This is a genomic window from Flavobacterium sp. CR10, from assembly GCF_055814415.1.
This window is the reverse complement of the sequence record NZ_CP185985.1, coordinates 978194-1035864: the sequence shown is the minus strand read 5'-3', so window position 1 is coordinate 1035864 and position 57671 is coordinate 978194. Positions and strand designations below refer to the sequence as shown.

45 protein-coding genes and 1 tRNA gene (2 of these 46 running past the window's edge) are annotated in these 57671 nt (G+C 33.2%); 25 read left to right on the top strand and 21 right to left on the bottom strand.

Annotated features, from left to right (window positions below):
• From ACNRYB_RS04720 to ACNRYB_RS04700, 5 genes are all read right to left on the bottom strand, one after another.
• Positions 1 to 873, bottom strand: partial view of a hypothetical protein gene (locus ACNRYB_RS04720; protein ID WP_129745799.1) — the 5' portion only. It extends 108 nt beyond the left edge of the window; only the first 873 of its 981 coding nucleotides appear in the window; its start codon is at positions 871 to 873; its stop codon lies off the left edge, out of view.
• Between the two features lie 6 nt (positions 874 to 879).
• On the bottom strand, positions 880 to 2559 hold the full coding sequence (locus ACNRYB_RS04715) for a DUF6909 family protein (protein WP_129745798.1): 1680 nt from the start codon (positions 2557 to 2559) through the stop codon (positions 880 to 882).
• Between the two features lie 133 nt (positions 2560 to 2692).
• Positions 2693 to 3262: a transposase gene (locus ACNRYB_RS04710; RefSeq protein ID WP_473729380.1), complete on the bottom strand. Its 570-nt coding sequence runs from the start codon at positions 3260 to 3262 to the stop codon at positions 2693 to 2695.
• Between the two features lie 69 nt (positions 3263 to 3331).
• A complete protein-coding gene (locus tag ACNRYB_RS04705) occupies positions 3332 to 4819 on the bottom strand; it encodes a GH3 auxin-responsive promoter family protein (protein WP_473729379.1) in 1488 nt (495 codons plus the stop codon).
• Between the two features lie 11 nt (positions 4820 to 4830).
• A complete protein-coding gene (locus ACNRYB_RS04700) occupies positions 4831 to 5337 on the bottom strand; it encodes a peptidase (RefSeq protein ID WP_129745796.1) in 507 nt (168 codons plus the stop codon).
• A gap of 213 nt (positions 5338 to 5550) precedes the next feature.
• Here ACNRYB_RS04700 and ACNRYB_RS04695 point away from each other — a divergent pair, with 213 nt between their 5' ends.
• Positions 5551 to 5730: a Sec-independent protein translocase subunit TatA/TatB gene (locus ACNRYB_RS04695; RefSeq protein ID WP_008465789.1), complete on the top strand. Its 180-nt coding sequence runs from the start codon at positions 5551 to 5553 to the stop codon at positions 5728 to 5730.
• Positions 5731 to 5829: 99 nt separating this feature from the next.
• On the opposite strand, the gene ACNRYB_RS04690 is transcribed toward ACNRYB_RS04695, so the two are convergent.
• Positions 5830 to 7953 carry a Tex family protein gene (locus ACNRYB_RS04690; protein WP_473729378.1) on the bottom strand — a complete coding sequence of 708 codons (2124 nt, stop codon included), beginning with the start codon at positions 7951 to 7953 and terminating at the stop codon, positions 5830 to 5832.
• A gap of 116 nt (positions 7954 to 8069) precedes the next feature.
• On the opposite strand from ACNRYB_RS04690, the gene ACNRYB_RS04685 reads away from it, so the two are divergent.
• Entirely contained in the window at positions 8070 to 8339 is a 270-nt protein-coding gene (locus ACNRYB_RS04685) for a DUF1294 domain-containing protein (RefSeq protein WP_473729377.1), read from the top strand.
• Between the two features lie 139 nt (positions 8340 to 8478).
• Here ACNRYB_RS04685 and rpiB read toward each other — a convergent pair whose 3' ends face one another.
• Both rpiB and ACNRYB_RS04675 read right to left on the bottom strand, forming a co-directional pair.
• Positions 8479 to 8910: a ribose 5-phosphate isomerase B gene (gene rpiB / locus ACNRYB_RS04680; protein ID WP_008465784.1), complete on the bottom strand. Its 432-nt coding sequence runs from the start codon at positions 8908 to 8910 to the stop codon at positions 8479 to 8481.
• Positions 8911 to 9716: 806 nt separating this feature from the next.
• Positions 9717 to 9950, bottom strand: a complete 234-nt coding sequence (locus ACNRYB_RS04675; protein ID WP_111368335.1) for a putative signal transducing protein — start codon at positions 9948 to 9950, stop codon at positions 9717 to 9719.
• A gap of 110 nt (positions 9951 to 10060) precedes the next feature.
• Between ACNRYB_RS04675 and rnr the strand changes: the two genes are divergently transcribed.
• Genes rnr through ACNRYB_RS04660 form a run of 3 tightly spaced genes read left to right on the top strand, consistent with a single transcriptional unit; the run spans position 10061 to position 13629 of the window.
• Entirely contained in the window at positions 10061 to 12244 is a 2184-nt protein-coding gene (gene rnr / locus ACNRYB_RS04670; RefSeq protein ID WP_354589280.1) for a ribonuclease R, read from the top strand.
• Positions 12245 to 12266: 22 nt separating this feature from the next.
• The gene (locus ACNRYB_RS04665) at positions 12267 to 12935 is read left to right on the top strand and encodes a head GIN domain-containing protein (protein WP_473729376.1); all 669 of its coding nucleotides are present in this window, start codon (positions 12267 to 12269) and stop codon (positions 12933 to 12935) included.
• Between the two features lie 13 nt (positions 12936 to 12948).
• Positions 12949 to 13629: a LysE family translocator gene (locus tag ACNRYB_RS04660; RefSeq protein WP_343705088.1), complete on the top strand. Its 681-nt coding sequence runs from the start codon at positions 12949 to 12951 to the stop codon at positions 13627 to 13629.
• 505 nt (positions 13630 to 14134) lie between these two features.
• Here the strand turns inward: ACNRYB_RS04660 and ACNRYB_RS04655 are convergent.
• The 4 genes from ACNRYB_RS04655 to ACNRYB_RS04640 all read right to left on the bottom strand — a co-directional run bounded on the left by ACNRYB_RS04655 (position 14135) and on the right by ACNRYB_RS04640 (position 15180).
• Positions 14135 to 14205 (bottom strand) — tRNA-Cys (locus ACNRYB_RS04655).
• Between the two features lie 94 nt (positions 14206 to 14299).
• Positions 14300 to 14659 carry a dihydroneopterin aldolase gene (gene folB, locus ACNRYB_RS04650; RefSeq protein ID WP_129745791.1) on the bottom strand — a complete coding sequence of 120 codons (360 nt, stop codon included), beginning with the start codon at positions 14657 to 14659 and terminating at the stop codon, positions 14300 to 14302.
• 3 nt (positions 14660 to 14662) lie between these two features.
• On the bottom strand, positions 14663 to 14959 hold the full coding sequence (locus ACNRYB_RS04645) for a hypothetical protein (protein ID WP_129745790.1): 297 nt from the start codon (positions 14957 to 14959) through the stop codon (positions 14663 to 14665).
• On the bottom strand, positions 14959 to 15180 hold the full coding sequence (locus ACNRYB_RS04640) for a hypothetical protein (RefSeq protein WP_129745789.1): 222 nt from the start codon (positions 15178 to 15180) through the stop codon (positions 14959 to 14961). Before ACNRYB_RS04640 ends, ACNRYB_RS04645 begins: the two co-directional genes overlap by 1 nt.
• A 151-nt stretch (positions 15181 to 15331) precedes the next feature.
• Here ACNRYB_RS04640 and ACNRYB_RS04635 point away from each other — a divergent pair, with 151 nt between their 5' ends.
• The 5 genes from ACNRYB_RS04635 to ACNRYB_RS04615 all read left to right on the top strand — a co-directional run bounded on the left by ACNRYB_RS04635 (position 15332) and on the right by ACNRYB_RS04615 (position 20247).
• A complete protein-coding gene (locus ACNRYB_RS04635; protein ID WP_473729375.1) occupies positions 15332 to 17449 on the top strand; it encodes a glutamine--tRNA ligase/YqeY domain fusion protein in 2118 nt (705 codons plus the stop codon).
• Positions 17450 to 18665: 1216 nt separating this feature from the next.
• Positions 18666 to 19145, top strand: coding sequence for a hypothetical protein (locus tag ACNRYB_RS04630; RefSeq protein ID WP_091129193.1), 480 nt, complete (start codon positions 18666 to 18668; stop codon positions 19143 to 19145).
• Positions 19146 to 19238: 93 nt separating this feature from the next.
• Positions 19239 to 19565, top strand: a complete 327-nt coding sequence (locus ACNRYB_RS04625) for a YtxH domain-containing protein (RefSeq protein ID WP_008465774.1) — start codon at positions 19239 to 19241, stop codon at positions 19563 to 19565.
• A gap of 74 nt (positions 19566 to 19639) precedes the next feature.
• A complete protein-coding gene (locus ACNRYB_RS04620; RefSeq protein WP_091129197.1) occupies positions 19640 to 19990 on the top strand; it encodes a competence protein in 351 nt (116 codons plus the stop codon).
• 2 nt (positions 19991 to 19992) lie between these two features.
• Positions 19993 to 20247 (top strand): DUF6327 family protein, encoded by a 255-nt coding sequence (locus ACNRYB_RS04615; protein WP_473729374.1) that lies wholly within the window; start codon positions 19993 to 19995, stop codon positions 20245 to 20247.
• A 31-nt stretch (positions 20248 to 20278) separates the two neighbouring features.
• Here ACNRYB_RS04615 and ACNRYB_RS04610 read toward each other — a convergent pair whose 3' ends face one another.
• Both ACNRYB_RS04610 and gltX read right to left on the bottom strand, forming a co-directional pair.
• Positions 20279 to 21262: an SPFH domain-containing protein gene (locus ACNRYB_RS04610; RefSeq protein ID WP_473729373.1), complete on the bottom strand. Its 984-nt coding sequence runs from the start codon at positions 21260 to 21262 to the stop codon at positions 20279 to 20281.
• 253 nt (positions 21263 to 21515) lie between these two features.
• Positions 21516 to 23021 (bottom strand): glutamate--tRNA ligase, encoded by a 1506-nt coding sequence (gltX, locus tag ACNRYB_RS04605; RefSeq protein ID WP_473729372.1) that lies wholly within the window; start codon positions 23019 to 23021, stop codon positions 21516 to 21518.
• Between the two features lie 164 nt (positions 23022 to 23185).
• Here gltX and ACNRYB_RS04600 point away from each other — a divergent pair, with 164 nt between their 5' ends.
• From ACNRYB_RS04600 to ACNRYB_RS04570, 7 genes are all read left to right on the top strand, one after another.
• On the top strand, positions 23186 to 26587 hold the full coding sequence (locus ACNRYB_RS04600; protein ID WP_473729371.1) for a hypothetical protein: 3402 nt from the start codon (positions 23186 to 23188) through the stop codon (positions 26585 to 26587).
• The gene (gene ybeY / locus ACNRYB_RS04595; RefSeq protein ID WP_091490075.1) at positions 26584 to 27003 is read left to right on the top strand and encodes an rRNA maturation RNase YbeY; all 420 of its coding nucleotides are present in this window, start codon (positions 26584 to 26586) and stop codon (positions 27001 to 27003) included. Before ACNRYB_RS04600 ends, ybeY begins: the two co-directional genes overlap by 4 nt.
• A 756-nt stretch (positions 27004 to 27759) precedes the next feature.
• Positions 27760 to 29631, top strand: coding sequence for a tRNA uridine-5-carboxymethylaminomethyl(34) synthesis enzyme MnmG (gene mnmG, locus ACNRYB_RS04590; protein WP_473729370.1), 1872 nt, complete (start codon positions 27760 to 27762; stop codon positions 29629 to 29631).
• A 374-nt stretch (positions 29632 to 30005) separates the two neighbouring features.
• Complete coding sequence (locus tag ACNRYB_RS04585) at positions 30006 to 30854, top strand: class I SAM-dependent methyltransferase (RefSeq protein ID WP_263523723.1); 849 nt, start codon at positions 30006 to 30008, stop codon at positions 30852 to 30854.
• 235 nt (positions 30855 to 31089) lie between these two features.
• Positions 31090 to 31674, top strand: coding sequence for an OmpH/Skp family outer membrane protein (locus ACNRYB_RS04580; protein WP_066033199.1), 585 nt, complete (start codon positions 31090 to 31092; stop codon positions 31672 to 31674).
• A 103-nt stretch (positions 31675 to 31777) separates the two neighbouring features.
• Positions 31778 to 34057 carry a helix-turn-helix domain-containing protein gene (locus ACNRYB_RS04575; RefSeq protein ID WP_473729369.1) on the top strand — a complete coding sequence of 760 codons (2280 nt, stop codon included), beginning with the start codon at positions 31778 to 31780 and terminating at the stop codon, positions 34055 to 34057.
• A 79-nt stretch (positions 34058 to 34136) separates the two neighbouring features.
• Positions 34137 to 34898: a hypothetical protein gene (locus tag ACNRYB_RS04570; RefSeq protein ID WP_473729368.1), complete on the top strand. Its 762-nt coding sequence runs from the start codon at positions 34137 to 34139 to the stop codon at positions 34896 to 34898.
• 41 nt (positions 34899 to 34939) lie between these two features.
• On the opposite strand, the gene ACNRYB_RS04565 is transcribed toward ACNRYB_RS04570, so the two are convergent.
• Positions 34940 to 35377: a hypothetical protein gene (locus ACNRYB_RS04565; protein WP_473729367.1), complete on the bottom strand. Its 438-nt coding sequence runs from the start codon at positions 35375 to 35377 to the stop codon at positions 34940 to 34942.
• Positions 35378 to 35494: 117 nt separating this feature from the next.
• Positions 35495 to 36466 carry an HU domain-containing protein gene (locus tag ACNRYB_RS04560; protein WP_473729366.1) on the bottom strand — a complete coding sequence of 324 codons (972 nt, stop codon included), beginning with the start codon at positions 36464 to 36466 and terminating at the stop codon, positions 35495 to 35497.
• Between the two features lie 237 nt (positions 36467 to 36703).
• Between ACNRYB_RS04560 and dprA the strand changes: the two genes are divergently transcribed.
• Positions 36704 to 37804 (top strand): DNA-processing protein DprA, encoded by a 1101-nt coding sequence (dprA, locus tag ACNRYB_RS04555; protein WP_473729365.1) that lies wholly within the window; start codon positions 36704 to 36706, stop codon positions 37802 to 37804.
• Positions 37805 to 38067: 263 nt separating this feature from the next.
• On the opposite strand, the gene trpS is transcribed toward dprA, so the two are convergent.
• Positions 38068 to 39042 carry a tryptophan--tRNA ligase gene (gene trpS, locus ACNRYB_RS04550; RefSeq protein ID WP_473729364.1) on the bottom strand — a complete coding sequence of 325 codons (975 nt, stop codon included), beginning with the start codon at positions 39040 to 39042 and terminating at the stop codon, positions 38068 to 38070.
• A 289-nt stretch (positions 39043 to 39331) separates the two neighbouring features.
• Here trpS and ACNRYB_RS04545 point away from each other — a divergent pair, with 289 nt between their 5' ends.
• On the top strand, positions 39332 to 40075 hold the full coding sequence (locus ACNRYB_RS04545) for a lysophospholipid acyltransferase family protein (protein ID WP_473729363.1): 744 nt from the start codon (positions 39332 to 39334) through the stop codon (positions 40073 to 40075).
• A 547-nt stretch (positions 40076 to 40622) separates the two neighbouring features.
• On the opposite strand, the gene recA is transcribed toward ACNRYB_RS04545, so the two are convergent.
• The 4 genes from recA to ACNRYB_RS04525 all read right to left on the bottom strand — a co-directional run bounded on the left by recA (position 40623) and on the right by ACNRYB_RS04525 (position 43926).
• Positions 40623 to 41630 (bottom strand): recombinase RecA, encoded by a 1008-nt coding sequence (gene recA, locus ACNRYB_RS04540; RefSeq protein WP_111368298.1) that lies wholly within the window; start codon positions 41628 to 41630, stop codon positions 40623 to 40625.
• A gap of 143 nt (positions 41631 to 41773) precedes the next feature.
• On the bottom strand, positions 41774 to 42283 hold the full coding sequence (locus ACNRYB_RS04535) for an acyl-CoA thioesterase (RefSeq protein WP_008465736.1): 510 nt from the start codon (positions 42281 to 42283) through the stop codon (positions 41774 to 41776).
• A 104-nt stretch (positions 42284 to 42387) separates the two neighbouring features.
• On the bottom strand, positions 42388 to 42771 hold the full coding sequence (locus ACNRYB_RS04530) for a DoxX family protein (RefSeq protein WP_129745774.1): 384 nt from the start codon (positions 42769 to 42771) through the stop codon (positions 42388 to 42390).
• A gap of 6 nt (positions 42772 to 42777) precedes the next feature.
• Complete coding sequence (locus ACNRYB_RS04525) at positions 42778 to 43926, bottom strand: DNA polymerase III subunit (RefSeq protein WP_129745773.1); 1149 nt, start codon at positions 43924 to 43926, stop codon at positions 42778 to 42780.
• A gap of 435 nt (positions 43927 to 44361) precedes the next feature.
• Here ACNRYB_RS04525 and ACNRYB_RS04520 point away from each other — a divergent pair, with 435 nt between their 5' ends.
• The 6 genes from ACNRYB_RS04520 to ACNRYB_RS04495 form a co-directional block, all read left to right on the top strand.
• Entirely contained in the window at positions 44362 to 44814 is a 453-nt protein-coding gene (locus ACNRYB_RS04520) for a hypothetical protein (RefSeq protein WP_008465732.1), read from the top strand.
• Between the two features lie 181 nt (positions 44815 to 44995).
• The gene (locus tag ACNRYB_RS04515) at positions 44996 to 46288 is read left to right on the top strand and encodes a hypothetical protein (RefSeq protein ID WP_129745772.1); all 1293 of its coding nucleotides are present in this window, start codon (positions 44996 to 44998) and stop codon (positions 46286 to 46288) included.
• Positions 46289 to 46388: 100 nt separating this feature from the next.
• The gene (locus tag ACNRYB_RS04510) at positions 46389 to 46799 is read left to right on the top strand and encodes a hypothetical protein (RefSeq protein WP_242502474.1); all 411 of its coding nucleotides are present in this window, start codon (positions 46389 to 46391) and stop codon (positions 46797 to 46799) included.
• Positions 46796 to 48259, top strand: a complete 1464-nt coding sequence (gene sprC, locus ACNRYB_RS04505) for a gliding motility protein SprC (RefSeq protein ID WP_473729362.1) — start codon at positions 46796 to 46798, stop codon at positions 48257 to 48259. The genes ACNRYB_RS04510 and sprC overlap by 4 nt, the downstream gene beginning before the upstream one ends.
• A gap of 1 nt (position 48260) precedes the next feature.
• Positions 48261 to 52790, top strand: coding sequence for a PorP/SprF family type IX secretion system membrane protein (locus ACNRYB_RS04500; protein ID WP_473729361.1), 4530 nt, complete (start codon positions 48261 to 48263; stop codon positions 52788 to 52790).
• Between the two features lie 123 nt (positions 52791 to 52913).
• On the top strand, positions 52914 to 57671 hold the start of the coding sequence (locus ACNRYB_RS04495) for a T9SS type B sorting domain-containing protein (protein ID WP_473729360.1). It continues 13545 nt past the right edge of the window; 4758 of the gene's 18303 nt are visible here — the first part of the coding sequence; it begins with the start codon at positions 52914 to 52916; its stop codon lies beyond the right edge, outside the window.

Genomic DNA, 57671 nt, shown 5'->3' with positions numbered 1-57671 from the left:
GACCCCTTTTTTCTCAATATTTAATGTTGTACTAATATCTTTAATAATTTTATCATACCCTATTAATTCAAGTCTATGGCCCCCTTGTTCATTAACTAAATCACCTTTTGTTTTTATAACATCATTAAGTTGGGTATTTTCATTATAATAGACTAAACTGCTGCTTTTTTGGGAATTATTTGCATTAGCAGAAAATCCTTTTAAGACACCATCAATCTGAGATATAGTAGCTTCATTCTTAATTATTTTTTCTTTAGCATTTGCTATTTTTACTTCTTGGATTTTTTTGTAGAATTCTGTTTTATTCAAAAAATCCAAAAGCGGATCAGTTATTTTTTTAGTATCTGCCAATTCATTTGTAACAATCGAAATTCTATGATATCTATAATTTTTACTTGTTAGATTATCCTCAATAATTTTTTTTATATCTCCATTATCAGCCATCAATTTAATCAATTCAAAATTCTCAGGCCTATTTTCAATCAGTCTATAAACATCTGATATAGGCTTAATAGTAATAGATTTAAGGCTTTTAGGATCTTGAATACCAACTGTATTTTTTAAAAAAAGCGTATCATCTTCTTTAATCTTAGAGTAAATTAAATCAATTTTTGCATACAAATAATCTGTACTGTCAAAATTTGGTGCAACAATAATTTCTTGTTTGTACCTTTTTTGAGTTATGTCTAAAAGTAGTCCCAAACTAAATCCAACCAAAACGATAACCAAAACGATAACCCAATTGCTAATAAAAAATTGAATTAATCGAAAAATCTTGGCATTGATCCTATCGAAAAAGTTGCCAATACTTTTTGAAACCTGAAAAATATCAATCTCTTGATCTGAATTATCCTGCGGTACTTTTGTACTCATTTATGATTATTTTATGTTGAAAATCTGCTCTAAAATCTTAATGGTAATCAAATAGGTCGGTTTTACGCCAGTGGTTCCCAATCCACCAGAAGCTAGTGTGCTTCCTGTTTCCAGAGGATTATCTGAAGCATAATAAGCATAACGAACTTTGATATCATGCGGTACGCTTTTTCTAATTTTTGATGCCGACTGAATCGCTTTTTGGTAATAAGATCCTTCCATTTCAAGACCAATTACTCCCCAAGTCGATTCGTGGAAGAATTTTAATAAATCTCTATTTTGCAATGAAGTTCCAAGAACAGTAACCATCGCACCTTCATAAATGTCTATATCGTTTCCTTCAAACATTGCACCTGTTAATTCGTTTTCAAAGAAATAATTATCAGCCGTTCCTTCGTTGATATGTGCGGTCGGAATCATGATATCTCCTTTTCCGCCTTCCAGAATTCCAGCTTTACCCATTATAGAAACCGATTTTACATTTAGTAGAGTTTCTTTTTTGAATGGTTTCAAAAGCTCATCAATAGTTTCGTAAGCCTGCTCTCCAAAAGCATAATCCATTACTATTATAACTGGTTTTTCTTCGCCTACATTAGCATGCGAGAAAGCTGTTTTTGACCAGTCAATTTTGGCTGTATCAAAAATCTGAACATCAATATTAGTACCTGAACAATCTGGCAGCGAAATCATTCCATTTTTTAAAGCTAGATCTTCAACCTGAGATCTAATTTCTTTTGAACCCGAACCGCTTAATTCTTCATAAATAAAGAAATCTGTTTTTCCTTTATATTTTGTTTTTAGCAACGGCGTTGCAAAAATCGAATTCATCACACTGTGCATATTTGCACTAATTACGTGAATTGGTCTTTTCAACAAGTCGTTTGCTTTTAAAACTTCTTTAATGTTTGTTGCCCAGATTTCTCCGTGAATATGATGTCCAAGTCTTTCACGCAAAACAGGGCTAAAAGTAATTGTACGTTTGTTGTTTTCAACAATTTCTTCAATCGCAAGTTTTCCTAACCAATAAATTACGTGCAAGAAACGGTCTGGTGCATTTTCTGAACCAAAAGCATCGTAAATATCCAAAACTTCCTCAAAAGTTCTCGCTAAAATATTGGCAACATGCGAAATTGCTTTTTCTTTTTCAACTTGAGAAAGCTTTTTAGTCTGCATAACGGCTTGCTCTAATTTCTGCCAATCACGCGAAACTTCTCCTCCATCGTCTATTAAAACCCTATTTTTAATTTTATGAGATTCGATGAAAATGAAAGTCAAATGTGTCAGGATATCATAAATGTCAGAACGTCCGCGAGTAATCTCAACGTTCATTTGCTCTTCGTCGATTCTGTAGCAGTTTCTTCTTCTTTTTGGTGGAACAATCGGTTGAAAATGCGATTTAGAATAGCCTTCGTCTGAAGTTAAATTAATAAAACGGCACTGTTCAATTCCGATTGGAAGACGTTCTATAACGTATAAAAGTCCGTTTAATTCTACTTTTTCTTCGGCGATATTTCCATAAATTTCTGGACGCAAAGCCAATAATGATTCGCGTAAGCTGTCGCCAGAAACTCCCATTGGTTTGTAAAAACCACGGTTGAATAAATGGCGCATTGTAATGTACATTTTTTCTATAGCCGCAGAAGATTCTTGCGCTCTAGATCTTGATATATGTTTAGTTTCTTTCATGTTTTTTTCTATTTTAAAAATCATCTTCGTTTTTAAAGAAGATGTGAATATTTCGATAAACGAAAGTAGGAAATATTAATATTATTTCAATCGAAAACTAAAAATGTGATTTAATTATAACGTTTATTTCAAATTAGGATTTACCATCTGTTTTAAATTTATCCTTTGCCCAATTTTCTGGATTTGAAACAATGTAATCAGAAATCCTTTGATATTGATTATTGTCTCTAATGATATTGTCATAAAATAATTTTTGCCATTGATACGTGTATCCTAATCTATTTGCGTGTTTTGTTACAGCAGATTTATATGATCCAACAATTGACGAAATGGTGTTTTTTCCAATGTTTTGAAAACGTTGCGATCCGGGTTTTTCCGATAGAGACAGGGCATGCCCTGTCTCTACAATATTCGCATTATTCAATTTTTTATCGATAATCAAAATTCCATGAATATGATTTGGCATAACCACAAAATCACCCAATTCGACATTTTTATGGTGTATGGGTATTTGATGCCACAATATATCGGCAATAATACCAACCTCTGATAAAACCATTTTATCATTTTGAATTTCTCCAAAATAATGTTCTCTGTTTTGTGTACAAATTGTTATAAAATAGGCTCCATTCCAACCATAATCCAACCATTGAGCTCTAATTGAAGAAATACGATATTTATTTTGAAACTTTCCTTGACTCATTTAATTTTCATTTACTTATCCATTCTAATTCATCTGAATAAATAACTGCTTAATCTTGGAAATATTATTTTATTTTGTAAGATTATCCGCAATATCCCTGTTATTTGATAATCTCGGAATTTTATTCTGTCCGCCCAGTTTTCCTTGCGATTTCATGTAATCTTGAAATCCGTTTTTAGAAACCTTTGTAATGACTACTTTTCTTAAAACATTCCCTGTAATTAAATCATCGTAATAAATATTCTGTTTACGCATTGAATTATCGATCGTTTCGGCAAAAGCTTCCATATTTTCAGGTTCTTTTTCAAACTCAATTAGCCACTCATGATACGGTAAACCGCTTGCAGGCGTAATTTGCGGTGCTACTGTAAACTCGTTTATTACAATATTTGTCGAATTTACAGCTTCCTTCATCGCATTTTCTACTTCGTTGGCAATAACGTGTTCGCCGAAAGCCGAAATATAATGTTTGATACGTCCAGAAACTATAACACGATACGGAGCCAAAGAGGTGAATTGAACTGTATCTCCAATATTATAACGCCAAAGCCCTGCATTGGTAGAAATAATCAAAACGTAGTTTACTCCTACCTCAACTTCACCAATTGTATATACTTTCGGGTTTTCGCTAAAAAATTCATCAGCCTTTATAAACTCGTAGAAAATTCCCGAATTCAAAAGTAACAACATTCCTTTTTCTTTCTGCGAATCTTGGTAGGCAAAAAATCCTTCAGAGGCAGGAAACAATTCGATGCTATCTACCTTTTTGCCAATCATCTGCTCAAATTTAGCACGGTAAGGTTCGTAATTTACACCGCCGTAGATAAAAAGATTAAAGTTTTTGAATATTTCGCTAATCTTTTTTCCACCGCTTTTTTGCTGTAAACGCTCAAAATACATCTGTACCCAAGACGGAATTCCAGAAATAACCGACATATCTTCTTTTATAGTCTCGTCTACAATAGCATCTACTTTGGTTTCCCAATCTTCTATACAATTGGTTTCCCAAGATGGCATTCTGTTTTTCTGGAGGTATTTAGGAACAAAATGCGCTACAATTCCAGAAAGTCTCCCAAATTTAATTCCGTATTTCTCCGTTAGAATTGGACTTCCTTGCAAAAAGATCATTTTCCCGTCAACAAAATCGGCTTTTCCCGTTTCGTTAATATAATGTAGAATGGCATTTCTGGCCGCTTCTATATGATAAGGCATTGATTCTTTGGTAAGCGGAATAAATTTTGCTCCAGAAGTTGTTCCCGAAGTTTTGGCAAAATATAATGGTTTTCCTTTCCATAAAATATCTGCCTCGCCTTTTACTACCTTTTCAACATATGGTTTTAAATCTTCGTAATCCCTTACTGGAACTCGTTTCTGAAAATCTTCAAAAGTTTTTATCTGGTTAAAATGATGATCTTTTCCAAATTCGGTGTTTTGTGCATTTTCAATCAGACTTTTAAAAATCTCTTGCTGTGTTTGGACTGGTTTGTTCGCCCATTTAAGCGTTTGTTTATATATTTTTCGGGCAAATATTTTCGCCGCAATTGACTTAATTGACATTTTCAGTGGTATTATTTTTTATCACTTTTCTTTTTGTCTTGAGATTTGGTCTTCAGTTCTTTTTCTGTTTCGGCTACCTCTTCTCTCAGTTTTATTTCAGCCTCAGATGCTTTCATGTTTAAATCAGAAGCATCTTCAACCGATTCTGCTAAGATAGAATCTTTATTAAATTTTGAATATTCTAGTTCGCCCTTTAAAACTTTCTGAATCCCTTTTATATAGGCTTCATTTTGTTGTAGAGCTGTTTCTAAAGAATCTGATTTAATGGCCAGTCTAGTGGCATTTCGTTTCAATTCTGTAGAAGAATATCCAGGAATAAATTCGCGAAGCGGTGTAAAAGCAATGATAAAAGTAGTAACTAAAATTAGAAATATTCCGCCTAAAGTAAACGTTACAAAAACATTCATTAAAGTAAGCCTAAAAGAAAATATCTCTTCAAAAGTGTCTTCATTTAAAATTACTAATCGGTTTTTAATGAACAGTTTTTTTCTAAAATTTCTTTTCTTTTTTTTAGTCATTATCCTTCTTTATGCTAGCAAATATAATAATTAATCATCATGATATTTGTTCGAAAAATTACTTGAAGAGCTATAATTTACGATTTTATAAAATATTTAACGCGGTCTAATGCAAATATTTTAAACTAAAAATACTTCTATTTCGTATATTTCTATATACCTTTGCGTAATAATTAAGAAAAATAATTTGCTTCGGCATTAAATATATTAGTCATGGGAAGATTAGGTCTTACAGAAATCCTTGTTATCGTAGGTATTGTGATATTACTTTTTGGAGGTAAAAAAATTCCAGAATTAATGAAAGGTTTAGGAAGTGGAATTAAGGAATTTAAAAACGCTGCTAAAGACGATCAACCTGCTGCTTCTAAAAAACAAGAAGAAGAAACAAAATAAGAAATTCGAAAAATTAAAATCCCAGATTACAATTGTAGTCTGGGATTTTTTTTATTTAATTATTCCTATTTTGGAATTTAGAATTTAAAAATTGGAATTTTATAAAACCATCGTTAGCTGAATTCTCTTTCTATCCTCATCAACCTCAGTAACTTTAACATCAACATGCTGATGCAATTTTACCACTTCGTTTACATCGCTTACAAAACCAGCTTTTAACTGAGAAATGTGAACTAAACCGCTTTCTTTGATTCCGATGTCAACAAAACAGCCAAAGTTGGTGATGTTATTAACAATCCCTGGTAATATCATCCCAGTTTTCAAATCTTTGATTGATTTTACGTTGGCATCAAATTCAAAAACCTTCGCAGACTTTCTTGGGTCCAATCCAGGCTTTTCAAGCTCTTTTATGATATCTTTTAGCGTAAGTAAACCAATTTCAGGTGTGACGTACTTTTCGGGCTTAATAAGCGCTGTTTTCTCTTTATTTGCAATTAATTCATTCAAAGAAATATTCAAATCCTTCGCCATCTTTTCAACAACTGGATAAGCCTCCGGATGCACCGCCGAATTATCCAACGGATTTTTAGCGTTTGTAATTCTAATAAACGCTGCTCCTTGCTGATACGCTTTATCTCCAAGACGAGGTACTTTTTTTAGCTGTTTTCTGTCTTCAAAAGGTCCGTTTTCAGAACGGTATTGTACAATATTTTCCGCCAGCTTCTCCCCGATTCCACTCACATAACTTAGCAAATGTTTACTTGCTGTGTTAATATTGATTCCAACCGAGTTTACGCAACGAATTACCGTGCTGTCTAATTCTTCTTTAAGTTTCGTCTGATCAACATCATGCTGATACTGCCCTACTCCAATCGCTTTCGGATCAATTTTTACCAATTCGGCCAACGGATCAGAAAGTCGTCTTCCGATAGAAACCGAACCACGAACCGTTACATCATAATTTGGAAATTCTTCACGCGCAATTTTTGAAGCCGAATATACAGAAGCTCCTGCCTCGGAAACCACAAATACTTGAACTGGTTTGTCAAACGCGATTTTTTTGATGAAAAATTCAGTTTCGCGAGAAGCTGTTCCGTTTCCAATAGAAATTGCATCAATCTGATATGCGTTTACCATCGAACGGATTTTTTTTATCGCCATTGATTCCTCGTTTTGAGGCGCGTGCGGATAAATCGTTTCATTGTATAATAAATCCCCTTTTTCATCCAGACAAACTACTTTACAACCGCTTCTAAATCCTGGATCAATTGCTAAAATTCGTTTTTCTCCCAAAGGTGGAGCCAATAATAACTGACCTAAATTATTAGCAAAAACCTGAATAGAGTTAGCATCGGCTTTTGCTTTTGCTTCCTGCAGCGTTTCGTTTCCAATTGCAGGATTCAATAATCGTTTATAACTATCTTCAATTGCTAACTGCAAATGAGCTGTCGAATTATTTTGTTTTTTAATGATGATTTCGTCAATAACATCGTAAGCATCGTCAATATCAACATCTATTTTCATTTTGATAAAACCTTCGTTTTCTGCACGTAACATTGCCAATAAACGGTGTGCTGGCGCTTTTGTCAAAGGTTCTTCCCAATCAAAATATTGGTTGAACTTCTGTGCGCCTTCTTCTTCGGCTTTCTTTTTTACCACTTTTGTGGCAATAGTTGCTTTACGCTGAAATAATCTTCTAAGCTGTTTACGAACATAGATATTTTCGTTAATCCATTCGGCAACAATATCTCTCGCACCTTGAATAGCTGCTTCTTCATTAATAACATTTTCATTCAAATATTGCGTAGAAATAAAATCAAAATCAACGTCACTTTCAGACATTATTAATTTTGCTAAAGGCTCTAAACCAAATTCGCGCGCAACATCGGCTTTTGTTTTTTTCTTCTTTTTGTATGGAAGGTAAAAATCTTCTATCTCTTGCAAGTCAAAACTATCTTCAATTTTTTTCTTCAAATCTGGCGTAAGCGATTTCTGCTCTTCAATAGATTTTAAAACGGCTTCTTTACGTTTTATAAGTGTATCATAATCTTTTTGAAGCTTTGCAATCTGCTCAATTACAGTCTCATCAAGATTTCCGGTTGCGTCTTTTCTATATCGCGAAATAAACGGAATCGTACAGTCTTCTTCTAATAATTTAACTGTGTTTTGAATACTGACTGCGGGCGCCTGCACAGACTTGGCAATGAATTGAATATTAGTCATACTTTTAATGAAATGATTTTCTTACTTAAAAATGATATAATTTACTTGTTAAAGCGTTTCTGCAAAATAGTAAATCATTCGGCTAAAATAATATCTTTGTTTTTAATTTTAAGCTAATGGAAGTTTTATTACTATATTTTTTATTTATAAACATTCTCGTTTTTATTTTCGCGGGATATGACAAATCTCAAGCCCGAAAAAATAACCGACGTGTTCCAGAAAAAACATTGTTTCTCATGGCTTTAACCGGCGGATCACCAGGGTTATTAACAGCGATGTTATTATTTAGACATAAAACGAGTAAAACTTCATTTATTGTAAAGTTTGCTGTGATTTTAGCAATTCAAGTAGCAATAATAATTGCTTATTTAAACTATAAAAAGTAGATATTAACATTGTTGATAACTCAAAAAATACAATATAAAATACTGAATATTAAATACTTAAAATAAAAAACCGGACAAATTAAAAATCTGCCCGGTGTGTTTATGAATAGGTGCGAAGCACCGAATTTTTTTTGACTTTTTATGCGCAAGCAATTTTGTTCACTCTATTTTGGTGTCTGCCGCCTTCGAAAGCTGTATCAAGAAAAGTTTCAACGATTTCAACAGCTTGATGAATAGAAGTGAATCTCGCTGGAATACTCACAATATTGGCATCATTGTGTAAACGCGTCAAATACGCGATTTCTTTAGTCCAGCATAAACCAGCTCTTACTTTCGGGTGTTTATTAACAGTCATCGCGATTCCGTTTCCGCTTCCGCAGATTACGATTCCAAAATCAGCTTTTCCTTCAGATACATCATTGGCAACTGGATGTCCAAAATCTGGATAATCTACAGAAGCATCAGTATCTGTACCGTAGTTAGTTACTTCATATCCTCTAGCTTTCAGCATTTCAACAATTGCTTTTTTATATTCTGGTCCTGCGTGGTCGTTTCCTATCGAAATTTTCATTTTTCTATACTATTAAGTTGTGTTATGCAAATTTACTCAATTAATAAATGGTTGCCACGAATTACACCAATTTTCACAAATTTTTTTCTTTTCAAATACTATATAAACATTCCAATATAAATTCGCATAAATTCGTCAAATTAATGGTAGAAAAAATAAGAATCACAACTATCTTACTGTCAAAACCTTATAGGTTATTAACATTTTTGATAACTCTATAACTATCTCACAATCAATGAAGAATAAACAGAATATTTGTTAAAATTTTGAGGTGTTAATAGGAGTTTGTAATTGCTTGATATTCAATTAACTTTAAGTTAACAGAAAATGTTAATAAGTTCGAAAAGAAAATTAGAAGTTTTTTTTGGTTATTTCGGAAAAATACCTAATCCAAAACTGGATTTAAATATGCAAGAAAAGTTTCGTGAATTTTTGGAAAAGTTATCAATATCAAAAATACCATTTTCAACAGAAATCAACATATCAACTTATCTACAAAATCAATTCAATTTTGGTTGTCAACCGTTGTTAATTAAAATACAAAAAGTCTTATAAATAAGTAATTTAACTAAAAATAACTATGTTGATAACTCAGAATAAATAAGTAAAACGAGATTTCAATGGCTTCAAAAAAAAAATTATTCGACATATTAACAAGCTATAATAACAACCAAATTTTTTTAAATTTTAAAAATTCTTTTTTGTTGTATTTAATATATGTTGAAAACTAAAAAAGTTGAAATTGAAAAATTTTGATTTGAGTTTGAATTTTACTCTGATTTTGAATTGAGTTTTGAATTTTTGTTTCAGACGATTTTAAGCGGATTGTTGAGATTGTCTAGAATTTGCTGGACTTCTTCGAAATCGTTTGGATGGACTTTGAGTTTGATTCCGCCCAGTGCATTGGAGTAAAATGGCATTACAGAGAGCGTCATTTCGTTTTCAAAAAAATAAGGGATTCCTTCTTGTTCCAGTAAGTGTTTGAGAACTACGGTTTCGTGCAGATAATTGAATACGGCGATCGTTTTAAAGCTTTCCATATTAGGTCTTTTTGTAAATGTACGAAAAGTTATAATTTTAATAATTCTATTTGTTAAAATCTGTAATCTGATTTCTTATTCGTAATTTTAAACCTTATTAGAAAAGATATATGAGTAAGAAAATTAGAAAGCCGATAAAAAAAGAGAAAGATTTCTCTGGGAAAATCCTGAAGATTTTATCGCAAAATGCTAATAAGCCATTCAATTACAAACAGATAGGAGCAAAGCTAGAACTTGATGATACAAAAAGCAGAAATCAGATTATAAAAGATCTAAAGATTCTGGCAGCTCAGAAGAAAATAGTAGAAACAGAACCTGGAAAATACTTAGTAAAAGCTGTAAGTCAGGATTACTACGAAGGAACAATAGATATGACGAGCAGAAAAACGGCATATTTTATTTGTGACGAGTTTGAAGAAGATGTTTTTATTCCGACCAATAATTTGAATCGTGCTTTAGATAAAGACAAAGTAAAAGTTTACGTTTATAACAGAAGAAAAGGAAAAAGACCTGAGGGTGAAGTAATTGAAGTTATAGAAAGAGATAAAACAGAGTTTGTAGGTGTAATTGATATGCAGCCAAATTTTGCTTTTGTTTCTACTGCAAATCCTAAAATGTATACCGATATTTTTATTCCAAAAGATAAAATTGGAGAAGCAGAAAACGGTGACGTTGTTTTAGTTAAGATTGAAGATTGGCCAAAAAGAGCCGATAGTCCGTTTGGATCTGTAATTAGAGTTTTAGGAAAACCTGGGGAACATAATACTGAAATTCATGCTATTTTAGCAGAATATGGTTTGCCAGCAGATTTCCCTGTTGAAGTAGAAGTTTTTGCACAAAAGTTGGATACTTCGATTCAGGAATCTGAGATTGCAAAACGTCGTGATATGCGTGATACGCTTACATTTACGATAGATCCAAAAGATGCAAAAGATTTTGATGATGCCTTGTCTTTCAAAAAGTTAGAAAATGGAAACTTCGAAATTGGAATTCATATTGCCGATGTTTCGTATTACTTGGAAGAAGGAACAATCCTTGATGATGAAGCGTATCAAAGAGCAACTTCGGTTTATTTGGTAGATAGAGTAGTGCCAATGCTTCCAGAAGTGTTGTCTAACTTTGCTTGTTCGCTTCGTCCGAATGAGGAAAAATATACATTCTCTGCAATATTTGAAGTTTCTCCAACTGCACAGGTTATCAACCAGTGGTTTGGAAGAACTGTAATTTATTCAGATCAGCGTTTTGCTTACGAAGAGGCTCAGCATATTATTGAAACAAAAGGAAATAATACGATTCCAGTTGATATTTCTATTACTGGAGAATCGTATGTTGTATCAGATGAAATTGTTGAAGCTACTTTGAAACTAGACGAATTAGCTAAGATTTTAAGAAAGAAAAGAATGCAGCAAGGCGCGATTTCTTTTGATAAAGTCGAAGTGAAATTTAATCTTAATGAAGAAGGAGAACCAGAAGGAGTATATTTTAAAATCTCAAAAGATGCCAATCATTTGATTGAAGAATTTATGCTTTTGGCCAATAGAAAAGTAGCAGAATACATTGGAAAACAAAAGAAAACCTTTGTTTACCGTATTCACGACGAACCAAATGAAGATAAGTTAATTGCAATGCAAACCGTAATTGCTAAATTTGGTTATAAGATTGATTTTAGAACAAAAGGTGATATAGCCAAATCTATAAATGCTTTGATGGAAGAAGTAAACGGTAAGAAAGAACAAAATCTTATTGATACTCTTGCTATTAGAAGTATGAGTAAAGCCAAATATTCGACCGATAATATTGGTCATTATGGTTTAGCTTTTGATTATTACAGTCATTTTACATCGCCAATTCGTCGTTATCCAGACGTTATGGTACACCGTTTGTTGCAGTATTATCTAGATGGAGGAGCTTCTGTAGATGAAGAAACCTACGAAACCAAATGTCTGCACTGTTCAAACATGGAAAACTTAGCCACAAATGCTGAGCGTGACAGTATCAAATACATGCAGGTTAAATACATGCAGGATCATCAGGACGAAGAATTCCTTGGCGTTATTTCTGGTGTTACCGAATGGGGAATTTATGTTGAAATCGTTTCTAACAAGTGCGAAGGAATGGTAAGAATCAGAGAAATAAAAGAGGATTACTATACTTTTGACGAAAGGCAATATGCATTGGTTGGAGCAACTTCAAACCGTTTATTGCAGTTAGGAGACGAAATTTATGTGAAAGTAAAAAATGCCGACTTAGTGAAAAAACAACTTGATTTTCATTTTTTAAGAAGAGCAGAATAAATATTAATTTAAAAATAAAAGTATGAAAAAGCTAATTATAGGAGCAGCAATTTTATTTGTACAAATGTCTTTTGGTCAGGTTACCAAAGAGTTAGGTGATTTTGATACCGTAAAAGTATTTGATAAATTAAGTGTAAAACTAGTTCAAGGGTCTGAAAATAAAATTGTTATAAAAGGAGCAAGAGAAGCAGAAGTTGAGGCTGTTAATAAAAATGGTATTTTGAAGTTAAGAATGCCTTTTCCAAAACTTCTTTCAGGAAATGATCTTGATATAACTTTGTATTATAAACATTTAGAATTAATTGATGTTAATGAAGGAGCAGAGGTAAAAAGCAATGAAGCTATCAAAGCTACTTCTTTTAAAGTTAGCGCTCAGGAAGGCGGTCTTATTAACGTTGATTTGGATGTTGATAAACTAAAAGTAAGCTCTGTTTCAGGAGGTAAAATTACATTAACTGGAAAAGCTGCCAACCAAGATGCAAGTCTAGGAGCTGGAGGGTATTTACTAGCGAGTAAATTGGAAACGTCTCAGACTACTGTAAGCGTTTCTGCGGGCGGAAAAGCAGATGTTAATGCTTCTACCCTTGTCGATGCAAAAGTAAGCGCAGGAGGCTCTATTTACATTTATGGAAAACCAAAGCAAATAAACCAAAAAACAGTTTTTGGCGGTAAAATCGAAGAAGTAAAATAACAAGTAGTAATTGATGATTAACGATATTCTAGCGGGACTTCCTTGGGGACTTGTTCTTAGTTTTATGGTAGGTCCTGTATTTTTTGTTTTATTAGAAACCAGTATTACAAAAGGATTTAGAGCTGCAATTGTTTTTGATTTAGGAGTAGTATTAGGTGATATTTTCTTTATTGCTATTGCTTATCTTGGAAGTTATAGGCTGATTTCTAGTTTAAAAGATGATCCAGCACTTTTTATTTTTGGCGGAATAATTATGCTTTCTTATGGTATCATTTCGTTTGTGAAACTAAAGAAAGAAGAAAAAATAAACGATGAAGAAATTGATCGTGATATTCTGAAAAGAAACTATGGTAGTTTGTTTGTAAAAGGATTTTTACTGAATGTTATTAACATTGGTGTTCTTGGTTTCTGGCTTGCCGTTATTATTTCTGTAGGTCCAAAATTAGATATGCAGACTCCTAGAATGATGACATTTTTTACTGCTGTAATTATCACTTATTTGTTAATTGATTGTGCTAAAATTTTATTAGCCAAACAGTTAAAATCAAAAATGACTCCAACTAATATCCTTAAAATTAAAAAAGGAATTAGCGTTGTTTTAATGATTTTCGGATTTGCTTTAGTAATTCAAGGCTGGTTTCCAAAAGAGAAGGAAATGGTTAAAAATGCCTTTGAAAGAATAGAGAAGAAGTAGTTGTTAATAACTCAAGAATTTAAAATTAAACCTCTGAATTTCAGAGGTTTTTTTGTGTTTATAATTGTTAGTTTCAAACTTTGACAAAGTTGATTGACACCAGTTTGTCATTTCGACGAAGGAGAAATCTCCACAAGTAACTCCGCAACAATTATCCAATCTTTGTAGAGCTTCTCGTGGAGATTTCTCCTTCGTCGAAATGACAAGATTGTGATAATCTTCATAAAGTAACAAACCCGACAGGTTTTTAAAACCTGTCGGGTTTATTTGTAAAATTTAAAAATTAAACATAAAAAAACCTTCAAATTGCTTTGAAGGTTTTAAGACATCGTCTGGGTTCGAACGTATATTTTAATTAATTTTTTCTAAAAATTAGGCATAAAAAAAGAGATACAGAAATGTGTCTCTTTTTGAGGTATTGTTCTGATTCGAACCAATATATTTAATTAATTTTTTCTAAAAATTAGACATAAAAAAAACCTTCAAATTGCTTTGAAGGTTTTAGAGGCATCGTCCGGATTCGAACCGGAGTAGGAGCTTTTGCAGAGCCCAGCCTAGCCGCTCGGCCACGACGCCATTACTTGAACGGTTGGCAAAAGTAACTAAAATCTTTAAATTTCAAAAGTTTCATAGTAACTATTTTAAAATTTTAGGATTTTAATTTTGAATATTACTTTCTAATTTCCGTCATTTTTATAGTAACTGACTCAACATCACCACCAATAGGCGGATTAATTTTAGAAACCCAAACTGTTGTTTTTTCTACAGTTTCTATCTCTGCCAGCACACGAATATTGATTCTTTTGGCTACATGTTCTAATAAATGCGAACGAATTGCCATTTCTTCCGTCACAATTTTGTTCAAATGAACATAGTCAACAGTGTCTAAAAGATGATCTGTTTCTGCTGATTTCTGTAAATTGGTTTTAATTTTTAGATCTACTGTGTAATCAGATCCAATTTTTCCTTCTTCAATTAAACATCCGTGATAAGAAAAAGTACGGATATTTTTAAGTTTAATGATTCCCATTTTTTATAATTTTATTCTTGTGGTGTTTGGATTTTGATAATTGGATGTTACAGCATATACTGTAACTATTTTGTTAATTTCATCAACTGTAAAATGAATAGTGTATGGGAATTTTTTCAAAGGTAAGATTCTAATTATATTATACTTTTCTTCAAAAAATGGAAAAGTATTTAAAGTATCTACATACTTTTGATATTCATTAAAAAATTTTGTTCCTAAACCATCAGAAAGAGATTCATAATATTCAGCAATTTCATCTACTTCTAATTCAGCTCTTAAAAGAATATTTATTTCGAACATTACTTCTTATTCCATTTAGCATTGAGTCTTTTTTTAGATTCTTCCCAACTAATAAAATCCTCTGGTTTAGCATTTTTTACACGATCCAAAACCATTTCTTGTTGCCATAGCGGAATTTCATTCTCAACATTTTCATCAATGGAAACATCAGGAACATGTTTGAAAAAACTAATAAAAGTTTCGTAGAAATCGTCTGGAATCGTAACGGTTAATTGTCTCATAATTCTTAATATTTATACAAAAGTACTAAATAAATTAATCTTAGGTTTTAGCTTTAACGTTTCATGTTTTCAGTAAGTTTCCAAAGAAAACCATAAACCATAAACTATAAACTGTAAACTTTTTTATCTTTGCTAAAATTACTATAAAATAATGGCATCAGAAGAGAAATCACTCAATTTTATTGAACAAATCATAGAGGAAGACGTAAAATCAGGTCTTTCAAATACTAAACTTCGCTTTCGTTTTCCACCAGAACCTAATGGATATTTACACATTGGACACGCGAGTTCTATTGCGTTAAATTTTGGTTTAGGAATTGATTATCAATCTCCTGTGAATTTACGTTTTGATGATACAAATCCTGAGAAAGAAGAACAGGAATTTGTTGATGCTATTAAAAAAGATGTAGAATGGCTAGGTTATAAATGGGCTGAAGAATGTTATGCATCAGATTATTTCCAACAATTGTACGATTGGGCAGTTTTATTAATTAAAAAAGATAAAGCATATGTTGACAGTCAGACTTCTGAAGAAATGGCGATCCAAAAAGGAACTCCAACAACTCCAGGAACTGATAGTCCGTACAGAAATCGTTCTGTTGAAGAAAACTTGGATTTATTCGAAAGAATGAAAAATGGTGAATTTGAGGCTGGTACACACATTCTTCGTGCAAAAATTGATATGAAATCGACCAATATGTTGATGCGTGATCCTATCATGTATAGAATTTTACACAAACATCACCATAGAACAGGAGATGCTTGGAAAATCTATCCAATGTACGATTGGGCACACGGTCAAAGTGATTATTTAGAGCAAATTTCACATTCATTCTGTACACTAGAATTCTTGCCTCACCGTGAATTATATGATTGGTTTTTAGATCAAATTTTTGATGAAAATAAATTGCGTCCAAAACAAAGAGAATTTGCAAGACGTAACTTATCACATACTGTTGTTAGTAAAAGAAAATTACAGCAACTAGTTAAAGAAAAGCATGTTAACGGTTGGGATGATCCAAGAATGTCGACTATTTCTGGATTAAGAAGACGTGGTTATACAGCTGCTTCTTTACGTAATTTTGCCAATACAATTGGTATTGCAAAACGTGATAATTTAATAAATGTATCGGTTTTAGAATTCTGTATTCGTGAAGATTTGAACAAAATTGCACCTCGTGTAATGGCTGTTTTAGATCCTGTAAAATTGGTAATTACCAATTATCCAGAAGGAAAAGAAGAGTGGTTGGAAGCTGAAAATAATCAGGAAGATGAAAGTGCAGGTTTCAGAAAAGTGCCTTTTTCTCGTGAATTATACATAGAAAGAGAAGACTTTTTAGAAGAAGCTCCAGCTAAATTTTTCCGTTTGACGTTAGGAAAAGAAGTTCGTCTTAAAAATGCTTATATCATTAAAGGTGAATCTGTTATAAAAGATGAAAATGGAAATATAACAGAAATTCATGTTACTTATGATACTGATTCTTTAAGCGGTAGCGGGACAGAAGCAAGCCAAAGAAAAGTATCTGGAACCTTACATTGGGTTTCAATTCAACATGCATTAGAAGCTGAAGTTCGTTTATACGATCGTTTGTTTACAGATGAAGCTCCAGACAGTTATAAAGAGAAAAATTTCTTAGATTTTGTGAATCCAAATTCATTGGAAATTGTGACTGGATTTGTTGAACCAAGTTTATCAACAGCTCAAAATGAAGATAAATTCCAGTTTCAACGTTTAGGATATTTTACTGTTGATAAAGACTCAACTGCTTCAAAATTAGTATTTAACAAAACAGTTGGATTGAAAGATGCTTGGGAAGAAAAAGGTAAAAAAGAAGAAAACAGCATCAATAATTCTTTGAAAGATATCAACAAATATTTTAAAGTTGAGACTAAACCAGAAAGAATTGCAATTGAAAGTGCAATAGGGGAGAATATTAAAAACATTTCTAGTTTTTCACTTTTACAGAATTCTTTAAAGAAGAATATCAACAATAATAAGGCTTCGCTGTTGTTTTCTCAGTTTATTTTGAAATATTCGAACTGGAAATCAGCTGATTTTGAAGAAGATGATATTAAGAAATTATATTCAATGTCTTTAAAAAGTGAATCGACTTATGTAAGATCAAAAGCACTTTTAAATTTAAGAGATATTGAAAGTGAAAGTTTCAAAAATCAATTTGATGATGAAATTTTGAAATTATATTCAAATCCACCAAAAAATGCTTCAGAAAGAGAAATTGAAATTCTTTCTGAAATGGTAAAGAAGTAATATCAACTAAATTTATGAAAAGCGCTTTTATAAGCGCTTTTTTTTATTATATAGAATAACTATTGAAAATAATAATTTTATAGTTTTTAAAAATTAAAATTGACTTTCATAAATTGATTTTAATAGAAAATAAAAAAATGTCGGATAAGGAATTCATTTTTTAAATTTTTGTCTAGCTAGAAGCTTTATTTTGATTTTTGTCTTTTTTAGCTCCTAATTTTTCGCATCAAACTTTATAATATAGTTTTAATTGATATAATTTATGTATTTAATTATATGTATTTATTATTTATAAAATCTATAATATTTATAATTTTAATTTATTTTTTGAATTAAAAATGACTTTCATAAATTGTCTTTAAGCTAATATAAAAAATGGTTGAATATAGAAGACCTTTTTTTGTTTTCTATTCCTTAAAATTCTTTATTTCAATTTTTCTCTTTTTTAGTTCAAGTTTTCTTCTCAAAAAAATAAAATTAAAGTTTTTTCTTATTTTTTAAATTTTTGACTTCAATTTTTGTAATTATAAGTTTTGATGATTATTATAAATTAAAATTTAGATTTTGACTATTATTTATAAAACTGACCATAGAATTTAAAACAATAGTTTTTTATTATTTTTTAAGTCCTTGACTTTAATTTTGTACCTATAACTTTTTATTATTATTTTATTAAAATTTTAGTTTTTAATTATTATTTGTAAAAATGATTATAAGTATAAAAATAATAGTTTTTATATATTAATTTTAACCTTCATAAATTGATTTTAAGACGTTTTTTAAAGTGAATTGATAGATAACTCATTTTTTGAATTATTGTTTGTTTAAAGCCTTTATTTTAATTTTTACTGTTATTTTAGTCAGTTTAACGGCTTGTTAACACACAATTGTTTATAAAGTTGCTATTTTTAACTCAATACCAAAAGTCAGAGATGATTTTTGTAAAAAATTAAAATTTGCCGTAAAGAATCTAAGTTGAAAATTTATTGTTTTTAGAAACTCGTAATTTTTATTACAGTGGATTTTCAAAACTGATTTCCCAAAAAGACAATTTTATGTTCTCATTTTTATTATGATGCAATTTTGATAATATTTCCCGTAAAAAGATATTTTTCAAATTGTATTGTAATAACAAAATTCCATAATGTTGAATTTGAGTGAAAGTTTAGTTTTTAAATTTCAATTCTGACAATTTTTAATTTAAATCTAATTTATCATGAAAATTTTATATTTCGCAGTAGCACTATTATTTGCAAACGTAGCAATTTCACAAACACATCAAATTACAAAACACAATGGAGAACAGCTTGATGTAAATTTTATTAAAAACGAAAATGGTTTTGTTTATTATTCTTTAAATGGAAGTTCTGAAGAAATCAAAATTAGCAAACATGCTGTTTCATCAATTACAAACAAGCAAACAAAACAAACTCAGAAAATTTCTGATAAAATAGTAGTTGATTCTAAAGACGATTACAAAATGGTAACTGTTCTTCCACAAGAAAAAACAATAGGACTGAAACAGGCAGCTAGTTTTACAGGAGTCTCAACAAGGACAAAAGGTGAACCGCCAATTGCAAATCAGAAACAGACTGCTATGAGAATCAAATCTAAATCGGCTTCAAATGGTTATCCTTTTGTTAGCATTGTCGAAAAAGCAGATGGTAAGTACGAAGCTGTGGCTTATGTGTATTAATAAGATTGTTAATTTTTTGTAAATTACAAATAATCAAAGTTTTATCATTTTAAAAAAGAGTATCTTTATTAATAATTTTAAATTGTAACTATCATGTCTAAGAATTTAAATACAGCAGCAGCAATTTTAGCTGCAGCAGCTGCAGGAGCGGCGATCGGAATTTTATTTGCACCTGATAAAGGATCTAAAACTCGAGCAAAAATTAAAGAAGGTTTAGATGATGCAAGGCATAATTTGAAAGATTCTTTTGATGCAAGTTCAGAAGTTTTACGTGAAAAGTTTGCTCACGCAAAGAAAAACTTAGACGGAACGTATGAAGATTTACTTTCGAATATGAGTTACAAAACAGAAGAAGTGATCACTTTTTTAGAAAGTAAACTTGCTGAACTAAAAGCACATAACGCTAAACTTCAGAAATAATATTTTTATATAGCACATTACTTGCTTATTTTTATAAGACAGTTTTGTGCTTTTTTATTTAAAAAATAGAATTTATGGCTTTTGAAGAATTAAAAGAAAATACTGAAAAAGTTCAAGATCAGGCTAAAGAATATATTGAAAGTCATTTAGCTTATTATAAACTTTGGGGTTTTAAGGTTGCAATGAAATCAACAACTTTAATCTTCAAATTTACTTTGATTTTATTATGTTTCAGTATGGTTATGATTTTTGGATCTTTTGCCGCAGCGTATGCTTTTGGTTCTTTATTTGAAAGTAATGCTCTCGGATTTTTGACAGTAGGAGGGATCTATTTGGTGCTGACTATTTTACTTTTCTTTGTAAAAGATAAAGTAGTAGAAGGGCCAATCTTGGAGAAATTTTCAGAAATCTTTTTTAATGATTAATTATGGAAAGAAAAAAATACTCTTCGTATGCTGAGATTGAAAGAGATCTGGAAATTTTGAAATTAGAAAAAGAAATCAATTATCAGAAATTGATTTTAAGTTTTCAGAAAACCAAAGAAAGCATTACTCCGCAAAATATTGTAAATGGTTTTATTTCATCTTACACAGGTTATGTCAAAAAATCATTTCCAGAAATTTTGCAATCCGTTTTACCATTTATCATCAGTTGGTTTATAAATAGAAAAAGAGGCGATTAAGCCTCTTTTTTATTTTTAATTAGTTTGTCAATTATTGTTGAACATCTGGTTGAATGTCATCTTCATAACCAGATTGTTTTGGTGTTTGTTTTGGTTTTTCAATTTTTTTAGTGTTCTTTTTCATCATTTCTCCAACTTGGTTAGAAGCTGTAAAGGAAGCCACCATATTGTTTAACATGTCACTTCCAGCTTGAGGCGAATTTGGTAAAAGAATTAAGTTTGAATTTGCATCAGAACCAATTGATTGTAAAGTATCGTAATGCTGTGTTACTACAATTAAGGCAGAAGCTTCTTGAGAATTAATTCCAACTTTGTTTAAAACTTCAACACTTTCTACAAGACCTCTTGCAATTTCACGACGCTGGTCTGCAATACCTTGTCCTTGTAAACGTTTACTTTCTGCTTCGGCTTTTGCTTTTGCAACGATTCTAATTCTTGAACTTTCTGCTTCAAATTCTGCAGCCGTTTTTTCTCTATCAGCAGCATTGATTCTGTTCATTGCATTTTTTACTTGAATGTCCGGATCAATATCAGTAACCAAAGTATTGATGATATCATATCCGTATGCAGACATTGCTTCGTTCAATTCGCGTTTTACTGCAACTGCAATATCATCTTTTCTTTCAAAAACATCATCCAATTTTAGTTTCGGAACTTCGGCACGAACCACATCAAATACATAAGAAGTAATCTGATCGTGTGGATATTCTAGTTTATAAAATGCTTCGTAAACTTTATCTTGAATCACTTTGAACTGAACTGAAACTTTCATTTTGATGAAAACGTTGTCTCTAGTTTTAGTTTCGATGATAACATCTAGTTGCTGAATTTTAAGATTTACTCTTCCGGCCAATCTATCTACCATCGGAATTTTAAGTTGTAATCCTGAATTTCTAACACTCTGAAATTTTCCAAATCGTTCGATAATCACAGACGATTGCTGTTTTACAGTAAAAAAAGACGACATGAAAATGAAGAATGCCAATACTAAAAAGATAATAAATGCTGTACTCATGGTTATGTAATTTATATTTATGATTCTGGTAAATTACGAAAATTCTTCTAAATTAAATTTTTTAAGCATTAAAAAAACGCTAAGAACATTTTGAAGATGTTACTTAGCGTTTACTTTTTTAAATCATTAAAGTCATTAAGATAATTAAGTCAAAACTTTGTCAAGACAATTAAGCTTTATGAACTTAAAAAACTTTCCTTTTTTTACCATTAAGTTGGGCTTAATTTTCTTAATATCTTAATGGTAAAATTTTTTATAGAGTAACTATCGCTTTCTGAATTCTAGAAATAGTTTCTTCTTTTCCAATGATTTCAACAATGTCAAAAAGGTGAGGACCTTTAAGAGCTCCAACCAAACTTAAACGGAAAGGTTGCATTACTTTCCCCATTCCGATTTCGTTTTTGGTTAACCAATCTTTTACAATTGCTTCGATATTTGCAGAAGTAAAATCTTCAATATTTTCTAAAACAGAAATCAATTCCTGCATTAAAGTTGGAGTTTCTTCTTTCCAGTTTTTGCTTGCTTTTTCATCGTATGATGTTGGAGCCTGGAAAAAGAAATCTGTCAAATCCCAAAATTCAGAAACAAAGTTTGCTCTTTCTTTAATTAAAGAAACAATACGAGTTGTCACTTCGAGCGGAGTCGAGAAGCCTTTTTCTTCTAAAATAGGAGAGAAGGTTTTCGCTAAATCTGCATCATTTTGTTTTACTAAATATTGGTGGTTAAACCATTTGTTTTTTTCTGGATCAAATTTAGCTCCAGCTTTGTGAACTCTATTCAAGTCAAAAGATTGAGCTAATTCTTCTAAAGAAAATAATTCTTTATCAGTTCCGTCATTCCATCCTAAAAGAGCAAGGAAGTTTACAACTGCTTCCGGGAAAAATCCTTTTTCTCTATAACCAGATGAAACACCTTCTTCTGTTTTCCATTCTAGCGGAAATACTGGAAATCCCATTTTGTCTCCATCTCTTTTTGATAATTTACCATTTCCAACTGGTTTTAAAATCAAAGGTAAATGTGCAAATTCTGGAGCTTCCCAACCAAATGCTTTGTATAATAAAACGTGAAGTGGCATCGATGGCAACCATTCTTCACCACGAATTACATGTGAAGTTTCCATCAAATGATCATCGACAATATTAGCTAAATGATATGTTGGCATTCCGTCACTTTTGAAAAGAACTTTATCATCCAAAAGATTCGTTTCAAACTTCACATCTCCACGAATGATGTCTTTCAAATGTAAAGTTTCATCAACAGGAGTTTTAAAACGGATCACGTAATGTTCTCCATTTGCAATTCTTTTAGCCGTTTCTTCTGCAGAAATTACTAAAGAAGTATCTAATTTTTCACGATTGTGATGATTGTAAATAAATGTTTTTCCTTCAGCTTCGTGTTGTTTTCTATGTGCATCCAAAGCTTCAGGAGTATCAAAAGCGTAATATGCCCAACCAGAATTGATCAATTGATCGGCATATTGCTGGTATAAATCCTTACGTTCGCTTTGTCTGTACGGACCAAATTTTTCATTTTTTCCAACCGTTTCTTCAGGAGCAATTCCTAACCATTCAAGAGCTTCCATAATGTAAGCTTCTGCACCTGGAACAAAACGAGTTTGATCTGTATCTTCAATTCTCAGATAAAAAACACCATTATGTTTCTTTGCAAATAAATAATTAAATAGGGCAGTACGAACTCCGCCAATATGTAACGGTCCAGTCGGACTTGGTGCAAAACGCACACGAACTTGCTTTGACATTTGTTTAAAATTTTGTTGCAAAGATACGTTTTATGATTTTAGATTTCAGAATGTTGATTTTAGATTTTAAAATCTTAGAACCTTAGTGTCTTAGTAACTTAGAATCTAAAAAAGGTATTATTATAATTACTACTTTTATAGGTTATAATTAAAACAGATTTATTTTGAAAACATCATCTACAATATATCAAAAGTTAGAAGCTTTCATTAAGAAATATTATACCAACGAATTGATAAAAGGGATATTACTTTTTACTGGTTTTGGGTTATTGTATTTTCTATTTACGCTTTTTGTAGAGTATTTTCTTTGGCTAAAACCTATAGGAAGAACGTTTCTATTTTGGATATTTATTGCAGTTGAAGTTTTCCTTTTGGTACGTTTAATTCTGTTTCCATTGTTTAAATTATTTAAACTTCAAAAGGGAATTGATTATACTCAAGCTTCAAAAATTATTGGAAATCATTTCACAGAAGTAAGCGATAAGCTGACTAACTTTTTGCAATTGTCATCTGAAAATAATGCTGAAAGTTCGGAGTTAGTTTTAGCTTCAATTGAACAAAAAGCAAATTCTTTGCAACCAATTCCATTTGGAAATGCAATTAATTTTAAAGCAAATAAAAAATATTTGCCATTAGCTTTAGTTCCAATTTTGCTTTTTGCTGTGTTTTATATTTCTGGAAATAGCAATATCATTTCTCAAAGTTTGAATAGAGTAGTGCATTTCAATTCAGCATTTTTGCCACCAGCTCCATTTAAATTTGTGGTTTTGAATTCTAATTTGCAAGCAGAACAAAACAAAGATTTCGTGATCAAAATGGAATCTGTTGGAAACGTAGTTCCAGAAAATGTTATGATTCATATTGGTAACGAAAGTTATTTTATGGAATCTTCTCAACCTGGAAAGTTTGAATTTAAAATTGAAAAACCTTCTGAAAATATTCAATTTTCTTTTGAAGGAAATTCGGTTGTTTCAGAAGAATATGAATTGAAAGTGATCACAGTTCCATCGATTGCAAACTTCGAAATGGTTTTAAATTTTCCTTCTTATCTAAAGAAAAAATCAGAGACAATTCAAGGAACAGGAAACGCAATTGTACCTGAAGGAACAACTGTAACTTGGAAAATGAACACCAAATCTACACAAGAAGTAGTATGGAAAAGAGATAATGAAGTATTTAAGTTCAATAAGGCCGATAATGAGTTTAAATTGGCTAAAAATATTAGTCAAAATACCGAATATCAAATACTTACGTCGAATAATAAGGTTAAAAACTACGAAAAACTAGATTATCAACTGTCTGTGATCAAAGATCAGTTTCCAACCATCAATGTAGGTCCTGCGCCAGACAGTTTGAAGCTTGATAAAAACTATATTCTAGGAAGATTGGGTGATGATTACGGACTTTCGAAATTACAAATTGTGTACTACGAACGTAACAAACCTCAATCTGCTAAGCGTGGAAACATTCCTGTGAAGGCTGGAGTATTTGATCAGTTTGTTTTTAATTTTCCAAGCAATCTTCCAGTAGAAGAAGGAGTTTCATACGAATACTATTTTGAAGTTTTTGATAACGATGCACCACACGGATTTAAGAGTACAAAGTCTTCTACATTTTCAGATCGTGTAGCTACTACAGATGAAATTCAAGATCAGGAATTACAGCAGCAAAATCAAAACATCAATAGTTTATCTAAATCTTTGAAGAACCAAACGAAGCAAATTTCTGAAATGGATAAGCTTCAAAATACAGGAAAAGAAAAAGACAATTTAGAGTTTAAAGATCAGCAGAAGATCAATGATTTTATCAAACGTCAGAAGCAACAAGACGAAATGATGAAACAGTTTTCTGAGAAAATGAATCAGAATCTTGACAAGTTTAAAGATGATAAGAAAGATAAAACTGCTGAAGATTTACAAAAGCGTTTAGATAATGCTCAGAAAGATTTAGAAAAGAATCAGAAATTATTAGACGAATTAAAGAACTTAAATGATAAATTAAACAGTGAAGAACTGTTTGATAAGATGGAAAAGTTCAAACAAATCAGTAAAAATCAATCTCGTAATTTAGAACAATTGGTTGAGTTAACCAAACGTTTTTATGTTTCAAAGAAAGCAGAACAAGTTGCAGAGAAACTAAATAAACTGTCAGAACAACAGGAACAGTTATCTAATAAAGAGAAAGAAAATACGAAAGAGAAGCAGGATGAAATTAATAAATCTTTTGATAAGATTCAGGAAGATTTAAAAGACTTGAAAGAGGAGAATAAGACTTTAAAGAAACCTTTGGATATTCCGTCTGATGCTTCAAAAGAGAAAGATGTAGATAATGATTTGAATAAAGCTTCTGAAGAATTGAGTAAAAAGAATACATCTGGAGCTAAGCCAAAACAGAAAAGTGCTGCAAAGAAAATGAAGTCTATGGCTCAGGAAATGCAGAGCGAAATGGAAGGCGGAGAACAAGAACAATTAGAAGAAGATGTAGCAATGCTTCGTCAGATTCTTGATAATCTTTTGGCTTATTCTTTATCACAAGAAGATGTGATGAAACAGTTTAAAGCAATGAAATTAGGTTCGTCGACATTCACAAAAAACATCAAGATTCAGCAGAATTTGAAACAGCAGTTTAGACATGTAGACGATAGTTTGTTTGCACTTTCATTACGTAACCCAAAGGTAGCAGAAGACGTAACTAAAGAAATTGGAAACGTACAATACAACATGGACAAAGCAATTGAAACCTTAACCGATGTTCAAATCCCAAGAGGAGTTTCACACCAGCAATACGCGGTTTCATCTGCCAATAAGTTAGCTGATTTCTTAAGTGATTTATTGAATAACATGCAGATGTCTATGCCTAAACCTGGAACAGGAAAACCTAAACCTGGGGACGGACCAGGAATGCAATTGCCAGATATTATTCAGAAACAAAAAGGTCTTGCTGATAAAATGAAAGATGGAATGAAGTCTGGACAACAACATGGAGATAAACCTGGCGAAGGTAAAGATGGAAAGTCTGGACAAGGACAAAACGGACAGGGTAAAGATGGTCAGGGCAAGGAAGGGCAAGGAAATAAAAGTAACGATAAAGGTACTTCTGGTAAAGATGGAAAAAGTGGAAAAGGAGAGAAGAATGGTAATGAAGGAGAAGATGGAGAAGGCGACGCAGAAGCAATAATGGAAATATACAAAGAGCAAGTTAAGCTTCGTGAAGCACTTCAAAAAGAATTAGCGAAGAAAGGTTTAGATGCTCAAGGAAGATCTGTAATTGATCAGATGAAACAATCAGAGAAACAGATTTTAAATAAAGGATTTAAGAACGAGAACCTGCAACGTATATTAAATATTCAACAAGAATTATGGAAATTGAACAATGCAGTTCAGCAACAAGGTCAGGATACACAAAGACAATCTGAAACAAATAAGGCTGAGTTTACGAATCGTTCGAATGCTTTACCAAGTTCACTATTGGAATATTTAAACAGTGTGGAGATATTAAACAGACAATCACTACCTTTGCGCTCGAATTTTAATCAAAAAGTTCAAGAATACTTTAATACAAAATGATAAATTTTAATTACGAAACAGATTTTACTTTAGGAGACGAGCAGGCTTTTAGTGACTGGTTAAGTGCTGTAATTGTTTCTGAAAACAAGAATGAAGGAGAGATCAATTATATATTTTGTGACGATGAATATCTGCATAAAATCAATGTTGAATATCTAGATCATGATACTCTTACTGATATTATCAGTTTTGATTATACAGTTGGTAACGAGTTAAATGGCGATATTTTTGTTTCTGTAGAACGTGTTGCAGACAATGCAAAAGACTTCAATGTTTCATTTGCCGAAGAACTTAAAAGAGTGCTGTCTCATGGCATACTACATTACTGTGGATACAAAGATAAGACAGATGAAGATGCTCAATTAATGAGGGCTAAGGAAGAGGAGAAGATGAAGATGTTTCACGTGGAACAGTAGTAAACATCTTGAAAAAAGAATATATGTTCCACGTGAAACGTTTTTATTTTATAAAATTTTTATAACGTTCCACGTGAAACATATTAGAATAAAGTAAAAGAATTATACAACGTTCCACGTGGAACGTTGTATTAAAAATTCGAACAAGAGATTAAATCGTTCCACGTGGAACGATTTTTTAAGTTTTGAGTTTGAAATAAAAGGACAAGATGTTTCACGTGGAACATGATTTTAAAATGTTCTTTGGAAGTTTAGAATGGAAGTTTAGAATGGAAGTTCGGAATGGAAGTTCGGAATGGAAGTTTAGAAATGTTTCACGTGAAATATTTATTGTAAAGATTCTGTTTCGAAGTTCTGATTTGAAAGTTCTGATTTGAAAGTTCTGATTTGAAAGTTCTGATTTGAAAGTTTTGATTTGAAAGTTCTATTTGAAAGTTCTATTTGAAAGTTCTATTTGAAAGTTCTATTTGAAAGTTCTATTTGAAAGTTCTATTTGAAAGTTCTATTTGAAAGTTCTATTTGAAAGTTCTATTTGAAAGTTCTGATTTGAATGAAGTAAAAAGATGTTTCACGTGAAACATTTTTATTGATTTCTAGAATTTAAAGATTCCAGTTTACACGTTTCGGTTTGAACTTGAAACTTTAAACTTGAAACTTCAAACCTGAAGCAAAATAAAAAGTTCCACGTGGAACAAGAAAAATATAAAAGTAATTCTAGAAACCGCGTTAGCGGTTTTTGGAGAATAATAAAACAAAATGTTTTTAGAAGAATACGATGTTATTGTGGTTGGTGCAGGCCATGCTGGTTCTGAAGCTGCAGCTGCGGCTGCAAATTTGGGATCTAAAACTTTATTGGTTACAATGAGTTTGCAGAACATAGCACAGATGTCTTGTAATCCTGCAATGGGAGGAATTGCAAAAGGACAGATCGTTCGTGAAATTGATGCGCTTGGAGGATATTCAGGAATTGTTTCAGATCGTACGGCAATTCAGTTCAAGATGCTGAACAAATCCAAAGGACCTGCTATGTGGTCGCCGAGAGTTCAAAGTGACAGAATGCGTTTTGCAGAAGAATGGAGAATGATGTTGGAAGCAACTCCAAATCTTGATTTTTATCAAGAGATGGTAAAAGGGTTAATTATTGAAGACGGAAAGATAAAAGGAATTAGAACTTCACTTGGTGTGGAGATTCGTTCCAAATCTGTTGTTTTGACAAATGGTACTTTTTTGAATGGTTTGATTCATATCGGAGAAAAACAATTTGGTGGAGGTAGAGCAGGAGAAAGTGCTGCAACCGGAATTACCGAAGATTTGATCAAAGCAGGTTTTGAAGCTGGAAGAATGAAAACAGGAACGCCACCTCGAGTAGATGGACGTTCTTTAGATTATTCTAAAATGAACGAAGAAAAAGGAGATGCAAAGCCAGATAAGTTTTCTTATTCAGATGTGACTTCTCCGTTAACGCATCAGCGTTCTTGTTACATGACGTACACATCTTTAAATGTTCATGATATTTTGAGAGAAGGTTTTGATCGTTCTCCAATGTTCAACGGAAGAATCAAAAGTTTAGGACCAAGATATTGTCCTTCTATCGAAGATAAAATAAATCGTTTTGCAGATAAAGAGCGTCACCAATTATTTGTTGAACCAGAAGGATGGAATACTTGTGAAGTTTATGTAAACGGATTTTCAACGTCTCTTCCTGAAGATATTCAATTTAAAGCGCTTCGTTCTGTAGCAGGTTTTGAAAATGTAAAATTTTTTAGACCTGGTTATGCTATCGAGTATGATTTCTTTCCTCCGACACAATTGAAACATACTTTGGAAACGAAATTAGTGGAAGGTTTGTATTTCGCTGGACAGATCAACGGAACAACAGGATATGAAGAAGCAGCATCTCAAGGATTGATGGCTGGAATAAATGCACACTTGAAAGTGCACGAAAAAGATCCGTTGATTTTAAAACGTGATGAAGCGTATATCGGAGTTCTAATTGATGACTTAATTACGAAAGGAACGGAAGAACCATATCGTATGTTTACATCAAGAGCAGAATATAGAACATTGTTGCGTCAAGATAATGCCGATTTCAGATTGACTCCAATGTCATACGAAATTGGTTTAGCTTCTGAAGATCGTTTACGAAGAATGGAAAAGAAATTAAATGAATCTGAAAAGATGGTTCAATTTTTTAAAGAAACAAGTGTTACGATTGCAGAAACAAACCCGATTTTGGAAGCGAAAGAATCTGCACCGATTTCACAAGGAGATAAAATGTTTAAGATTTTCTCTCGTCCACAGATTGAATTGGAAGATATGTTGAAGTTTGAAAAAGTTTCAGCTTACATCGAAGAGAATAAACTTGATGAAGAGATTGTAGAGCAAGCGGTAATTCAGGTAAAATATTCTGGTTATATCGAAAAAGAAAGAAATAATGCAGATAAGTTGAATCGTTTGGAAGAAGTAAAAATTCCAGACAATTTCGATTATAACAAAATCAAATCAATGTCGATTGAAGCTAAACAGAAATTGAGTAAGATTCGTCCTGTAACTATTTCTCAAGCTTCGAGAATTAGCGGAGTATCACCGAGTGATATTTCTGTACTTTTGATTTATATGGGAAGATAAAAATAGTTTACAGTCGCAGTTTTCAGTGTCCAGTTTTACTGCGACTGTAAACTGCGACTGACTATAAATGTTCCACGTGAAACGATTTTTTTGGTTTTTATTTTCGAAATGCATTATAAATTTAAAATCTAAATTCAGAAATTTAAATTGATTCTGTTCCACGTGAAACCTTTTGTTAAAATTGAAATGATTTTTACACTTTTCAAATATCAAAACTTGATAAAAGAAGAGTTTTGCAATCATGTTGAATTATCAAATTTTGCAAGGATCAAATAGAAATAAAAGAAGAATAAAAAAAAACAAATCCTAAAAGCGATAAAATTTCGTTTTTGGGATTTGCTATAAATTAAACCCAATATCTATAAAATTAAAAAATGAACGTTTTAAACAAAAAACACTTTCTTACGGTAAAAGACCATTCTGTTTCAAAAGAAATTTTTGATTTGTATTACGATGAAGAATTAGATATGCTAATTACTTCTCCACAGCCTGAACTTCAAAATTTGGGTAAATATTACGAAAGCGAAGATTATATTTCGCATACAGACAATAAACGTTCGTTATTTGAAAAAGCCTATCATTTCGTAAAAAATATTGCGCTTAAGAATAAATTAAATTTAATTAATAGCCAGCAACCAAAAAAAGGAAAACTTTTGGATATTGGAGCTGGAACAGGCGATTTCCTTTTAACAGCAAAAAATGACGGTTGGGAAACAATTGGAGTTGAACCGAGCGATCGTGCTAAAAATATTGCTAAAGAAAAAGGAATTTCATTTGTAGAAGAAATTAGCGCTTTAGAAAGTAATTCTTTGGATGTAATTACCATGTGGCATGTTTTGGAACACGTTCCAAATCTAGAACATCAGATACAAGAATTAAAGCGTTTATTAAAACCAACTGGAACATTAATTGTTGCGGTTCCAAATTACAAATCGTTCGATGCGGGTCATTATGAAACTTTTTGGGCTGCTTATGATGTGCCAATTCATTTTTGGCATTTTTCAAAAAAATCAATCCAATTGCTTTTTGAAAGAGTAGATATGAAATTAGAAAAGATACTTCCAATGAAGTTCGATTCGTTTTATGTGAGCCTTTTATCAGAAAAATACAAAACAGGAAAGATGAATTACATCAAAGCATTTTTCATTGGTTTAAAATCAAACTGGAAGGCAAAAAGCTCAAAGGAATATTCTTCGCATATTTACGTTTTGAAAAATAAATAAAAATAAAAATCATTTAAAGCCGTTTTACCTCCAAAAGACAAGATGGCTTTTTTAGCTAATCCAAAACAAGACAAAAAACATCCAAAATATAGCGATAACATTGGTTTATGGCTATATTTTTTACTATAAATAAAAACAATATCATAAAATTTACGCATTTTTTAAACTTTATGTTGATGCTATTGATTTTTTTATATTTTTGTCTTCAATACTTAAAAAAATAGAATTATTAAAAATGAAAAAAGCATTAGTTATTATCGCACTTTCAGTTTTCGCAGTTTCTTGTAACAAAACAGCAGAGGTAAAGGAAGTAAAAACAGCTTACGTGGATACTTCGGTTTTGATGAAAGAATACACTGAGGCAAAAGATTTAGAGGCAAAGTACAAAGCTCAAGCGGAAGAAAAAGGGAGACAATTACAAGCTGAGATTTCACGTTTTAAACAAGACGCTGCTAATTTTCAAAGTCAAGCACAAGCAAACGGTCAAGCTTGGGCACAGCAAAGAGGTGCTGAATTGCAAAAAAGAGAGCAGCAATTAGGTTATGCACAACAAGCATTAGCTCAACAGTTACAACAAGAAAGTGGTGTTGAAATGGATTCTCTTGTTAGTGGAGTTAAAAAATTCATTAAAGATTACGGAAAGAAAAACGGTTACTCTTACATCTACGGAACAGGAGATGCTGCAACAATTTTGTATGCTGAAGAGAAATACGATATCACAAAAGAGATTATCAAAGCTTTAAATGATAAATACAAAGCAGAGCCAAAAGCAGATGCAAAACCAGCAGCTGAAACAAAAGAAGGCGAAGCAAAAAAATAAAAACTACCAAACTAACTAAATTACTGAAAACCTAAATCCACTAAGATTTAGGTTTTTTCTTTTTATAAAAATGCGGTAATTTTATTTCTTTAATACAAGCCCAATGCAGAACATTTCAGAAGCGGCAGCTTACACTTTACAATTCATCAATCAGACTCAAAAATCTATTTTCCTTACGGGAAAAGCAGGTACGGGAAAAACTACGCTTTTACGCGAAATTATCGCGACAACTCATAAAAATACTGTGGTCGTTGCACCAACGGGAATTGCGGCTTTGAATGCTGGAGGTGTAACCATTCATTCCATGTTTCAGCTTCCATTTTCTGCGTTTATTCCATCGTACGAAGCGAGCGCACAATTTACGGAAACGGTAAAGTTTGAAAATAAAGAATCGCTTCGACGCCATTTCAAAATGAATAACGTCAAGCGAAATGTAATCAAAAACATGGAGCTTCTGGTGATTGATGAAGTGAGTATGATGCGTGCTGATTTATTGGACGCTGTCGATTTCATGATGCAAACCGTTCGAAGAAACACGCAGCCTTTTGGAGGAGTCCAGGTTTTGTTTATTGGAGACTTGTTGCAATTGCCACCGGTAATTCGTGATGAAGAGTGGCGAACGCTGAAAAACTATTACCGCGGAAAATTCTTTTTCCATTCCCATGTTCTTCAAACGTATCCGCCAATTTACATCGAATTGTCAAAAATTTATCGTCAGACCGATGATGCTTTTATTTCGGTTTTGAATAATCTGCGAAATAATCAGATCACTCCAGAGGACATAGCTATTCTAAATCAGTATGTTAAGCCAGATTTTGACTTCAAAGAGAACAAAGGATACATCACGCTGACGACGCATAATGCCAAAGCAGATTCTATCAACTCACAGTCAATCAATGATTTAGATGGAAAAGAGTACATTTATACGCCATTTGTGGTGGGCGATTTTCCAGAAAAGATATTTCCTGTTGAAGAAGAATTGAAATTGAAAGTCGGCGCGCAAATCATGTTCGTCAAAAACGACTTGTCTTTTGAAAAAAGATATTTCAACGGAAAGATGGGCGTAATCAAATCGCTTTCTGATGAAGAAATCTTTGTTCACTTTCCAGAAGAGAACATGACGCTAGAAGTTGAAAAGTACGAATGGAAAAATATCCGCTACAAAGTCAACGAACAAACCAAAGATATTGAAGAAGAAGTTTTAGGGACTTTTGCGCATTATCCGATCAAGCTGGCGTGGGCGATTACGGTGCACAAAAGCCAAGGTTTAACTTTTGACAAAGCAGCGCTCGATGTATCGCAAGTTTTTCTGCCCGGACAAGCCTATGTAGCACTTTCGCGTTTACGTTCCTTAAATGGGCTTATTTTGCTTTCTCCGATGCAGATGAATGGTATTTCCAACGATCAAGATGTGATGGATTACGCTTTAAACAGAGCAACGGAAGAAACTTTGGAGAAGGCACTTCACTTCGAAACTAAAAATTTTATTCATAACTATTTGGTTAACAGTTTTAATTGGGGAGAATTGGCACAAGAATGGCGAAATCATCGTTTCAGTTATAACGAAAATGCGGCAGGTTCCGAAAAAACGAAACATGCAGTTTGGGCTCACAAACGAATGGAAATTATGGAACAGCTTTTAGATCCTTCGCAGAAATTCATTGCGCAACTCAATAAAATCTTCATCAAAGAAACAGTTGATCTGTTTTTTGTAAAAGAAAGGGTAGATGCGGCCTATGATTATTTTTTCAAACAAATGGATAAGTTGGTCGATGATCTGATTTATAAAATGGCTGAAATTCAAAAATTTAAAAAAGTTAAAGAGTTCTATGAAGAGCTTAATTTTTTAGAAGATCTTCAGACCAAAGCGGTTTTGCGACTGATGAAAGCCAAGTTATTGATTGAAGTTGTTGTGGCCGGTGAAGAAATCAGTAAAGAAAAGCTTTCGTCGCCAAACATTAAAAATTACAAAACGAACAAAGCGGAAAGGATTAGGGAAGAGCTTAAAACGACAAATACAGACATTTTCAGGACAGAAGAACCCGTTGTTCGATACAAATCAGCTAAAGCAGAAAAAAGTGAGCTTAAAACGGCTAAAAAAACGACAGTCGAAGAAACGTATGATTTGTGGATGGATAAAAATTCGGTTGAAGATATTGCAAGAATGCGTAAATTGAATGTTCAAACTATCGAAGGGCATTTGATAAGACTTATTCAAGCGAAGAAAATTGAAATAACTGATGTTTTGCCTTATGATAAAATTCTAGCTTTGAGAGAAGCTTTTCAGTTTTATCAGGAAGAATCTTTGAGTCCTTTGAAAGAAAAATATGGAGATGAATTTACATGGGACGAATTGAAAATGTTTAAAGCGAGCATAAATTGATTTTTTGGAACGTCCTACGTGAAACAGTGTTTTCTGTTTTTCAAAATTCTAATTACTAATGCATTAAATTATTTCTTACATGAAAATATTTAAATTATTGCTAACAATTTTGGTGTTTAATTCTTCGTTTTTGATTGCCCAAGATTTGAAACCAGAATATCAAAAGTTCATTGCGAAATTAATTCTCGAAGTAAAAAATGGCGATAAAGAAGCAATTGTAAAACGGATAAAATTTCCGTTCAATCGTGAATATCCAATTCCGTCGGTGAAAGACAAGGCAGATTTTATAAAAAGATATAATCAGATTTTTGATAAAGTTTTGATTGAAAAAATTGTAAAATCGAATCCAGCAAAAGATTGGTCTGAAATGGGCTGGCGAGGAATTATGCTCAATCAAGGTGATTTATGGATCGATACTGATGGAAGAATCATCAGTATAAATTATCAGTCTGAGGAAGAATTGAAACTGAAAAAATCATTAATAGCAAAACAGAAGAATAACGTAAATTCTTCACTATCAAATTTTAAAGAACCTGTTGCAGTTCTTGAAACTTCTAAGTTCAGAATTAGAATTGATGATTTAGGAAATGATAATTATCGATATGCCTCTTGGTCCATCAAACAGGAAATGACTGACACTCCAGATCTTGTAATCGAAAAGGGAGTTTTTGTTGCAGATGGAACGGGAGGAAACCATTACTTCGATTTTAAAAAAGGCAATTTCAAATACAGATGCTATTTTATTGTTTTGGGACAAAAAGATTCGCCGCCAGCAGTGTTGACAGTTTATCAGTCTGGAAAAGAAATTCTATCTCAAGACGCCAAAATTGTTTCACAATAAACATTAGAAAAGCATAATTCATTTTGAATTATGCTTTTTGCTTATATAGCTGACATCGCTTTTTCTAGCTCTTTTTCCTGTGTAATCTGAGTAAGTTTCAGTTTCTGAATATTGACTTCATTTTCTTTGGTTTTAATTCTCTGTTTTTGAATTTCTTCTTCAGAAATAGAAGAGGTAGTTATTTTGTTTTCAATTTTCTGATTTACTATTTCTAGTTTTTCAATTTTATCTTTAGTCGATTTTAGATTCTTTTCGACCTTGGTGAGATTTTTCTTTTTGGCTTCCAGTTCCTTCTTTTCTTTTTGCAGCTGATCAAGTTTGTCGTCGAGTTTTTTATAATTTTCTTTTAAACTTTTTTGCGTTTCAAGATCAGCTTTTTGACGTTCTATTTCTTGTGCAGTGTTAGAAATTTGTTGAGCAAAGAAAGATTGTGAACTCAGTAAGAATAAGAAAATTAATGTTTTAAGAAATTTGTCCATGATTTTTTTTTGAGGCTAATATATCTGAAGAATTGATTATAGATGGCCAGTCAAATTTTTTAAAGTAACAGAATAGGACAAAAAAATCCCGTTCTTTTGAAACGGGATTTATGTGTTCTAGAGATTTTCGACTAGAATCCAGGCTTGTGGATTTTCGCCTTTTTGTATTTCTTTTTGAGCTTGTTCTGCTTCTTTCATAGTAGCATAACTTCCGTACAAAACAGGGAATAGGCCATGTTTGTTTTCTTTCAGCATTCTCGCTTTGTATCCATCTTTAATAAGTTGGTTGTAAGCTTTTTTTGCATTTGCTTCACTTCTGAAAGCACCAGCCATAATGTGATATGGCATTGTTGTTTCAACAGTTTCAACTTTAGCAGAATCAACAGAAAGAGTCACAGCTGGAAGTGGACTTTTGATAAAGAAAGTAGCTTCTTGAATTTTGTTCTGTACTTTTTTCTGAACAGCTTGTTCTACAACAAGTGTTTGGTTGTCAATTTGATTTTGATATAATGGGTAACCAATGCTTCCTGTAATTCCAAGTCCCAGAACTAGAATTGCCGCATAACGCAAGAACGGGTTTGAAGATTTGGTTTCTTCTTCGTTTTCGTATATTAAAACAGCATCTTTTTCTTTTGCTGCAATTTTTTCGATTTTTTTCTCAAAAGCCTCTTTTTTCACCATCGGAGAAACGAAAGGACTTAATCCAAAAGAAGTTGCCAGATAATTGGTTTGATCGTTTGGCTTGAAAATAATATTGCTTTCAGAATTTAAACGCAGTTCTCCAATGTTCTTTAAAAGAATTACTCCTTCTTCTTCCAATGTTTTTTTCCAGTTCAAAACCTCAAAAGCAATTGCGCTTACTGCAAAACCGTATGAGGTTTTTTCTGCTTGTGCAATATGATTTGCCAACAATCCGTCATTGTTTTTGATGCGGCTGTTGAAAGAAATGGTTTTTTTTGGAGGAAAAAACGAATTAGTGCTTTCATTTAGCTGCGCCGAATGTGTTTCGGTTAAAAATGCACCAAATCCTGGAACCGTTACACACTGATAACGATACAATAACTGTGAGATATATACTTCGATTTTCATGTTAACAAAGTTAGCCAACGCGTATAGTTATCAAAATTTTATTCACAATTTTTATTAACAATTCAGAATTATTTTTAGACAATTCGTTTTCAATTAATTAGGCTAACGATTCTGCGTTTTAAAAAATGTATCGATAATTTATTTTTTAAATTTATTAAGAAATTACTTTGTTTTGTAGATATTTGCCCCTCAAAAAAAGTAGATTTATTTTTTCTATTTTACATAATGTTAAAAACAATGAGCGATCAGGAATTATTTAGTTTACTTGCCTTATTAAAGGTTGATGGAGTGGGAGATATAATGGGCAAGAAATTGCTTAATTCGTTTGCCGATGCTTCTGCCATTTTTAAAGCTAAAAATTCTGAGTTGGCGGCTGTTGACGGAATAGGATCTGTTTTGATAAAGAATCTTAAGGATAAAACTATTTTCGAAAAAGCTGACAAAGAACTGTCATTTATAAAAAACAATAATATTCAGATTTCTTTTTTTCAGGATGAAAATTATCCAGAAAGGCTTAAACATTGCTTTGATGCTCCAATTCTAATTTTTACCGCGGGTAATCTTGATTTCAACAAAAAAAGATTAATCAGTATTGTTGGAACCAGACAGATTACTTCTTACGGAATTGATTTTTGTAAAAAACTCATAGAAGATTTAGCTCCATTAGATCCTGTTATCGTTAGTGGTTTTGCTTATGGAGTTGATATTGTGGCACATCAGGCAGCGATGGATCATAACTTGCAAACTGTTGGGGTTTTGGCTCATGGACTGAATCAGATTTATCCGCGCACGCATAAAAAGTACATGGCAAAAATGGAAGAGAACGGTGGATTTATTACGGAGTTTTGGAGCGATTCTAATCCTGATAAAGAGAAGTTTGTGCGTCGAAATCGCATCGTCGCGGGAATGACAGAAGCAACAATTGTCATTGAATCTGCGGATAAAGGCGGATCATTAATTACGGCCAATATGGCGAACGAATACAATCGAGATGTTTTTGCCGTGCCGGGAAGAGTGACCGACAAATACAGCCAAGGTTGTAATAATTTGATTAAAACGCAGAAAGCAAATCTATTAACAAGCGCCGCAGATTTAATTTATATGCTGAATTGGGATATAAAAGAAAAACCGAAAAATATTCAGAAACAGCTTTTTATAGAATTAGAACCCGAAGAACAAAAGATCTACGATTTTCTTCAAAAGAATGGTAAAGAATTATTAGACATCATTGCAATTGAATGCGAAATTCCGATTTTCAAGCTTTCTGGATTTTTGTTAGGAATGGAGTTAAAAGGCGTTATTAGACCGCTTCCTGGAAAACTTTTTGAATCAATTTAACGCAGAAAATCCTATATTTTATTTTCTTGTGAAATGTTTGTACAATCGATATAAAATATAAATCGCCAATAAGCCGAAAACTATATTTAGGATTTGAAATACATACGGCGGAACATTATAATCTTCAATATACTTGTCCATCTTTTTGTTTTTAAATGATTAATATACTTGAAGTTACAAAAAAACAATTACAATCAATGTTAAAAGAAAAACGCTGATCAATTTTAAAATGATCAGCGTTTCTTTAAAAGATAGTTTTCTAATTATTTCTCAAATCCTAAAACTTCTCTAACTTTTGCTAAAACGCCATCAGCAATTAAAGAAGCTTTTGCTGCTCCTTTTTTCAATAAAGCGTCAACTTCTTCAAGATTGTTGATATAGTAATTGTATTTTTCTCTCTCTGTTTTAAATTTCTCAGTAATCAATTCAAACAAAGCTTGTTTTGCATGGCCGTAACCATAATTTCCGCCTAAATAATTTGCTCTCATTTGTGCAATTTGTTCATCGTTTGCTAATAAAGAATAAATAGCAAAAGCATTACAAGTATCTGGATTTTTTGGCGCTTCAAGTGGAGTACTGTCAGTTTCAATACTCATTACTTGTTTGCGTAAAGTTTTGTCGTCCAAGAATATGTTGATAATATTATTAGCAGATTTACTCATTTTTCCTCCATTTGTTCCAGGAATCAGCATAATGTTTTCCTGAATTTTTGCTTCAGGAAGAACAAATGTTTCACCCATTTGGTGGTTAAAACGAGCCGCAACATCGCGTGTAATTTCTAAATGCTGCAACTGATCTTTTCCAACGGGAACAAATTCGGCGTCATATAATAAAATATCAGCCGCCATTAACATTGGGTATGTAAAAAGTCCAGCATTAACATCATCCAAACGATCTGCTTTATCTTTAAAAGAATGTGCCAAAGTCAACCTTTGAAACGGGAAAAAACAGCTTAAGTACCAAGTCAATTCAGTAGTTTGAACCACATCAGATTGTCTATAAAATGTAACTTTTTCAGGATTTAAACCACAAGCAAGCCAAGCTGCGGCAGTGCTATAAGTGTTTTCTCTTAAAGTCTTTCCATCTTTAATCTGAGTGATTGAATGCAAATCGGCAATAAACAAATAAGATTCATTTGCTGGATCATTTGATAATTCGATTGCCGGAATAATTGCTCCTAATAAATTTCCTAAATGCGGTGTTCCTGTACTTTGAACACCAGTAAGTATTTTTGCCATTCTCGTTTTTTTCTTAATTGCAAAGTTCGTGAAGTTTTTTATAACCGCAAAGCACACAAAGATTTTACGCAAAGCACGCAAACATTTTTATTATGTTTTTTCAAAGATTTAAATGTGCTGCCACAGATTAAAAAAATCTTCACAGATTGTTTAAAATCCATTTAATCATTTAAATCTGTGGCTATGAATTTGCGGCCCTTGCGTAAAATCTTTGCGTGCTTTGCGGTTAAATAATCAGTGATATAAATTCTTGCTTAAAATTCATTTCTGTTTTCTTACATTTGAAGCTATGAAAATATTTAAAATTGCTTTTTGGATTCTTTGGAGAGTTTGGTTTTATGTCTTGATGGCGATCCCAATACTGATTATGTTGCCTTTTCTGGTCATTTCTATTCTTTCTGAGAAAGGATATCCATATTTCTTTAAAATGGCTCGCATTTGGGCTAAATTTATCCTTTTCGGAATGGGTTTCTATTATACAGTAAAACGCGAACAGAAGCTCATTAAAGGGAAAAGTTATATGATTGTGGCTAATCATACGTCAATGACTGATATTATGCTGATGCTGGCACTTGTAAAAAATCCGTTTGTTTTTGTTGGAAAGAAGGAACTCGTGAAGATTCCACTTTTTGGTTTCTTTTATAAGCGAACTTGTATTTTGGTTGACAGAAGTTCTTCTAAAAGCAAAAATGAAGTTTTTAAAAGAGCGCAAAATCGTCTTAACCAAGGTTTGAGTATTTGTATTTTTCCAGAAGGTGGAGTTCCAGATGACGAAAGCATTTTGCTGGATGAGTTTAAAGATGGCGCATTCAGATTGGCAATAGATCATCAGATTCCGATTGTGCCGATTGTTTTTCCGGACAATAAAGAGCGTTTTTCATATACTTTTATGAGCGGAAGTCCTGGTAAAATGCGAGCTCGAATTTTACCGTTTGTAGAAACAAAAGGTTTGACAAGCGATCATAGAAAAGAGTTGAGAGATCAAGTTAGAATGTTAATATACAATGGTTTAATTGATTTTCAAAAGTCATAAGGCGGACTAACATTATGTAAAATACAAAAGCCGGAAGATTAATTAAATCTTCCGGCTTTTCTTTGAATTAAAAACCCCCTATTTTTATTCAAAAGTTATTATCTGTGAATTATCTTTTCTGAAATAAAACGCAATACTTTCTTAAACTTCAATTTGGTTTTTCTTCGGTTTTTATTGTACAACAATTCTATTTTTTCTTTCATGATTAAAAATATTAATGGTTGATAATAAAGAGTTTGGTTAATTTCACATTAATGTAGATAAAGAAAAGTTTAAAAGGTTGCGTCAGAATTGAAAAAAACTGATTTAAACCCGTCAGTTTGAATAAACTAACGGGTTTTTACTCAAATAACCAATCAACGTAAATTCTAAAAAAAACTCCCAATTGATATATGGCAGTACCAATTACAAACTGCTTTTTTTAGATAGATGAAGGTTTGGTAAAATGGTTGCGTGGAAATTTGATTTTTTTTTCAAAATAAAAAAAGCCGAGAGATTTTTAGTATAATCTCTCGGCTTTTAAAGTGTCCTTTTTTAGACTTATTTTTTAGGCATTAGCCAATTCTTTCATATGCTCTTTAATTTTAATTTCCAGTTCTTCAGCAAGTTCTGGATTATCTTTAATTAAAGCTTTAACAGCATCACGCCCCTGACCTAATTTTGTGTCGCCGTAGCTGAACCAAGATCCTGCTTTTTTAACAATGTCAAATTCAACAGCTAGGTCTAAGATTTCGCCAGTTTTAGAAACTCCTTCTCCGTACATAATATCGAATTCGGCAGTTTTAAATGGTGGCGCTACTTTGTTTTTAACAATTTTAACTTTAGTTCTGTTACCGATGACGTTTTCACCATCTTTAATTTGAGCAGAACGACGAATATCTAAACGAACAGAAGCGTAAAATTTAAGTGCATTACCTCCAGTTGTAGTTTCCGGATTTCCGAACATAACACCAATTTTTTCACGAAGCTGGTTGATAAAGAAAACCGTACAATTTGTCTTGCTGATAGTTCCAGTAAGTTTTCTCAAAGCTTGAGACATCAAACGTGCGTGAAGACCCATTTTTGAATCTCCCATTTCACCTTCAATCTCACTTTTTGGAGTTAAAGCCGCAACAGAGTCAATTACAACGATGTCTATAGCTCCAGAACGAATTAAGTTTTCGGCAATTTCTAAAGCTTGTTCTCCGTTGTCCGGTTGAGATATAATTAAGTTTTCGATATCAACATTTAATTTCTCAGCATAGTTTCTATCAAATGCATGCTCCGCATCTATAAAAGCGGCGATACCACCGGCTTTTTGCGCTTCAGCAATAGCGTGAAGTGTTAAGGTAGTTTTTCCAGAAGATTCTGGACCATATATTTCTATAATTCTTCCTTTTGGATATCCGTTTACTCCAAGAGCTAAGTCTACACCTAGTGAGCCAGAAGAAATCGTTTCTACTTCTACAATGGCTCTGTCGCCCATTTTCATTACGGTTCCTTTTCCGTAGGTTTTATCAAGTTTATCAAGCGTTAATTGTAGTGCTTTTAATTTGGCTTCTTTCTCTGAACTCATTTTTTTCTAATATCTAAATTATTATTTTGTCTTTCTGGATAAAAATAAGAAAATTCTGCTATATTTTTATTAGTCAGTTTTATAATTTGTAAAATTACTTCTTTTTTTGAAGTTTGATTGTTCCAAATTGTCACAAAATCGTTCTATACAAATAAAGCCTTTAATTCTGTAGCGTCGGTTGGTTTTATTTTTCCTGCCAGTAGTAAACTCAATTGTTTACGACGCAGCGCAGCATCAAATCGCTGGATTTCTAATTCGGTTTCTGGTACAATTGCAGGAACTTCAACAGGTCTTCCGGTATCGTCTACGGCTACGAAAGTATAAATTGCTTCGTTGGCTTTGGTTCTGTTTCCAGATTCGCGGTCCTCTACCCATACGTCAATAAAAACTTCCATAGAACTTTTAAAAGATCTAGAAACTTTTGCTTCTACTGTTACAACGCTTCCAAGCGAAATGGCTCTGTTAAAAGCAACGTGATTTACAGAAGCCGTTACTACAATTCGGCGCGAATGTCTGCGGGCCGCAATACTAGCCGCGCGATCCATTCTGGCTAATAACTCACCGCCGAAAAGATTGTTTAAAGGATTTGTTTCGCTCGGTAAAACTAAATCAGTTAAAATAGTTAGAGATTCTGAAGGATGTTTTGGATTCATTTTTTAAATAATTTTTTTTATTGCCACAGATTTCAAAGATTAACAAAGATTTTCTAATCCTTTTAATCTGTTAAATCTATGGTTTTTTTTAACTTCTAGTTGATCTAATTCAACCAATAAACAGCCATTACAGCTGGTATAAAATATATGACAATGGTTCTCGCACCATCGTAATCTTTTGCAAGTCTTTGTCCGAAAAGCATCATTAGCAAACAGATACAAGAAAAGATAGCTCCGTAAAAGCCAAATTCTCTGCCGTTATTTGTAAACAATTGAATTCCGCCCACAACACATAAAATTCCTGAAATCAATTCTAAAATCAATAAATGTAAAAGGGCAAGCGGAACCTGATTTTTTAAAGGCGTTTTGGCAAAGTGTTCCTTTAGCCAGGTAACATTATCTTTCCAGTAAAAAATTTTTTCGTAACCGGATTGTAGAAAAGTTAAAGCTAGAAAAGCCAAAAGCAAAATTGAGGCAACATTGTTCATTATGAATTATTTTTTATGAATTAAACGAGTCAATTTAATCGATAAATCGGTTAGGATTATTTTCGCATTTCCATTTCTTTCAATATGATACATAGCATCTGAAAGTTCTTTGAATATTTCGTGGATATTATTTCCGTTAACGAACGGTGCAAAATTCTCCAGTTTAAATTTATCCACTTTTGGTTCTATATAAACTAAGTCTGGCGCTTGATAATTTAGCATGAGGGCCTGTCGGAACATTTCTATGCAGTATTGAATAAATTTTTTCTGACTTTCACGCCCCAATGCAGCAATCTGCTCGCTCCAAGAAATTAAGTCCTGAATGGCGGCCGCATTTCCTTTTGCTCTAAAAGCAGCACGAACCCAATTGACAAACCATTGTTCAAAGGGAAGATCGTCATCGTCTTCTTTTAACAAATGCAATGCTTTATTAAAATTTCCCTGCGCCTGATGTGCAATTTTTTTTGCTAGATTTTGATCTATATTTTCTTTAGCAACCAAAGCTTCTGCGATGACCTTTTCTGGAAGTCCACTAAAGTGAATTACTTGGCATCTTGAACGGATGGTTTGTATAATATCTTCTTCGTTTTCAGAAATCAGAATAAACATGGTTTTGTCTGATGGCTCTTCTAGAAGTTTCAAAAGTTTGTTGGATGCGGCGATATTCATTTTATCGGCCATCCATATAATCATGATTTTGTATCCGCCTTCGTAAGATTTTAGTGAAAGCGATTTTAAAACTTCTTGTGCATCTTCAACACGAATTTCCCCCTGTTTGTTTTGAACGCCCAGAATTTTGTACCAATCGAATAAACCTCCATAAGGCATTTCTTGAATAAAGTTTCGCCAGTCCTGAATAAAATCTAAACTTTTGGGTTTTGTTTTTACGTCTTCGGTTGTAACGGTTGGATAAATAAAATGCAGATCGGGATGAGAGATGTTATCAAACTTTAGATTGCAAGAATCATTTCCGTTTGAATTTTCATCGCCGGTATTATTGCATAAAATGTATTGGGAATAAGCAATGGCAGTTATTAATGTGCCGCTTCCTTCAGGACCAACGAATAATTGAGCATGAGGAATTCTACCAGAAGCAGCACTTTTTATCAAGTGGCTTTTGATGTAATCTTGACCTAAAATTTGAGAAAATTGCATGGCGCAAAGATAGAAGAAAATGTGTAGTCAAAAATTTTAAGAAGTAAGATTATTTATTCGTTTCAATTTTCAAATTTAGATGCTAAGTTTTGGAATATTTTTTGGCTAACTTTTGATAGAATTTTGTTAATAAATATCCTCAAGTGAGTAAATATCAAGATGTTTTTGTTAATATTTTTTTTCAAAAACCCGATAAGGGTGTTTTTTTTGGGTATTTATAGAGTCAATTTTATATTTTTTATAGTTAATATCTTACGATTTTTTAATTAACATTTTTAACAAAATGCACGTTAAAACGCACATTTTCTCGACATAACGCTGGTTTTTAAGGTTTTTTTAAGGAAATTTTTTGAAAAAAAAAACCATTACAGTTGTAATTTAAGTTAATTTATATATTTTTGTTTTTATCAACAACCAATTATAAAATAAGAATCTATGAAAGGGAAAATTATTCTATTTAGTGCTTTTTTTATCTTAACTACTGCGGCTGTTTCAGCACAAGCTAAAAACGCACCAAGAAGTATTATCAGTACAACTGCTCTTATCCGAAAATACCATGATCAAAAAGAATTAAGCGGTATGCAAAAGGGTGAGCTTTTGGAATTATACATCGAGCGTATTAAAGTATTAGTTAAAACTCTCCCTTACATTGCTTTGGTTACAAAACCTGGAGTTACTATGGCTGACCTTGGTATCCCAGACGATAACGAACACAAAAAAGTATTAGATGCTCAGGCAGTAGGTACGTCGACATTTTTGGATACAACTGTAGAATTCCAAAGAAAGATGATGCCTTACTCTGATAAAGGAAATCTAATTGCGGCAATTTTGTTCTACGAAAGTACATTGAAATCATTACATGAGTTCAACGATTTGAACGAAATGTAATAAAGTAATTTTTTAAAATCTTTTTTTGGAAAGTTTAAGTGAATACCAGCTTTGACATTCTCAAAAAACAAAATAAAAAAAACTCACTCTCAAGGGTTCTGAAGAATTTCAGAAAACTTGAGAGGAGTTTTTACATTTACGCATACCCAAATTTATTATTAACCGTAATACCCCCCTTATCATGAAAAAAATTACTCAATTAATCTGCGTTCTTTTGACAGTTGCGAGTATGAATGCTCAACAAGAGAAAGGAATTATGGGCTACACCAATTGGTTAAACAACTGGACTGAGTTTAAGCCTAACAAAGTTGATTATGGAGAAGCAAACCAAATTTTGGCAGGAAACATTTCTGTTAATACTAAATTGCTGAAAAGAAATATCTACGTTCTTCAAGGAAACGTTTATGTTACAAACAATGCTGTTTTAACAATCGAACCAGGAACTGTAATTATTGGTGATTTCGAAACTAAAGGAACATTAGTAATCACAAAAGGAGCACAATTAGTTGCTGATGGTTTAGAAACAGATCCAATTGTATTTACTTCAAACCGCAGCATGAAAAAAGCTGGAGATTGGGGTGGAATTGTAATCCTTGGAGATGCGCCAATCAATAAGTTTGGAAATGTAGGTTCTTATAACTTAGATCTTGATCCTACAATGACTACTTATGGTGGAGACAATGTAGCTTCTAACTCAGGAATTTTAAGGTTCGTTAGAATCGAGTTCGCTGGTAAAAAAGTAAAAGGAGCTGATACTTTCAACGCCTTAACTCTTGCTGGTGTTGGAAACAAGACAGTACTTGAAAATGTAATGGTTAGTTACGCTGGAGGAGATTCTTTCGGAATCTTAGGTGGTGATTTAAATGTTACAAAATTTGTTTCTTATAAATCAGTTAATGATGACTTTAAATTCTCTCAAGGAGTTCAATGTCGTTTCTTCAACTCTTTAGCAGTTAGATCTTCTTACTTCTCAAGCACTAAAGACGGATCTCGTTGTATGGAGGTAAGATCTTTTGAGAAGAAAAGTGAAACAGATTTCACTAAAAAACAAACTTTAGTTGTTGCAAGTAATATTACAATGGTTAATGACAGCGAAAACATTAACGCTGATATTCAAGCAGGTTTAGTAAAAGAAGCTGTTTATGTAGCTGAAAATGCTTCTCTTGAAATGAAAAGAAGTGTAATCTCTGGATTCAACCCTGCAGTATTATTAGACAGCAAAACTGAAATCAATGATGCCAACCTTAAAAAAATCAAATTTGAGGAAATGTATTTCAACTTATGTAAAGGAAATATCTTTACTGAATACAATTCTAATAACGAAGATTTAGAGAGCTGGTATGGAAACAGTGTATTCTTTAACGTTTACTCACAAAGCGATAATAAAGAAACATTCATTGATATCTTCAATCCTAAAAAACCAGATTTCAGATTACAATTAGGAAAAATCACGGCTTCTAGCGGTAATAGATAAATAGTTTCGATTTTTATTTCCCACGCGTAAATTTTATTAATTAAGTCCCCAGACACAATTTATGTATCGTCTTAAGGGCTCAAATAAAGATCAAGACATAATGGTATCTACGAAAAAATATTTTTTATATATAATATTTTTGGTTTCGCCTATATCGTTAACTCTATATGCACAGAATACAGCAGAAAATCCTACTAAGGTTGCTGTTTCTGAGTGTGGGTTGACTTTGGCTAATAATAACCAAAATAACAATACTAATGCTGTTATTGAAAACAGCAATTCAAGTAATTTAAATCAGTCTATAGTAGGGATGTCCACCCCCAAGGATGGCCTTACTATAGCGGCTGAGCCAAATATTGTATCTAATGATTGTGAGGAGAACTCAACACTTGCAGCGACTTCAATTATTGCAAAAGAGGTAATTGAAAATTACAAGTATGATTTCTCTGAAACAGTTATAGATATCTTGTTTTTTGAGCGTATAGATCTAGCAAGAACACGCACTATATGATTCAAAAAATTACTTTATCTTTTTTTAAAGTTTTACTATTATTCAGCATAATCTTCTTTGCTGGATCAAATACTTATGCGCAATCATCAATATCTCCGCAGCAATTACCTTTTAAGGATATTTGCGCTGGAGATATTGTTGATGGTGCTAAATACAATGAATACTTAGTTACTTTTTCGTATTTAAATTTTGCGTCAAATATTACGTTTTCTGTTCAATTGTCTGATGAGTTTGGTAGTTTTACCAATCCAACATCTACTACTACCCTTGAAGTTATTCAATTATCAAGTACTGAACAAACAATTAAATTCGCAATTCCTACGACATTAAAAGGTTCTAATGCTTACAGTTTAAGAATAGTAAGTAGTAGCGGGGTTAATAGTCCTAGAGCACAAAATTTTTCAGGGTCATACTCTTTTTCAGCCTATTATAAAGACTATGTATCTTCGTTTTTGATAAATCAAAATAGAAATACTGCCGCTTTCTGTTCTGGCGGTAGTTTTACTTTAACAGTAGATAATCTTACTCCTGAGATAGCAGAATCGTCACCTGCAAACTATCCGAATGTTAAATACAAATGGTACAAGGATGATGTTTTAATTTCAGGACAAAATTCGTCTTCTTTAGTAGTAAATTCTGCTGGTGTATATTTTGCAGAACTTGATTATGGCGAATGCTCAAATGTGAATTTTAGTTCAAATAGAGTTACAGTTTCTTCATCATCTTCTGGTTCTGGGGTTACGATAAATTCATCTTTAGGAAATCCTTTTTGTGCTAGCGGTTCAGGGACGGTTTTAACAGCAACTTCAGGGAATAGCTATCAATGGAAAAAAGATGGTAATATAATCACAGGAGCAACAAATCGTACGTATTCTACAAACGAATCTGGAGTTTATTCAGTGGAAGTCGATTTTGGTGGATGTAAAGCGACCGGAAGTATTAATTTGCAAAGTAACAGTTTTGAAGCAAGTACTGACGCTCAAGACGGATACAAATTAAGTGAGGGTGAAACTATAACGGTTAACGTTACAACAGATGCTTCTGCTCCTACTTTCGAATGGTATTTGAACGATAATTTAATTTCTGGTCAAACATCGAGTTCTTATGTTATAGCTGTTAAAGGTAATTATAAAGTAAAAATTTCTCAAGCATCTGGTTGTATTGCAAGTAAAGAATTTTCATTTAGAATAAATGGAGATTCAGCGCCATCAAGTGTTATTCCTAACATTATAAAGTTAAGCGGAATGAATCCGTATTGGAACATTCCAGACGAATATAAAAATGCAAATACGAAGGTAATGATCATTAGTTCAAATGGAGAAATGGTTTTGGATGTAGTGAATTACCAAGGCGATTGGCCCGAAAACAATATAGATTTTAAAAATGTTAATCCCGTTTATTACTATGTCATTCAAGGCGATGCAGGTGAAAAAAAAGGATCAATAACTGTTATAAAATAATATGAAGAAACTTTTACTATTCATCACGTTATTTTACGGTTTATCAAATGTACTCTATTCTCAAGACGCTTCTGAGGATGGAGTTGTTTCGTTTTCATTACCCATTAGAAATTCTTTAAAGTTTAATAGATATTTAATTAACCCAACATTTAGTTTCGTTAGAGAATCAAACCCATATGCAAGTTTTTATAATAAAAGGCAATGGGTGCAGTTTGAAAATGCTCCGCAGACGTATTTAGCTAATTATTCTGGACGATTTAGAGAGAATGAAGCATTTGCTGTTGGCCTATTTCAGCAGAATTATGGATTGATGACTGTTTTTGGTGGAGTTGGAAATTTTGCTCACAACATCGTTTTACAAGAGGATAGTAATTTGACTTTTGGATTAAATGTTGGAATCTATCAAAGTGGTATCAATACAGGAAAAATCATATCAGATGATTCCACTATTTTAACTGGAGATTTTCCAAAAAGCACATTGCTGACTGTAAATCCTGGAATTAACTATGGTACAGAATTTTTAGATTTCGGATTAGCAATTAACAATTTAGTGCTTTATAATTTCGGATCTGGAATGGTAAAAGAAGATCCAGAAAGAGCTATTCAATTGCATGCTATGTATACTGGATATATTGACAGTTATGGTTTTTTTGACAGAAGTAAATTTTCTGGAATTGTTAGAACAGAAATCAAAAAAGATAAAACAGTCATTTCTGGACTTGCTATGCTGGCACTTCAGCAGGGAGTTTGGGCACAGGCTGGATATAACACATTATATGGAGTTTCTGCAGGACTTGGAGTTAATATAACGCCAAGTATTGCTATTGAATATAATTATGAAAGAGGAATGGGTAATTTCTCAAATTTGGGAGGTTCTCATGAATTTGCCATTGCTTATAAATTCAAAAATAGAAATTACTATTACGGAGATGATGATGAAGGATCTCTAGTTGATCCGTCAAAATCAAAACCAGTGCCAGCTAAACCGCAATCAGAAGCGACTCAAGTCAACAGAGCAGAAATCGCCGAAAAGAACAGATTAGCAGCAGAAGCAAAAGCAAAAGCAGATGCTGAAGCAAAACAAGCAAGACTTGCGGCAGCCGAAAAAGTTAGAGCAGATGCAGAAGCTGCAGCAAAAGCAAAATTAGAAGCAGACAATAAAGCGAAGGCCGATGCAGAGGCTGTTAAAATAAAATTAGCTGCAGAGGCAAAAGCGAAAGCTGATGCAGCAGCGGCAGCCAGAGCACAAACTGCAGCGGCAAATAAAGCTTTGGCTGAAACACAAAAAACACAAGCCCAACTTGCTGCAGATAAAGCTAGGGCAGATGCAGAAGAACGCAGAATAAAACTAGCTGCTGATAATAAAGCAAGAGTAGATGCGGCGGCAGCTGCAAGAGCACAAGCAGCAGCAAATAAATCTGGAGCGGTTGTACAAAAAACACCAGAACAGTTAGCTGCAGATAAAGCGCAGGCTGATGCGGAAGCACTAAAAATAAAATTAGCAGCTGACGCTAAAGCAAAAGCCGATGCAGAAGCTTTACAAGCAAAAGTTGCAGCAGCTGATAAAGCGAAAGCCGACGCAGAAGAGGCAAAAGCTAAAGCAGCGGCAGCAAATGCAGCTGCGCCTACACAGCAAAAAACAGCTGCACAGCTTGCTATAGAAAGAGCAAGAGCAAACTCAGAAGCTGCGGCAAAAATGAGATTAGCAGCTGCTGAAAAAGTAAAAGCAGATGCTGAAGCAGCAAGACAAGCAAGATTAGCAGCGGCTGAAAAAGCGAAAGCTGACGCAGAAGCAGCAAGATTAAAATTAATTGCAGATAATAAAGCCAAAGCTGACGCTGCTGAAGCAAAACGTAAAGCCGATGCAAAAGCCAAAGCAGAAGCAGCAGATATGCAGTCAATATTAGCTGCAGATGCAAAAGCAAAAGCAGATTCAGATGCATTGCAGGCAAGACTAGCAGCAGAAGCAAAAGCTAAGACTGCGGCAGAAGCTAAAACAAAAGCATCAATTGATGCCGCTAACAAAGCAAAATTAACTGCAGATGCAAAAGCCAAAGCCGCAGAAGAAGCAGCGCTTAAAGAAAAATTAGCCGCAGAAGCAAAAGCAAAAGCAGATGCTGAAGCAAGACAAGCAATTATAGCTGCAGAATTAAAAGCAAAAGCAGATGCTGAAGCACTGAAAATAAAACAAGCAGAAGAAGCCAGACAAGCCCAATTAGCGGCTGAAGCTAAAGCGAAAGCTGATGCCGAGGCACTTCAAGCTAAACTTGTAGCAGATGCAAAAGCTAAAGCTGATGCAGAAGCAGCGGAAAAAGCAAAATTAGAAGCTGAAGCAAAAGCTAAGGCAGATGCCGAGGCTGAGAAAGCGAGATTGGCAGCTGAAGCAAAAGCAAAAGCAGACGCCGAGGCTGAGAAAGCGAGATTGGCAGCCGATGCTAAGGCCAAAGCTGATATGGAAGCTTTACAAGCTAAACTAATTGCAGATGCTAGAGTAAAAGCTGATGCAGAAGCTACGGCAAAAGCAAAAGCTGAAGCCGAAGCGAAAAAATTGCAAGAAGAGGAAAATGCACGTCAGGCTAAGTTAGCAGCTGATGCAAAAGCTAAAGCTGATGCTGAGACATTGAAAGCGAAACAAGCGGCCGAAGCAAAAGCCAAAGCTGACGCTGAAGCAGAAAAAGCAAGATTAGCTGCAGAAGCAAAAGCTAAAGCTGATGCAGAAGCATTGCAGGCTAAACAAGCTGCAGAAGAAAAAGCAAGAGTAGAAGAAGAAGCACGTCAAGCTAAATTAGCAGCCGAAGCTAAGGCCAAAGCCGATGCCGAAGCTCTTCAAGCGAAACTTGCAGCTGATGCCAAAGCAAAAGCTGATATGGAAGCTTTACAGGCAAAATTATTAGCTGATGCAAAAGTAAAAGCAGATGCCGAAGCTACCGCAAAAGCGAAAGCAGAAGCTGAAGCGAAAAAATTGCAAGAAGAAGAAGCTCGTCAAGCGAAGTTAGCCGCTGATGCAAAAGCCAAAGCTGATGCAGAGGCATTAAAAGCTAAGCAGGCAGCTGAAGAAAAAGCAAGATTGGATGAAGAAGCTCGTCAAGCGAAGTTAGCCGCTGATGCAAAAGCCAAAGCTGATGCAGAGGCATTAAAAGCTAAACAGGCAGCTGAAGAAAAAGCAAGATTGGATGAAGAAGCTCGTCAAGCGAAGTTAGCCGCTGATGCAAAAGCCAAAGCTGATGCAGAAGCATTAAAAGCTAAACAGGCAGCTGAAGAAAAAGCAAGATTGGATGAAGAAGCTCGTCAAGCGAAGTTAGCCGCTGATGCAAAAGCCAAAGCTGATGCAGAAGCATTAAAAGCTAAACAGGCAGCTGAAGAAAAAGCAAGATTGGATGAAGAAGCTCGTCAAGCGAAGTTAGCCGCTGATGCTAAAGCCAAAGCAGACGCAGAGGCGCTTCAAGCGAAATTGGCAGCTGAAGCAAAAGCCAAAGCCGATATGGAAGCTGAACAAGCAAGACTTCTGGCAGAAGCAAAAGCCAAAGCAGACGCAGAAGCTACAGAGAAGTTGAAAGCTGAAGAAGAAACAAGACGCTTGAGAGAAGAAGAGGAACGCCAAGCAAGATTAGCTGCAGAGAGAGCCAAAGCTGATGCGGAGGCAGCAGCATTAGCAGCTAAAGCGAAGGATGATACTGGAAAAGCTATTGAAAACTTGACACAATCTGTTGAAGGAACAAGTAACATTCAAACAGATTTATTAAATCAGTTTAAGGCAACTGTTGCGAATAAGCAAAAAGACTTGAACGATTTAAAAGAAGAGAATGATTTAAGTGAAAAAGGTATTTATAGAGAGCCAAAGCCATTCAAAAGTGTAGCGGCAGAAAATAGCCAGATTGAGGCATTGAAAGTTCAGATTGCTGATGCAAATAACAGCATGAAGAATGAGATTGCAAAACTGACAAATCTTTATAACGAGAGGCTTAAAAAGTTCCCTAAAGATGATCCTTTGAATAAAGCATATCTTGAAAAAATAAACGAATTGAAGGCGGCTCAGTTGAAAATGGAAAGAGAAGGTGCTGCTTTAATTGCCGATTTAGAGCGTATTAAAACAGAGACTGAAATTGAGCGTAAACGTCGAATTAAACGTGCAGCTTATGAGAATGATGAAGGAAGATATGCTCAGGACGTTGCCTCTCTTAAACGTATAAAAGAGACAACTAAACTAAGCAGTACACCGTTAAAAGCAAGTGATTTTGATTTTGGTGAAGAGCAGTCAAATATGCAAATTATCAAGAATATTAAAAACTCTGATAATGGCTATTATTTAATTGTTGCAGTTCACAATAGTGTTGAGAAACGAGATGAGTTCTTAACAAAAGCAGTCGCTGCAGGACGTTCAGATATTAATTTCTTTTATAATGTAGCTACAAGTAAGTACTATATCTATTATGAGAAATACGACGGTTTACAAGAGGCAACAAAAGCACTAGATGCAAAAGGTAGTAAACCATACAATGGTAAAATGGCCATTGTAAAAGTGGAGAATTAGTAAAAGCACTAGTCTCTCTTAAAAAAGGGAAGAGAGACTTTAAAATAAATGTTATCAAATACAAATTTTTTTATTCACTAACGCCCCTTAGAGGATAAAATGTAAGTAAACAAAAAGAAGATTATGAGAAAGCCTACTAACGTAAGATTGATTTTATTGACTTTGTTTTTATTGCAAAGTTGTCTAATGCTTGCACAAAATCATGTACCTTTTACTCCAAGGTTTGATACGAGTATTAGAGGAGATATGATGCTTATTGGTAATAGTATTGTTAATAGAGATAACGGTAAAGCCAAAGAGTATGCAAACGATGCTTTTACGGGAACTACAGATAATAATTCAGAGAACATGCAATATATTGATATTGATAATGATCCTGATACCTTTAGTTCAAGTTCTGCAACTTTAAAGGTGCCGGATGCGAGTAGAGCTTGTTATAATATTGTGTATGCTGGATTGTATTGGTCCGGTGTTTATACACAAGCTTCTTTAGATAACAAATCAGTAATTCGTAGTGAATTAGGTAATATAAAGTTTAAGCTTGCTAACGAAACAACTTATAATAATATTACTGGAACGGTAATTTATGATTATTACACTGGTAATCCTAAGACAACAAATGGTGACCAAATACCATATGCTTATTACTATAACGTAACAGACTTATTAAAAGCTTCAAAAAATCCTGAAGGAGAATATACTGTAGCAAATATTAATTCTGCTCGCGGTAGACTAAGCAATGGAGGATATGCCGCAGGATGGTCCTTGTTTGTTATTTATGAAGATCCAAACTCAAGTGCAAAATATATTACGGCTTATGATGGGTTTAGCTGGATTAAAGCTAACGGTACTCCTTTGACTTATTCAGTTTCAGGCTTTAAAACCATTCCAACAGGTAATGTAAAAGTAAAATTAGCTTTTGCAGCTTTAGAAGGTGATGCAAATACGCCGAATGATACTTATTCTGTTAATGGTACACAGGTTTACACAACCGAGCGTAAAAAAGACAATTTCTTTTGTAGTGTTATTAATGATCTTAATGGGATTAATCTCCAAAGAAATCCAGCCAGTACAAATACACTTGGGTTTGATGCAGGTATTATCAATTTGAATAATGCCGATAATAAAATTATTGCAAATAACAGTACAAGTGCTAATTTAAGGCTAACCACCAGTGGAGATGGTTATGGTGTTTATTTTAATGCTTTTAACGTAGAAGTTATAGCTCCTCAAATTGCACTGACCAAAATTGTAAAAGATACAGACGGAAAGGATATCGGAGGAAAGAATGTGACTCTTGGTCAGGAATTGCGTTATGAAATTAGTATTCAAAACAAAGGTAATGACGATGCAACTTCTTTAATTATTACCGACCAGTTGCCAATAAACGTTATTTTTAATCAGAAAAATGACTTGCTTCCTTTACCAGATGGAATAATAGTTAAAACACCTTATGACCCAGTTACTAGAAAAATTGTTTTTGAGGTAACAGATCCTAAATTAATAACAAAGAATAATCCTACCGTAAGTACTATTGCTTTCAAGGTGCAGGTAGTTCCTGATTGTCATTCACTAAGTGAGGCTTGTTCTAACAGTATCGATAACCAGGCTTTTGCTACTTACAAAGGAAAAGAAAATACCAATTTTTCTATCGATGAGAGAGATCCTCAAGGAAGTGTTAATTCGACAGAAGGATGTGCTGTAACACCAAAAGCTACAAACTTTTTAGTAGGTGTAGACGGTTGCCAATATACAGAGAATGTCACTTTATGTACAGATAGTGTTGATCTTATTCCAGCGAAGGGATACGATAAATATACATGGTATAGTGATCCTCAAATGACAATTAAAATAGGCGAAGGAAATCCATTTAATGTGACCAAAGAAGGAACATATTATGTGTATAACTTGGCACAAGCACCATGTAGATCTATCTCTCAATCTTTTGTGGTAACTCGTTTCAAAAGTACAAGTACAAATCCTGTGATACCTTTTGCAAGTGAAGTCTTAACTTGTGCCGATACTGGTCAACCATTTCCAAACATTTATTTGTGCGGTGGTAATGATAAAAAAGAAATAAAAACTAGTATCACGGATGCTTCCAGCATAGTGTGGGAACGTTTTATTGAAGGTAGCTGTACTGTATCAACAGGGAAAAATTGTCCGAACGAAGCATTGGCAAGTACTGGAAATCCGAGTGAACTTTGTAAATGGGAAGAAGTAGGAAGAGGTGCTGATTATATAGCAAATGCAAAAGGAAGATACAGATTAACCGTTACTTATAAAGGCGGAGTTTGTTTCAATCGTTTTTATTTTGATGTTTATCAAAACCCATTAACTCCAAAAGAAAAACATACTGATATTATTTGTTCTACAAATGGTAGTATTACTGTTGAAGATGTTCCAGCTGGATATGAGTATGCAATAAGCAAAGATCCTAATGGACCTATCGGAGCATATCAGTCAAGTAATATATTTCCAATAAGTACTGAAGGTTCTTATACTATACATGTTAGACAAACTAATGTTACTACTTTTCCATGTGATTTTACAATTGAAAAGATTCTTATAAGAAAACTAGATGTTGATGTTCAGAAAGTAATAACACAACCTCTTTGTGCGGGTGATAAAGGTAGTTTAGAAGTTGCAGCAAATAATGCCAACCCAAATTATACTTTTGTTATCAAACAAGGCAGTACAACAGTTCAAAGTGTAGGACCTGCTTCTAAAAATAGTGCAAAATTTGATTTACTTCCAGGCGACTATGTACTTACCGTAACGACAGATGATGGTTGTACTAATGTAAGTGATGTAAAAATAACTGCACCAGATGAACTTACTGCGACTTATGATGTAAAATCACTAACAGCATGTTCAGATGGAGAAATTACAATAAATGCTAAAGGCGGTACTGCACCTTATTCTTACTCTATAAACGGGCAACCGTACGTTTCTGAGAATAAAATCACGGTTAAAGACCCAGGAGGTAACTACAGCATTATAGTTACTGACAGTAATGATTGTAGCTATACAATTCCGACATTTTCAGTAAATCCTATTGCTAAACCAACAGTTACTATAAATTCGAAAAATTTAAGCTGTTATAATGCTAAAGAAGGAGAAATTTCGATAACAGTTACTCCTGCAAATTCTGGTTATACTGTTTCTTATAGTATTGCTGGAGTTGCTGGCGGTGCATATACATCTTTGCCAACAACAGGTTTACCAGCTGGAAATTATAAAGTTACTGTAAAGTATACAATTAACGGAGTAGATTGTACTGACCCAGAAAAAAATATTACGATCACAGGACCATCAGCTACGCTAAGTGCTTCTGCAGGTGTTGCTGAATTATCAGGTTGTGGCCCGACAGGGAATACTAAACAGGGTATGGTGAGAATTACCAATCCTCAAGGTGGTGTGCCTTTTCCTGCACCAGATTTGTACCGATATAGTTTTGACGGTGGAATTACTTACATTAAAGAGAATTTTGCTTACATAAACCCAAGCACATCTCCTATCACATTATATATTAAAGATGCGGCTGGATGTATTTTCCCAATGTCAGGTATTATTTTAGAAGAAAAACCTGCTGATCCAATATTTAGTGAGCCTGTTTTAACTTATAATTGTAAAGGACAAGGTACAGCTACAGTAACGGTAAATGCCGATGCAAATCCAAACTATAGCTATTCTTACTATTTAGGTAAACCAGATCCGGCAAACCCTTCTAATTACATTTATACTTTAAATACAAATTCTCCGGCTAATATCTTTAAAGATATTCCGGTTGGAGATTATAAAATTAAAGTAGAGTACAATTTAGTATCTGCTCCAACTTTTAGTAATTTATTAAAAGAAGATTTTGGAAGCGGACCACCAACAACAGCACCCGGAATTGCAGCTGCTTATTGTTTTAATGACCAGAGAACAACGAAACCTTTTACTTGTTTGGATCCTTACGGAGTTCCTAGTCAATCTGTTGAAGATAATCAATATTCTGTAGCGAGTTTCTTCTGGAGAGGAGACGACCCAAATAGTAATAATTCTGGAGCTTGGTTCCACTATAAAGATCATACTACAAACCCAAATAATTTAGATAACACAGGAGATCCTGAGGGTAGATATTTATTAGTAAATGTTGGGAATGCTGCTGGAAAATATGGTATTTTATATAGTAAACCAATTGTAGATGTTATACCTAATCAGGATGTAATTGTAGATTTTTACGTAGGTAATTTGTTAATGCCAACCTACAACAGTGCTGCGCCAATTATTAGAATTGAATTAATTGATTCTAAAGGTAATGTAGTAGCGAGAGATGATACAGGTGAAATTGCGCCTGGTTTTAATCATCCTGATAGAAAAAAATGGGTTCCGATTAGCATTAAATTAAATCCTGGACCAAATACCAATTTAACTTTTGTGGTACGTTCAGGAAGTGAAGTATTTAATGGAAACGATTTAGTTATCGACGATATTTGGGTGCGTCAGTTGCCAAAATCATGTTTGCAGGATAAGATTTTAAATCTACAAGTTAAAAGCGGACAAGAATTTTCTGCAGAGGTAGTAGGTGTGAACGGAGTTAAATGTAAAGGAGATAAAAACGGTACTTTCAGTATTGTAGCTAAAAACTTCGATACTGTAAATGGTTTCTATTATACTTTAAATGGAAATGCCACTAATCCAACTTGGGTAAAATCTACGACTTCTCCAGTTACCTTTAATGATAAGGGTGAAGGAACATATAATATTAAAGTACGTTTTGCAAATAATGCATCTTCTTGTAGTTTCGATATTCCAACTACAATTACGTCGCCAGCAGCATTTGTAGTAAATGCAAGTGCATCGGCTGCTACGTGTAAAGGGGCAACTGTAACA

Coding starts and splice junctions, on each gene's coding strand:
- folB (WP_129745791.1), bottom strand. CDS start 14,659: ATGGGAATCATTAAACTTAAAAATATCCGTACTTTTTCTTATCACGGA.
- recA (WP_111368298.1), bottom strand. CDS start 41,630: ATGAGTTCAGAGAAAGAAGCCAAATTAAAAGCACTACAATTAACGCTT.
- ACNRYB_RS04580 (WP_066033199.1), top strand. CDS start 31,090: ATGAAAAAAGCATTAGTTATTATCGCACTTTCAGTTTTCGCAGTTTCT.
- ACNRYB_RS04620 (WP_091129197.1), top strand. CDS start 19,640: ATGGCTTTTGAAGAATTAAAAGAAAATACTGAAAAAGTTCAAGATCAG.
- ACNRYB_RS04640 (WP_129745789.1), bottom strand. CDS start 15,180: ATGAGACAATTAACCGTTACGATTCCAGACGATTTCTACGAAACTTTT.
- ACNRYB_RS04610 (WP_473729373.1), bottom strand. CDS start 21,262: ATGAGTACAGCATTTATTATCTTTTTAGTATTGGCATTCTTCATTTTC.
- ACNRYB_RS04500 (WP_473729361.1), top strand. CDS start 48,261: ATGAAGAAACTTTTACTATTCATCACGTTATTTTACGGTTTATCAAAT.
- ACNRYB_RS04695 (WP_008465789.1), top strand. CDS start 5,551: ATGGGAAGATTAGGTCTTACAGAAATCCTTGTTATCGTAGGTATTGTG.
- ACNRYB_RS04545 (WP_473729363.1), top strand. CDS start 39,332: ATGAAAATATTTAAAATTGCTTTTTGGATTCTTTGGAGAGTTTGGTTT.
- ACNRYB_RS04685 (WP_473729377.1), top strand. CDS start 8,070: ATGGAAGTTTTATTACTATATTTTTTATTTATAAACATTCTCGTTTTT.
- ACNRYB_RS04660 (WP_343705088.1), top strand. CDS start 12,949: ATGATTAACGATATTCTAGCGGGACTTCCTTGGGGACTTGTTCTTAGT.
- trpS (WP_473729364.1), bottom strand. CDS start 39,042: ATGGCAAAAATACTTACTGGTGTTCAAAGTACAGGAACACCGCATTTA.
- ACNRYB_RS04705 (WP_473729379.1), bottom strand. CDS start 4,819: ATGTCAATTAAGTCAATTGCGGCGAAAATATTTGCCCGAAAAATATAT.
- ACNRYB_RS04690 (WP_473729378.1), bottom strand. CDS start 7,953: ATGACTAATATTCAATTCATTGCCAAGTCTGTGCAGGCGCCCGCAGTC.
- ACNRYB_RS04665 (WP_473729376.1), top strand. CDS start 12,267: ATGAAAAAGCTAATTATAGGAGCAGCAATTTTATTTGTACAAATGTCT.
- ACNRYB_RS04625 (WP_008465774.1), top strand. CDS start 19,239: ATGTCTAAGAATTTAAATACAGCAGCAGCAATTTTAGCTGCAGCAGCT.
- mnmG (WP_473729370.1), top strand. CDS start 27,760: ATGTTTTTAGAAGAATACGATGTTATTGTGGTTGGTGCAGGCCATGCT.
- ACNRYB_RS04565 (WP_473729367.1), bottom strand. CDS start 35,377: ATGGACAAATTTCTTAAAACATTAATTTTCTTATTCTTACTGAGTTCA.
- ACNRYB_RS04515 (WP_129745772.1), top strand. CDS start 44,996: ATGAAAAAAATTACTCAATTAATCTGCGTTCTTTTGACAGTTGCGAGT.
- ACNRYB_RS04615 (WP_473729374.1), top strand. CDS start 19,993: ATGGAAAGAAAAAAATACTCTTCGTATGCTGAGATTGAAAGAGATCTG.
- gltX (WP_473729372.1), bottom strand. CDS start 23,021: ATGTCAAAGCAAGTTCGTGTGCGTTTTGCACCAAGTCCGACTGGACCG.
- ACNRYB_RS04675 (WP_111368335.1), bottom strand. CDS start 9,950: ATGGAAAGCTTTAAAACGATCGCCGTATTCAATTATCTGCACGAAACC.
- ACNRYB_RS04520 (WP_008465732.1), top strand. CDS start 44,362: ATGAAAGGGAAAATTATTCTATTTAGTGCTTTTTTTATCTTAACTACT.
- ACNRYB_RS04635 (WP_473729375.1), top strand. CDS start 15,332: ATGGCATCAGAAGAGAAATCACTCAATTTTATTGAACAAATCATAGAG.
- ACNRYB_RS04630 (WP_091129193.1), top strand. CDS start 18,666: ATGAAAATTTTATATTTCGCAGTAGCACTATTATTTGCAAACGTAGCA.
- ACNRYB_RS04645 (WP_129745790.1), bottom strand. CDS start 14,959: ATGTTCGAAATAAATATTCTTTTAAGAGCTGAATTAGAAGTAGATGAA.
- ACNRYB_RS04575 (WP_473729369.1), top strand. CDS start 31,778: ATGCAGAACATTTCAGAAGCGGCAGCTTACACTTTACAATTCATCAAT.
- ACNRYB_RS04710 (WP_473729380.1), bottom strand. CDS start 3,262: ATGAGTCAAGGAAAGTTTCAAAATAAATATCGTATTTCTTCAATTAGA.
- ACNRYB_RS04530 (WP_129745774.1), bottom strand. CDS start 42,771: ATGAACAATGTTGCCTCAATTTTGCTTTTGGCTTTTCTAGCTTTAACT.
- ybeY (WP_091490075.1), top strand. CDS start 26,584: ATGATAAATTTTAATTACGAAACAGATTTTACTTTAGGAGACGAGCAG.
- ACNRYB_RS04570 (WP_473729368.1), top strand. CDS start 34,137: ATGAAAATATTTAAATTATTGCTAACAATTTTGGTGTTTAATTCTTCG.
- dprA (WP_473729365.1), top strand. CDS start 36,704: ATGAGCGATCAGGAATTATTTAGTTTACTTGCCTTATTAAAGGTTGAT.
- ACNRYB_RS04525 (WP_129745773.1), bottom strand. CDS start 43,926: ATGCAATTTTCTCAAATTTTAGGTCAAGATTACATCAAAAGCCACTTG.
- ACNRYB_RS04585 (WP_263523723.1), top strand. CDS start 30,006: ATGAACGTTTTAAACAAAAAACACTTTCTTACGGTAAAAGACCATTCT.
- rnr (WP_354589280.1), top strand. CDS start 10,061: ATGAGTAAGAAAATTAGAAAGCCGATAAAAAAAGAGAAAGATTTCTCT.
- rpiB (WP_008465784.1), bottom strand. CDS start 8,910: ATGAAAATTTCGATAGGAAACGACCACGCAGGACCAGAATATAAAAAA.
- sprC (WP_473729362.1), top strand. CDS start 46,796: ATGATTCAAAAAATTACTTTATCTTTTTTTAAAGTTTTACTATTATTC.
- ACNRYB_RS04510 (WP_242502474.1), top strand. CDS start 46,389: ATGGTATCTACGAAAAAATATTTTTTATATATAATATTTTTGGTTTCG.
- ACNRYB_RS04700 (WP_129745796.1), bottom strand. CDS start 5,337: ATGACTAAAAAAAAGAAAAGAAATTTTAGAAAAAAACTGTTCATTAAA.
- ACNRYB_RS04535 (WP_008465736.1), bottom strand. CDS start 42,283: ATGAATCCAAAACATCCTTCAGAATCTCTAACTATTTTAACTGATTTA.
- ACNRYB_RS04560 (WP_473729366.1), bottom strand. CDS start 36,466: ATGAAAATCGAAGTATATATCTCACAGTTATTGTATCGTTATCAGTGT.
- ACNRYB_RS04715 (WP_129745798.1), bottom strand. CDS start 2,559: ATGAAAGAAACTAAACATATATCAAGATCTAGAGCGCAAGAATCTTCT.